The following is a 57,671-nucleotide window of genomic DNA, read 5'->3' as shown; positions in this document are numbered from 1 at the left end:
GTTGGCCGATGCCGGCTACGGCAACGATACGGGATTTCGCGATGGATTGACCGCGCTGGGGCTGGTCTACGCCGTCGGCGTGCAGGGAGCGACGACGGTCTGGCCGGAAGGCAAGGCGCCGCTGCCCCCGAAACCGTGGAAGGGCGTGGGACGCAAACCCCGTCTGCTGCGGCGGGATGCCGAACATCGGCCGGTCAGCGTGAAGGCGCTGGCGCTCGGCCTGCCGGCCAGTGCTTATCGTACCGTCACCTGGCGGCAGGGCAGCAACACGGCACTGTCCGGTCGCTTTGCCGCGGTTCGGGTGCGGGCGGCACATCGTGACCAGCAGCGGACGGCCATGCGCGACGAGGAATGGTTGCTCATCGAGTGGCCCGAGGGGCAGCGGGAACCGGAAAAATACGTCCTGTCGACCCTGCCCGCGGACACCTCTCTCGAACGGCTCGTTGCCGTGACCAGGATGCGCTGGCGCATCGAGCGCGATTACCAGGAACTGAAGCAGGAATTCGGTCTTGCCCATTATGAAGGACGAGGCTGGCGTGGCTTTCACCATCATGCCTCCCTGTGCATTGCCGCCTATGGCTTTCTCGTGGCCGAGCGCCTGCGTCATCCTGACACCCAAAAAAACGCCGCACTCCGCCCGCCATCTGCCTTACCCCAAGAGTACGTTCCGCGGGGCCGCTCAGCGGCCCTGCGTCATCAAGCCAACTCGATCACGACCTTACGCTGGCTGATCGCCCAGCGGCTGGCGAGCCGTCTTGATCGCTGCCCATGCTGCGGACGGAAAAATAGCGAGCAGATGAACGTCTAGCCTTATGACACAGTAAGATTAACCGCCTTACTTCGAATATCCCTGCGGATTCTTCGACTGCCAGTGCCAGGTGTCGCGCATCATTGCCTCCAGGCCGCGCTCGGTCTTCCAGTCCAGTTCGTGGGCGGCCTTGGCCGGGTCGGCCCAGCATTCGGCGATATCGCCGGGACGGCGGGGGGCGATGCGGTAGGGGAGCGGTTGACCGGAGGCCTGCTCGAAGGCTCGGATCATCTCCAGCACGCTGTAACCGGTTCCGGTACCCAGGTTCCAGGCATGCACGCCATTCCGTTGCTTGATGGCGTTCAGCGCCTTGAGGTGTCCCTCCGCCAGATCGACCACATGGATGTAGTCGCGCACGCCGGTACCGTCAGGGGTTGGGTAGTCGTCGCCGAACACCGACAGCTCACGCAGCTTGCCGATGGCCACCTGGCTGATATAAGGCAGCAGGTTGTTGGGAACGCCATTGGGATCTTCGCCGATCAGCCCGCTTTCGTGGGCGCCCACCGGGTTGAAATAGCGCAGCAGGGCGATGCTCCAGCGCGGATCGGAGGCGGCCAGATCATGCAGAATCTGCTCGACGATCAGCTTCGAGCGGCCATAGGGGTTGCTTGGCGTACCCGTTGGAAAGTTTTCGCGGATCGGCATCTGCGTCGGTTCGCCGTACACCGTGGCGGAAGAGCTGAACACCAGGCGGAACACTTCGGCGCGGGCCATGGCCTGGCACAGCGCGAGGCTACCGGCAACATTGTTCTCGTAGTAGTCCAGCGGCTTTTGCACGCTCTCGCCCACTGCCTTGAGGCCGGCAAAATGCAGAACTGCAGTAATGCAGTGTTTATGGAAAAGCTCGTCCAGCAGTTCACGGTTGCGAATATCACCCTCGACAAACAAAGGCTGCTTGCCGCAGATAACCTCGATCCGCCGCAGGGATTCAGACGAACTGTTGCAGAGATTGTCCAGCACCAGCACCTCGAAACCGGCTTCGAGCAGGGTGAGGGTGGTATGCGAGCCGATATAGCCGGCGCCGCCAGTTACCAGAATTTTTTTTGTCACGAGTCAGTATCCATACCAAGCAAAAGGATAGGGGGTTAGCGTCACTCTCTGGGGCAGTCGGTTTTCCAGTCGGCGAATGCCGACTTCAGGGGACTGGCATGGATAGCCATGTCCTACCAGATACAGATAGCCAGAGTGGATATTGTTCGAGCGAGCCAGCTTGCGAATACGACCGGGTTGAACGGCTGTTTGAAGCCTTGCTTCAATCGGCTGTAAACATCCAGCATAGTGTTTCTTTTAGAGACGGAGTATCCCAGTCCCCGAGCAATGTGCGAAGGCGGGAATTATCCCCACATAAAGACTTTACCTCATTGGCCCGCACGAAAGCTGGGTTGACTTCGATCTGCATTGTATGACCCGTTATGCTCTGACACATGGCTAGAATTTCCCGCAACGAATGGGTTTTCCCTGAACAGACATTCACCGTCTGGCCCAGCGGCCGCACATCAAGCAACCTGCGATAGGCCCGCACAACCGAGCGCACATCGCTGAAGTCGCGCCAGACATCGAGATTTCCCAACTCGATTTTTTTTACCTCGCGACGGAAGTGCGACACGATTTTCGGTAGAAGAAAGTTCTCCCCCTGGCCAACTCCCGTGTAGTTGAATGGCCGTGCGATGACTATCGGCAAACGCTCGCGCCACAGGTTGGCCATATACTCCATGGCCAGTTTGCTCACTGCATAATCATTGGCGGGTACAGGAAGAGTGTCCTCGTTCAATACACCGGCAAAAACATTGCCATAAACGTTTGCGCTGCTGGCAAGCAATACGCACTCGGGTGACTTGCTAGAGGCGGCAATCGCTTCCAGCAAGTTGCGTGTACCGATCAGATTGACCTGATAAAAGGCATTGGTATCCCCATGCCCGACAAAAGCCAAGGCAGCCAGATGTACCACCACATCTGGCTGAATATCGGCCAGCAACGCACGCAAAGCCGCTGCATCTAGCAGATCAGTCTGTTGATAGCCAGGCTTGGCACTTGGACGACTACCTAAACCAGTCACCTGATAGCCATGTGCTTCAAGTTCGGCCGCCATATAGCGACCCGTAAAGCCGTGTATCCCTGTAATCAACGCATGTTTGCTGGCCATATTCATCAGAATGAAAATCCTTGTTGGTTACGATGAAGATCTGCCTGGACCATTATTCGACACAGCTCCTCCAGAGAAGTTTTCGGCTTCCAATCCAGCTTCTCTCTTGCCTTGATTGGATTGCCGATCAGCAGATCCACTTCCGTCGGACGATAGAACTTCGGATTGACCGCTACGATCACCTTGCCGGTCGTGGTGTCGATACCCTGTTCGTGCTTACCTTCGCCCGTCCACTCCAGGTCGATATCAACTGCCTTGCAGGCCAGGGATACGAAATCGCGAACGGTTTCGGTGCGGTTGGTGGCCAGCACGAAGGTATCCGGTTCGTCGGCCTGCAGCATGCGCCACATGCCTTCCACGTATTCCTTGGCGAAGCCCCAGTCGCGCTTGGCGTCCATATTGCCCAGTTCCAGCCGCTTCTGCTTGTCCAGTTTGATCTTGGCTATGCTATCGGTGATCTTGCGGGTCACGAATTCACGACCGCGCAACGGCGACTCGTGGTTGAAGAGAATGCCGCTGGTACCGAAGATGCCGTAAGACTCGCGGTAGTTGATGGTCATCCAGTGTGCATACAGCTTGGCTACGCCATAGGGACTACGCGGGTAGAACGGGGTGGTTTCGATCTGCGGAATCGCCTGCACCTTGCCGAACATCTCCGATGTGGACGCCTGGTAGAAGCGCACCTTGGGATTAACGATGCGGATCGCCTCTAGCAGGTTCACTGCGCCCAGGCCGGTGATATCGGCAGTGGTCAATGGCTGCTCGAATGAAACTCCCACAAAGCTCTGTGCCGCCAGGTTGTACACTTCGGTGGGTTCGATGTTCTGCAGCAGGCGGATGCTGGCGGATAGATCGGTCAGGTCGTATTCGACCAGGTGCAGATTCGGATGCTGGTCGATGCCCAGCTCCTCGATACGCCAGAAGTTTACCGAACTGGTGCGGCGGTAGGTGCCGTAGACGGTGTAGCCCTTATCCAGCAGCAGCTGCGCCAGGTAGGCGCCGTCTTGGCCGGTGATGCCGGTAATGATTGCTTTCATGTGCATTTTCTAAACTCCATTTAAATGCGCTTTGCGGTCGGCTCAGTAAAAAGTGCTGAAACAGCGGCAACGCCGTATTGGGGCCTCGGGTGCCGAAATTAACTAATAGAATCAACCAAATAGGTCCTAGCGCCATTCTTCGGGACAGTCGCTTCTCCAGTCGGCGAATGCTGACTCCAGGGGGTACCGGTACGGATAGCCGTGCTCCACCAGGAAGCCCGGACGGATATTGTTCGAGCGAACCAGCTTGCGAATCCGTACCGGACTGAAGGGGTGCCTGATGCCGAGCGGACGGGCGATCAGTTCGATGCCGTAGGCCGCACTCAGAAGCAGAGGGTAGGGGATTGCCGGTACTTTGCGCCGGACGCCGGCCACCTTGCAGACGGCCTCTACATACTCCTGGATTGAGGGGCCGGGGTTCATGGACATGTTGAACAGCGTGAAGTGCCGGCCTTGCTCCTTCTGTCGCTGCAGGGCCCACCACATGGCCGCGCAGAGCTCCTTCACATAGGTGCCGGCCTTGCGGGTATCGCGATTGCCCATATAGAAGAAGTAGCGCTTGAGCACCGCCTTGATCAGGCGGGAAACATTGCCACCCTCGCCCGGACCGAAGACCACGCCTGGACGGACGATGACCAGATGACGTTGCGCCTTGTCGGCCGCCAGCCAGGCTTGATGGATTTTTTCCGCGGCCAGCTTGGAGCCACCGTAGGCGGTAACTGGCACTGGCAGGGAACGCTCGTCCTTTTGCTGCTCGCTCGGGCCATAGGGCGAAATGGAGCTGGTGAAGATGATGTCGTTACAGCCCATACGCTCGGCCCAAGTACAGACATTTTCGGCACCCAACAGGTTGGTTTCGTAGTATTCAAAATCCTCGTGACCCGGCTCGCGGTGCACTGCGGCAAAGTTGGCGATCAGGGCGACCTGTTCCTGGGGCTGCCAGGTGATTTCCTGACGGACATCTCCTTTAACCTCGACAATCCCGTCAACCTCCCGAACCAGCCGAATGCGATAGGGAAAGGGCTTGTCGGCAACCTGCTCCTTGTCGAACAGGTAGATCTTTTCGAAGCCGCCAGTGGCAAGTAATTGTCTGGCAAAGAAGACGCCAATAAAGCCGGAGCCTCCAAAAATGACAGCACAGCTCATCTGATAAGTCCTTTAGCAGAGTGAATGGAGTCTTCCGACTCAGGTTCAATAATCAATGACCGAGATGAGGCCATTCAAACCAGTGGGGCAGGGTCGGCACGGCATTCGCCAGAGGCAGAAATTGCGATGATGGAAAAAACATGGAGGATTCTTGTATCCAGCAGTCAGAGAGGACTGACTGCACAATGCCGAAGGTTTGGTAGTAAACAGATTCATCCGAGCCTTGCCCTGCCAATGGCGAACAAGTTTGCTCCTATACCTGGGTTACACTTTCCTTTTCCATCAGCTCTGCGTGATCGCCTTGCCGGTGAGGCTGTTGATCCATTGTTTGAAAATGCTGCTGTTGAGAGATGAAGCTTTTGATTCGTTGTTTGAAAATATTCTTGTCGAAAGTAGCAGCATGCTCGTGCAAGAGCTTTGGAGAGAATTTGAATTCGCCGTTTTCTATTTGCTGCACGGCCCGCATCAAGGCTTCCACACTCTGCTCCTTGAACAGGATGCCAGTCTTGCCGTGGATGACGGTTTCCAGCGCACCGCCCTTGCCGTAAGCGATGACCGGAGCACCCGCCGCCATGGCTTCGACAGGGACAATGCCAAAGTCCTCCATCCCCGGGAATACCAGACCTTGGCAACGCTGCAGCAGATCCTTGATGACCGGGAAAGGCTGACGTCCCATCATTCTCACATTGGGCTGGGCCTTGGCCTGCAGACTGTCAAACAACTCGCCTTCACCTATCACGATCAGCGGCAGGCCAAGCCTGTTGAAGGCTTCGACGGCCAAGTCCGCGCGTTTGTAGGCCACCAATTGCCCAAGACATAGGTAAAAGTCGCCACGTTCGGCCTCAGGGCTGAATTCGGACGCATTGACCGGCGGGAAAATGACCTCGGCCTCGCGGTGATAAAATTTTTTGATACGTGAAGCGATGAACCCCGAGACAGCGATGAAATGGTCCACACGGTCTGCCGAAAGCCTGTCCCACACCCGCAGCCAGTGGGCAACCAAGGGAAACAATGTACGAATGATTCGCCCGGCGCCGGCCAAGTATTCGTGGTACATGTCCCACACATAACGCATGGGCGAGCAGCAATAACAGATATGCAGGGCATCCGGGCGGGTAATGACGCCCTTGGCTGGGCCGGATTCGATGCTGAGAACTAGGTCATACTCGCTGAGATCGAGCTGTTCCAAGGCAAGCGGCATGAAGGGCAGGTACTTCTGATAGTGCTTTTTCGCACCCGGTAGACGCGAAATGAAGGAGGTGCGGATCTGCCCTTTGAAATTTGTGGGGAGTGATTGGCGTACTACCTTCTCATTGCAGACATGAATAAAAAGGTCTGCCTCGGGGAAAAGCTCGACAAGTGCAGAGCAAACTGCCTCGCCGCCACGATTGCTGAGCCACCAGTAGTGAACGATTGCGACCTTCATTGAAATTTCCTTATTGCTTCAAGAAGTTTTATGGTAGATGTTTTCCAGTTGTAACGCTCAATATTTGCGTATCCCTTTTCTTTAAGCGTTTGAGCTAGATCAGGCTTTGAAATGAGAAGTTTAATTTTCTCGGCAATGTCGTTTGTGTCATGCGGTGAGCAGTAAAGGACTGAGTCTTCACATATCTCTGGAAGGCTTGCTGCATTCGATACAATGACAGGGCAGCCACATGCCTGTGCCTCCAGCGGTGGAATGCCGAAGCCTTCATAAAAAGACGGGAATATAAAGGCATCAGCCCCGCTGTAAAGATTGACCAAGTCCTCATCGGAGACTCTGCCCAGCAATTTTATTCTGGGATCCGATTCGATTTTTTTCACAAGGTCTGGGTCAGCGAAGTTTTTGTTCAGCGAGCCGGCGATGTAAAGTTTGTGAGTGTTCTGCTTGAGTAGGCCAAATGCCTCGATAAGCCCATGAAAGTTTTTCTGCCGATTTATAGAAGAGACTGCCAGTACATAATGCTCGGTGGCGGATGAGGGTTTTCGTTGAAATGATTCGGAGACGGCATTGGGAACGACGGAAACTTTTTCCGAAGGAATGTTGTAGATTGCGCAAATCTCCTTTTTGGAGAACTCACTGACGGTCAGAACTTGCAGCGAGCCTTTCAGTGCTTTGGGAATAGCCAGTCGATAAGCCGAGCGAAACTTCCACGAGAAGTTTTCCGGAAATCTTTCAAAGGCTACATCATGAAGTGTCGATATTTTCTTCTTATAGAAAAGCGGGGCTGTGTTTGCTAGGTTGACAAGCAATGGTGTGCCCCTTCTTTTCAGGAATAGCGGGAGATCGATTTGCTCCCATGTATGCCCGGTCCTGGAGCCTACAACTTCAACTCCCAGAGCGCGAGCGATCTCATGGTGAATTATATTTTTAGGGGCTACGAATTTAATGGACGGAAGCAGGCTGCTTAGTTGCCGGCTAATCTCCAGAGAGTAACGCTGAACCCCGGTTATGGGTTGCGTCAAGAATCGGGCGTTTACATATATCAATCCGAAGATCCTTTTCTGGTCCATTCATTATCCAGATCGGCTCTGGCAGGCTTATCTCAAAAGGTTGTTCGCTTTTTGAGCAGTGATATCTGGGTGAACGGCTTGTGTTGGCAGAAGGTTGGGAAGACCGTGACATTCAGGTTGATAGTCTTGATTCATGTTCCGATTCCAGCGCAGCACTAATGAAGCCAGCAGTTTTTGTACAGAGCCTAAAATCCAGCCACAGTGCGTTTCGCAACCTTGGACAAGCTTGTCAGTACTCCGTCGAGTGCTGTGGCAGCGTCTACATTGTCAGGAGTATTGTAGGCATAATTTTTTGCGGAAATATAACCAAAGAAGTCCGCAAAGTACTTCAACTTTTTCGCTGACCGGTCAGTATAGAAAACTTGCTTTCCAAACAGGGATGAAAGTATGAGTCCGTGCAGTCTTGATGTAATTACCCAAGAGGCAGATTCATATGCCGGGATAAGGCCTGTAGAGACAGTGCTCACTTCGCAGATATCTATTTGGACATCAATCTTCCCAACGAGAAAGTTCTTGATTTCTTGGCAGGCAAGTACGTCAAAATCATCGCGCAAATCGTGCGGGATAAGGATTATACGTTTGAGGCCTTCGGATTTCAGTTTGTTTAGAACATTCAATATTTCATCAAAATCAACTGTGCGATTTTCGCTTTTGTCCACCGCCGGAGATATGGCGCAAACTCCTTCTGTGTCCCGGCCTTTCAGTGAGCCACCAAGATATGCCATATCTCCACCCAGGTGGATTTTTGTTTTGCAGAATGGAGCTAGGTTTTTCAGCATATTTTCTGAGTTTGGATCCCTGACATAAACAGTACTCGATAGCACCAGCATGACTCTAAACAAAAACTTTTTGAGACAGGATGAGACCGGAGTGGCGCCAACTCCTGCGACAAGCGTACGGTGGCCAAAAGCTCGGCTCGCCGCAAAGGCAAGCGTGCAAAATAAAAGCCAGAAAACTGAAACCTGCTCGCGAATCATATGCCCACCGCCGAGTATAAGGTGAGCTCGAAAGCAGAGTAGCATGGCGCGGATTGGATTGTTGCGTATGGATAACACCTTGACGCCAAGGCTTGAGAACTCATTTTGTAACTCGTTACTTACGCCTTCATGTGGCAAGATGACAACTTTGTGTCCTCTTGCCCGCAAGTAAGTTGCCTGGCGCAAAGCAATCAGCGCGTCGCCAAGGTTGACCAGATTTCCTACGAATATCGCAATCATAAATAAATACTACCTTCTGAAGTCAAAAAGGTTTTTCTATTGAGCTGTTGCTGTAAGGTCCTGCACTGGGTTGCCTGACAGCTGCTCAGGTATATCTTGGCTGGGCTTGTCAATCGCTTGGAAAATACTGGTTTTTTCCAGTTCGCTAGTAAGGTGGATTATGAGTTTGCAGGTTGTTTTTAATACCTGTTTTCGCGTCTTTCCTGAAAAATTCGCAACGAATTTATGACTTGCACTAGTGGAAATGTTTTTTAAAAATAAATGAGTTGTGCGCAACTGCGTGGCGGTCAAACCGGATAAGTCAGCGTTTTTTAAGTGGCAGGGAAAAAGGCTTCGGTCTGATCTTCATGTGAATCAGCCATTCAGTGATGGCCTTGATGTGATAGCCCTTTAAGGAAGTTGTAATTCTTCTCGCATCTGCAGCGCCTGTCGATGTATTTCGTCCAGGCCATGGTGAGGGAGTTTTCGGGTATCGACTCTTGCATGGCCGAATTATTGGCTATTTGATTGAGTGCTTGATATCCGCAGGGTGAAGCCGGTCAAACACTGCCTGTACTTTGGATACTGCTCTACCAAGGGTTGAGGTGAACAGATTCTTCCAAAGGGTCGATAGGTTGACTTCTATCAGCTTATGCATGGCAAGCGCAACGAGTAGGACCATGCATATAGTTATGGTGTAGATAAATAATTTATTCTCTTCCGTTGCGAATTTATTGATAAGCATGTACCCGAAGTGAGCATGTATTAGATATGCTGGGTAGGTCAGTGCTCCAAATATTTTGGATTTGGGAAGCTGAAGAGTTTGAACTTTTTTTAAGTTTAAAATCAGGAAGAAGATAAAGAACATGGTGATTATGAAGGCAATGGTGTAGCTGGAATGTAAAACGCCTTTGCTTTCGCTTAGCCATGTTGCCTTTTCTGAAGAGAATGACACGCATAGGGCAAATGTAATTGCCAGTGAAAAGATGGTGCGCCAACCTGGTGCCTTCTTGAGCAAGGCAAAGAGTGATCCTGCGGCGAAATAGTAAAAGTAACCGCCCAAGTATGGGAGGTGCTGCAGGTCCAGCAAAATGGCAAGACACATGAGTATTGGCCAGTATATGAATATTGAGTCCAGTGACCTTTGCATGCCACATAGCAGTATAATAAAGACAGCAGCGTAAAACATAACCTCGTAGACTAACGTCCAGTAAACGCCATCAACATGATCAAATCCAAAATAAGACTGAAGCAATGTCATGTTTGCTAGGATCTGGAGGGGGTGAACAGACATTGCACTTCCTCCCCAGTACCATGCAAATAATGATGTAAAAAGTACGGCAAACCAATAAGACGGATAAAGCCGGATGGCTCGTGAGACTGCAAATTGAGCGGCCGAGCGGTTTTTGGCTGAATGAAAGATAACGTAACCGCTTATCATGAAGAATAGTTCGACGCCCAGATAGCCATATTTGGTCAACTCGATAATGAAAGGGATATGGGTTATCGAAATTATTTTACCATTGGCTATCCCATTAAAAGTGTAGTGATACAGCATGACAATCAACGCTGCAGAGAATCTTCCATAGTCTAGTAGCTCTAATCTTTTCATGGTTCGGCCAGTTATTATATTTTAAAGGGGCATGATAAAATCCATTGCATGTTTCTATTCGCGAGAAAGAAGCATTATCAACGTACTATTACATCTGTTTATGTTAGTGCTTTCGCCATGCACTGAGCCGAGTTGCGCCAGCTCTGAATTTTCCCTGACACGTCCTGCCGTTGGTGAGGCGAGAGCGCCAAGATCTGCAGCAACGCGTTTTCGATTGCTTCGACATTCGGAGCCACGACCTGTGCCTGACCGGCAGCCGCCTCCTTCAACTCCGGTACATCGGACACGATAACCGGTGTGCCTACGGCGCGTGCCTCCTGCACCGGCATACCGAAGCCTTCGTACAGGGAGGGCATAACCAGCACATCGGCCAGGGCAAACACGGCAGGCATCAGTTTGTCCGGCACATAACCGGGCAAGACGATGCCATTTGCCGCGTTATCGGTAATCTTGCGAGCCAGCGCCTCGTTCTGCCAGCCTCGTGCGCCAACCAGGACAAGCTTGTGACTGCTCAGCTCGCCGCGCTGTTTGAGTCTCACAAAGGCTTCCACCAGCGCACCGATATTCTTGCGCGGCTCCAGCGTCGATACCGCCAGCACATACGGCGGCACAATGCCCAGCGCTACCAGTGTATCCAGTGCTGCCTGGCGTTCGGCTGCGTCCAGCGGTCGGAAATCCGGTCTGACCCCCGGATATATAATCATATCCGCCGCCCTGCCGGCCCAATGTAGCAAGCGATCCGAGGTACCTTGGGAGTTCGCAAAGATAATATCGGCACTCCGCACATCGCGATCGAACCACACCATATGCGAGCAGCGGGTAATCCACTCCATGGTTTCTGGTACGAGACGGTGATTAAGATCATGCACGGTCGACACCAGGCGGCGCGCACTTTGCCTGCCTGGATGGATGGTTCGACCGGCCCAGAACACATCCAACTGATCTTGGCGTGCCAGCGCGGCTCCACGCGTTTTCAGCCAGATAAACGAAGGCAGCTTGCGGGCCAGTGGCAAAGGCTCTTGCCGCACGATCCAACGCGTTGCGGGCATGGCAACCTGCTCGGGCGCAAGGCGCGTATAGACAAAAAACTGTGTAGCTGGGAGCAGCTCATCCAGTTCCTGGCACAAGTTGAACACATATTGGCCCACACCAGAGAGTGGCTTGCGTAGGGCATCGCCATCAATTCCTATCCTGCTTAAAGGCAGGGACAAGTCCGACGCTGTCGCGACAGATATATCCCTTCCATTGATCTGGTACTTACGCAATTTTCTAATCCTTAATGAGGCAATTTGGATTGCACGCCAGTGGAGCCAGCGCTGGCGGCGTGAATATTTTATAAGCGTTTTAGTTTGATTCGGAACGTCATCGCATTCCTATATATCCAGCACACGCAGTGGGTCGAGTTTTCCTAACAAGAGATGGAGGCAGGCTCGCATGTTGCCCTGCAGGCGTCCGGGAAAATCCTTTATATGCACCCTCAGCAGGGTTTTTGCCAGATTGGAAAGTATGTTTCTCGACATAAGCCTGCCGGCCATACGCCAGGACATCGTGCCTTTTCTGGCGAGATAAATGGGATTGGCGATCTGGGAGTAACCAAAGCGCACGCCGCTCGTACGACCAGAACTTGCGCCCAGATGAACTCCTTTACAGGCTGGCACAAGCGCTACTACACCATAGCGCTTCGCCCTATTGGCGAAGTCGTAATCTTCTTGCCAACCATAGAGGGGGAGCTTTTCATCGAATCTTGCATTGCTGGCCACTGTTCCCCGAAATGCCATGTTGCAGCCGTAGAGCCCTTGGAGAACTCTGGTTTTGGCCGAGTTGGTCCAATGCAATTCCGCCGGCTTGATGCCAGTGAGATATTGCTGCGCATCCTTCTCCGGAATCCCAAACTCGCTCTTGATGCCGTCAGCCAGCACATGGCCGGTGATTCCAGCAAGCTCTTTCCAGCTTTGCATTGCTGTCGCGGCGTTTTCTAGCCAGTTCGACGCAGGTCTGAAATCATCGTCAAAGAACGCCACAAACCACTCATTCGAAAACAAGGATCCCACATATGGTATCAGTGCATCCAACCCTGCGTTGCGCTGAATGGTCAAACCAGCTTGCGACAACAAAATGGTTACTTGTCCCTCACTGACCAAAGGATGCATGTCCAATCCTTCGATATCGCGAAGCTCACTGCCAACCACTATAACATGCGATGGTATGAGCGTTTGACGGGCAAGATAGTCAAGCAGTAGGTAAGTCTCTTTGGCGCGGCCTTTTGTGGCGATAATTACGAAAGCCTTCATTTAGAAAGTCCATTCTCTTGATAATTGAATATGCGGGCCAGGATACCCATCTTCCAGCATGAATAAGAAAGAGCAAGGAAAACAATCAGCTCTCCGGATATGCGGGCCACAGCCATGCCAAGGCCTCCATAGGCAATGCCTAAAGGAACGGCGCAAAACAAGTTTACTGCTGCGCCAGCAAGAGCAGCTTTAGCCAGCATACTTTCTTTATGGAGTGGAATTAATACATAACTACTCAATACGAGATTGGCAGCATTCAGCGGGAACACGAATGCCAGGTATTGCAGCACCGACACGCTCCCCTCGAAGCCTGCTCCAAAAATCAGCGGTACAATCCAGTGGCCGAGAAACAGACTGCACAGCAAACCGCAAAACCCCATACCGAGTAGAAAGGCCATTGCCTTTCTAACCAAGCCGTAGGCTGCACATGCATCCTGTACAAACATGGCGGTGATCCGCGGAACGAAAATCTGACCAGCGGGCCCCAGCACGCTCAATCCAACCGCGACCAAGCGCTCCGCCGCACCAAAAGCCCCAACCTCTGCCTGCGTAGAGAGAAGGGTCAGCAAATAGGTTGAAGAGGCTACCAGCAGCACGGAGCTTCCGCTGTAGAGAAAAATCGTACTGGACGACTGTATTAGCGCAAGACTCGATTTCAGTTCGAGTGGTGGCTGTGAAATCTCGTGGCGTATCCACCAATGTGCAACGGCAAGCGCTATAGTACCTGAACACAATAAAGATATGAGGACCAGATCGCTATCGTCCTTATTCCGCACCAGAGTCAATATCAGCAGAAGGCTGATAGCGAACCCCATAACTTCTAGCTTTACGGAGCTGCGAGGGCGGCCACTTCCCGTGAAATACCAACCCAGATTGAAGGCGGAAACTATTCCCAGCGTGACTGCAGCAAGCCCGGCCACTGGATGGGTCGATAGGACAGGAGATAGGACTATGGCAATAGCACCACCGACAAAGGCTAGAGCGCTAAGAATCATGCGAGCCATTACATGCTCGCCAAACAATCCCGCATACTCTGCAGGGCTAGCAGTAGCCATGGCTCGCATACCTGCGGTTGAGAACCCCCAGTTGACAAACAGCCAGGTCATGTTCATCAGGGACATGGCGGCGAGCACCAGTCCGTAGCCTTCCACGCCAAGTACTCGTCCATAAAACGGGATGAGTAGCAGCAAATAGAGATAACGGAGAGCATACGCCATATAGACGAAGAATAAATCGGCACGAGACTGCCTGCCGCCCACAAATTTCAGATTGCTCATCTTTATAATCCGCAAAAAACATGAACGGGCCGCTGGCCGGTTATTCTTCTCGTCGTTCTCAGGATGTTCGGCTTTTGTTTTTTCGAGACACTTGCCACAACTGCCAGAGCAATACCGTAGAGAAATGCATTGTGGGTGCCAAAGTCCGCAGTGGTGCCTGCCAAAAGTCCTACGACAAAAGGAGGGATGTATGCGTAGCGAACCCCGTTTAACATCGCATTGTCGACCCCATCAATCGCCGAAGGCAGCTTGCGCAGCAGGATCTGCAGGACGAACGCGAAGTACAGCAGGCCGCCGATCACACCAGTGTTGCTGAATATGGCGGCTGCAAAGTTCGATGTCCGGGTACTGCCGATACCCACTCCCAGGCCCCAGGTATCAGCAAGCGCCTGCCAGCCTATGGCTGTCCACATGCTGCGCTCTTCATAGGAGCTGGTCTGCGTTTTGTTGAGGATCATTTCATCGACCTTCTCGGCGATGGGGTCCAGTAGGGATGGATTGAACAAGAGGATGAGGCTTAAACCCACTAAAGCCGCAAATGCCGTCCAGAATTCAAAGCCAAGCCCCCGGCGCATGAAAGTATCAGTGGATCCGGTATTTTTTCGCCAGCCCCACTCCATGACGGCAACTAGGCCGAATACGAACAGAGCCACGTAGGCGGCAGAAGAAGTTGACAGCCAGATAAACAACATCAGAAGAAAAATGAGCAATGGAGCGGCACGCTCGCGCAGCCAGCGGTTGCTCATGGCATGTCGGAGGAAATAGATCGAACACAGGAAGGAAATGCACAGGCCACCGTAGGCGGAGGCTTCAGGCATGAGGCCGACGACCCGCTTGCCACCGAAAATTTCTACTTCCGTCATCAGCGCATAGGTAGCAGTACGGAAGGGCTCCAGAACGCTATCAAGTGTTACGTATTGGCTCAGATAATCCAAGAGGCCGGTAAAGATTGCCAGGGTCGCGCCAAGGCACATGGCCGACAGAGCGTGCTGGCGCTGGACGGGATCACGCAGCAGGCGGGCAAAGGCAAACACCGCAAACACCGATATCGTAAGGTAGATAAGTTGCGAGAAGTTCTGGGTGGTTGGTTGGAGTGGCTCGCCAAAGGTAAAAACCTCCAGACGTACTGGGATGATTGTGACCTCGCCTGCGAAAAAACGGGGCATGAACATCGTGGTCACTATCGCCACCAGCCAGAAGAGGAAAAGCAGCAACAAGCGTTTTCGCGAGCGTGCTGCGCTAGCGAAGAACATCAGGCCACCCCAGCTGCACAGGCTGCGCATGATGATCAGCAGCGCCACCATGGGAGTTGGTGTCAGGGTCAGGCCGCCAGTCAGCTCTGGCGGTACCACCGCAAAGGCACCGAATGGCATGGAGCCGAAGAATAGATACAACAGCACATGGCTTTTGCCGAACAGGCCCAGGAGCGCGAGCCCCCAGAATAGCGCGATAGGAATGGCTTCCATGATTTCGAAGATCTTCGCGGTAGGTTTGAAAGAGTCTGGAACTTTTCGGTCGTTGGCTGGACCGTTGGTCCGCTGTCGCCCTAGGGGTACTTCCCGAACGAGGGAAGGCTCAGTAGATATCCTTGGAGAGCAGGGTGAACGGCGTCTTGATCAGGATCTTGAGGTCCAGCCATAGCGACCAGTTGTTGATGTAGGCGAGGTCCAGCTCGACGCGCTGCTGCATCTTGTCCAGGGTTTCGGTTTCGCCGCGGCAGCCGCTGATCTGCGCCAGGCCGGTGATGCCGGGCTTGATGCGGTGGCGGGCCATGTAGGCGTCGATCTTGCCGGTGTAGTAGTCGTTGTGCGCCACGGCGTGGGGGCGCGGGCCGACCAGCGACATGCGGCCCTGCAGCACGTTGAAGAACTGCGGCAGTTCGTCGATGGAGGTGCGGCGGATGAAGCGGCCGATAGGGGTGATGCGCGGGTCTTCGCGGGACGCCTGCTTGACCTGCGCGTCGGCGTGCAGGCGCATGGAGCGGAACTTGTAGACCTTGATGATCTGGCCGTTCCAGCCGTGGCGCTGCTGCTTGAAGATGATCGGCCCCGGCGAGGAGCGCTTGACCAGGACGGCGATGGCCAGCATCAGCGGGCTGAGGGCGAGGATCGCCAGCAGGGCGATAGTGCGGTCCAGGACGGCCTTGGTCAGGGCGGCGGTGGGATAGGCGGTGAGCGGGCTTTCGTTGAGGTGGATGGCCGGCCAGCCGTCGATGTCGTTGACCGAGTGGTTGAGCAGCATCAGGCTGGCCAGGTCGGGTATCCACACCACATCGACGCTGGCGTCGAGCAGGTCGATATACAGCCCCTTGATCAGGTCGGTTTCTTCCAGCGGCAGGGCGATGTACAGGCGGCGGATATTGCATTCGGTGATCAGTGCGCGCAGGTGTTCGAGGCGACCGATGATCGGATGGAGGCTGTTGCTGGGCAGTTCGCTGGTCTCGGAGGCGACCAGGCCGACCAGGGGCTCGCGCTTGATCCGGACCAGCGTGTCGGCGAGTTCGAGGGCCAGTTCGCCGGTGCCGACGATCAGTGAGGTACGCTCGCCCTGCAGCCTCCGATGATAGCGGCGGGAGAGGTGATGCAGCGGTAGGAAGGTGCCGGCCTGCAGGGCGAACCCGAGCACAGCCCAGGTCAGAGTGACTTCGCGGGAGAACAGTTCGCTGGTCTTGGTGACGAAGGCGGCCACCATGAGTCCGGTGAGCAGCAGCAGCCAGCCGGCGAACAGTCGGGTGAGGCCGGTCAGGTAGCCGTGCCGCTTGTGATAGACGCCGAGCAGCGAGTAGACGGGCACCGAGGCCAGCACGGCGATGACCGCGAGGATGCGGTACGGCGTGTCGAGTTCGCCGTTCTTGAGCTGGGCGAGGGCGCACAGCAGCAGGGTGGAGAGGCCGAGGGCCACCAGCCATTGCCCCCAGAAGGTGAGACCGCGGCCGCCGGGTAGCGAGTGGTCGGGTTTGCTGGTGGCTCTGGCCTTGAATGCCCGGTTGCTTGTGCCCGGGGAGAAGTCGATGGTTCCCAGGGCGTGCTGAATCGGAGTTTTGTGATGGAGTGTCTTATAGGTTGACTGGTGTGGTGTAGCGGTATCGGCTGTCATCCTGAACTGCCTTGATATCTAGGGTTAGTAGGGGCATTCGCTGATGCGGAGGCACAGGCAAATCTTGCTCGCTATGCCTGTAAGCCTCGCCATTTTGCGCAGACTCCTGGCTTCCTGCGCACTGAAGCTCGCCGTGTGCCGAGTGGCTTCGAGCACGGCCGCGCGCTCGAAGCGAAAGTTGTGTCTAGGCGACCGGGCCGATTCGGCCAAGCCACGGTTGATGACGAGGCGCCAGGGGGCCGGCCAGTTGCATGTCAAGACTGGTGTTCATGAGAAGTGGCTCTGGGCGATCTGCCAGGGAGTGTGTTCAACCAGGCGTTCGGCCTCGATGTCGCCGATAAGGCGGGCAGCGTGCTCCAGGCCTTCGCTCATCAGCGGCGGGCGGTATTGCAGGTTGTGGGCATCGCTGGCGAGGACGCTGACTAGGCCTTGCTCCAGCAGTGCATGGGCGAATTTCTGGGCGGCCATGCCGAAGCGGCCGGCAACGGAGGCGGCGGTGACCTGCAACAGGCAGCCCTGTTGCAGCAGGGGCTTGAGTTTGGTCGGGCTGCGTAGGAGGCCCTTGTTGCGCTCGGGGTGGGCGATCATGGGCATGACCTTGCGATCCAGCAGCCACTGGGTGAGGCGTTCGGCGCCGAAGGGGAATTCACCATGGGGGAATTCGAGGAGCAAAACCTTATTGCCCTGCCATTCGCCGAGAAAGGGCAGGGTGCCGCGGGTGAAACCGTCCATCAGCTCCAGGCCGAAGCGGACTTCGGCGGCGGCGGCGATCTGCAGGGGGGTGCCGGCCTGTTTTAGGGCAGCGCTAAACTCGTCTCGCACCATCTCTATACCGGCAAGGGTATTGTCGTAGCGGCCGGGATGGATATGTGGAGTGCAGACGAGGTGGGTGATGCCATCCTGCACAGCGAAGCAGGCCAGTTGCAGGGCGGTTTCCAAGTCTGGCGCGCCGTCGTCGAGGCTGGGAAGCAGGTGGTTGTGCAGGTCGATCATGATGGGGATGTGTGGAGGTTGGCTGCCAAGCGGCCGGATTGCGCTCCCACGTGGGAGCGATCGTCTATGAAAAATTAATGGCTCCCACGCTTGCGCGTGGGAGGCCTGTGTGGCTCAGGCCCTTTGGGTGCTGCTGTAGCCATAGTAGTCATAGTAGCCGCCGTAGCTGTAGCCGTATTTCTTCGCTTTCTTCACGTCGACCTGGTTGAGGACGACGCCAGTGACTGGGGCGTTGCTCTGCAGCAGTTGGCCGATGCCTTTCTGTGCCAGTGGGATTGGCGTAGCTTCGGACTTGATCACATAGATCAGCGCATTGGCCTGGGTGGCGAGAACAGTGGCGTCGCTGACGGCCTGAGTTGGCGGGGAGTCGATGACGATGCGTTCGTACTTGCTCTTCAGCAGCTCGATGGTCTTGGCAAAGCGCGGCGAGGAGAGCAGCTCCAGCGGGTTCGGCGGGACAGCGCCGGCGCCGATAATGTCGATGCCATCCACCTGCCTGATGCAGTCCTCCAGCCGGGCAGTAGCGGCGATCAGGTTGGCCAGGCCAGGAGTGCCGACCGGGAAATCGAAATTCTTCGCCAAGGTCGGGCGGCGCAGGTCGGCGTCGATCAGCAGGGTCTTTTCAATCTGACCGAGGGCAAAAGCCAGGTTGGCGGCCACGGTGCTCTTGCCTTCGTAGGGAACGGAGGAGGTGACTACCAGGACCTTGTGCGGCCAGTTTATGCCGGACAAGATCAGCCCGGTACGAATGGTGCGGATCGATTCGGAGAATGTTTTGTCCTCGTTGCTGGTGAAGAGGTGAGCGATCTGATCGCGTTGCTTGTTCTTGACCAGCGGCAAGATGCCCAGCACCGGCAGGTTGAGCTTGCCCTCGATATCTTCGGTGGACTTGAAGGTATTGTTCAAAGTAGCCAGCAGCAGGCTGATGCCGATGCCCGCGAGCAGGGCGAGCAGGCCGGCCAGGGCGACGATCAGAGCCTTCTTCGGCTTGACCGGTGTGGTTGGCACGGTGGCTGTGTCGACCACGCGGGCGTTGGCAGTTTCCAGGTCGGCGGTGGCGGCGGTTTCCTTCAAGCGGGTCATGAAGGTTTCATAGAGGGTGCGGCTGGCATCCACTTCACGCTGCAGCTCGCGGACCTGGAATTCCTTGCGCGAGATGTTCTGGATCTGCGCCTTGTTGGCTTCCACCGAGGCGCGCAGGGAACCCTCGTTGGCGGCGGCCATCTGGTAGTTGCGCTCAATGCCGGCGATGACCTGTTCCACCTGACCGCGCAGGCTGGCGGAAGCGGCGGCGAGTTCGGTACGGGTGGCCTCCATGGTCGGATGACGGTCGCCGTAGCGCTTGGCCAGTTCTTCGACCTTGGCCTTGGCCCTGGCTTCGTTGGCCTTGAACTGTTGGATCAAGGGGTCGCCCAGTACTGCCGGAATAGTGGCGAGGCGTTCCCAGCCGGCGCTGCGGCTGGTCTGGACTTGGCGATAGAGGCTTTCGGCCTCGGCGCGCTGACGGCGAGCATCAATCATGCGGTCGCTGGTTGCCGAAAGTTCGGCGGCACTGATGGTGGCCACGCCGTCCACATCCACCAGGTTCTCCTTTTCGCGGAAGGCCTGCAGACGCTCTTCGGCTTCCTTCAGTTTTTCGCGCAGCTCGCCGAGGCGGCTGTTCATCCAGGTGGTGGCGGTCGCGGACATATTCATGGTCGCTTCCATTTGACTCTCAATGAAGCCGTTGGCCAGGGCGTTAGCCGCACGGGCGGCTAGGCGGGCGTCGGCCATGTCGACCTGGACCTTGACCAGCTGGCTCTTGCCTACCGGTTCGATGCTGATGCGCTTCATGAAGGCATGGGTGACGGCATTGAAGATCTGTGCTTCGGTTGGGTCGACGCCTTCTTCTAGATCTTCCGGCAGGGTGGTCGGCACTGCCTTGTTGGCATTGACGCTGGCGAGCAGGCCGCGGATGTCGATCAGCGGTTCGGGTTGCTGGCGTGGGTCGAACTCGGGATGGGTCGTCAAATTGAGTTCCCGCACCACGCGCTCGGCCAGAGCACGCGACTTGAGCAGTTCGAACTGGGTTTGCAGGTACTCCTTGCCAGAGCCCTCCAGGCCGTAGACCTGCTCGATGGAGACCACGTTGGCCTGCTTCTCCTCGATTAGCACGGTGGTGGCGGCACGGTATGTGGGGATGATGCTCTGGACGACGAGTACCGCGACCATCATGACCACCACTACCAGCGAGAGGATGCTCCACTTGCGGTGCCAGATGGTCTGCCATAGTTGCAGCAGATCGGTTTCATCGTCATCCCCGTATTGGGCAATCCAGGGACGTGCAGGAGTCTGGGCATTACTTTCCATACTTTCCATGTTTCGGGAAACTCCGAATGAAGGAGTGGGCATACAGGATATTTTTCGTACCGGGCGCGCCTTTTTGGGGGCCCTTTTGAAGGCCGCCTAAAATCATGTCGCAGTTGAGTGTCGGAGCATGTTCTGGGCTTTGCTGGGGGGCGCGGGAGTTCCCGCTCTCGCTGACGGTGCGTTGCCGCACAACAAACAGAGCCTGTTCCGGAGGCCTGTTTGGGCCATGACCGCGATGCCAAGTTGCGGCCAAGGTCAAAAACGTCATTTGAAAAAGCTGGCATAGCCAGCCTGTGAAATTGCTAGGTCCTGTTGACGATTCACATGGGGAGCCATAGAAACCCACAGGCCATGGCTACCATGCTCTCGTAATTTCGCTTCAGCTTGTCGTAGCGGAACGCCACGGCACGGTAATGCTTCAGCCGCGCAAAGGCGTTCTCGACCAGATGCCGGTAGCGATACAGCCCCCGGTCCAGATCGCCATTGCCCTTGAGCGAGTTGCGCTTTCGGGGAATGACCGCCAAGGCGCCCTGCGCCTCGATCTGTTCGCGAATGCGCTCGCTGTCATGGCCCTTGTCGGCCACGATCACCTCGGCGGACGGCAGCTGGGCAATCAGCTCGGGGGCCGAGCTACAGTCATTGACGTTGCCCCCGGTGATCTCGAAAGCCACGGGCAGTCCATGCGCATCGACGGCCAGGTGAATCTTGCTCGTGTTTCCTGCGCGGCTTTTGCCAATGGCTTCGGGCTGATCGCTGGCCGCACCGGCACTGTGCTGGTGGGCCTTCATATAGGTACCGTCGATGAACGCCCACTCGAGATCGGGCTCCTCGATCAATGCCTGGAAAACCTTGAGCCACTTGCCGGCCGCCGACCACGCATTGAAGCGCTTGTAGACCGAGTTCCAGCGCCCGAAGGCGCTGGGCAGGTCTCTCCAGGGGCAGCCTGCGCGCATCCGGTAGAGCATGCCCTCGACTGTGATGCGCAGATCCGGCTTTTGGTAGATGTCTTGCTGGAGCAGAACTTTTTCCAGCTTCGACCAGAGTTCGTCAGTGAGCATCAATCGGGGCATTGCCAGCCTGCGGAGGGATCGGTGTGGGAACCTTGATTTTGCAGGTTTTTTCCTCCTCATCGTCCTCCTGGCTCAAAACGTCAACAGCCCCTAGAAGAACCCCTGATCGATGGTGATGCTGTCGCCAGGATAAACCAGAGTGTCCAAGCTGACCCTTTCCGGGACGCGGTTCGGGTCTAGGTCTCGGATGATGGTGATGCGTCCGGTGGAGGCCAATTCGGTGAGGCCGCCGGACAGGGCGATGGCGCGGCGCAGGGTGAGGCCAGGTTGGTAGGGGTAGCCGCCGGGCTCCTTGACTTCGCCACTGATGTAGAACTCGCGGTATTTCAGGACGCTGACCGAGACGCGCGGATTGACCAGGTAGTCGCCTTTGAGCTTATCGGTCAGCAATTGTTCGAGTTCGGCGCTGGTCTTGCCCTTGGCAAGAACTTCGCCGATGAAGGGGTAAGAAAAGGTACCGGCGTCGGTCAGGCGGACTTCCTCGATGCTGAGGTCCTGCTCGCCGAAGACATTGATGCGGATGACATCGCCCGAAGCCAGTCGATAGGTGGAGTTGCCTGCCGCCAGTACGACGCTGCCATTAAGTACTAGAAAACCCAGTATCAGGCTGAGAAAATGACGGATTGCCATAAGCGCGATTTCTCTTGAGTTGTGCCGGTGGACACTGCACGAACTCGCAGTGCCTTGGGCAGTGAGTCACAGACTGGCGGTGATGTTGAAGACGTAGATGTTGCGGTCGTAGCCTTCGCCTTCGCGAGAAGAGTCGTTCGTGGCGTATCTATAGCTGATGCCAACGTCCAGCCAGCGGCGCAGCTTGTAGGTCAGGTCGACTCCGAAGGCATCTAGATCGTCGTCGCGCTCGTAGTCTTGGTACTTCCGTTCGCTACGGGCGTAGCTGGTTTTGGTGGACAGGCGAGCGCCCCACTTGTGTTCCCAATCAAAACTGATGCTGGTGCTCTTGACTGCGGAGGCGCCGATGCCGGACTCGTAGCTTTCGTCGATGGCCTGGCGGGTGGTGAAACTAAAGGTCGAGTAGGTCCGCGGTTTCCAGTCAATGCCGACTTCCAACATGGAGTTGGACATGTTGTCGACGCCGGATTCCTCGAAGCGCTTCTTTTCGCTACCGATCTTGACGGTGCCGCTGGTCTTAGCCGTGGCCTTCCAGGTCAGGCCACCGAGCAGGGCGTAGTTCTTGCTGTTGCGCATGTCGTTGGAGACATAGTTGTAGTCCGTATAGCGGGTCTCCAGCAAGGCACGGGTTTTCGGTGCTACCCGATAGTAAAAGATGGCGTTCAGGGTGGTGCTTTCGTGTTCCAGATCGTCGTTGATATGATTTCTATTGTGGTAGCGCAGCTTCTCGTGTTTGGCGCCCATGTCGATCTGGCCGCGTGCGCCTTGGGCGCCGAAGCTATATAGTGCGCTGGCATTAATGGTGCTAAACTTATCGTTTTCGTTATTCAACTTTTCCAAGTTGTCCGAGTTGTCGGAATCAACTTGTTCGACCCGGTGGTAGCCGGCATTCAGTTGCAGCCGATTGCGCACGTCAAATTGCAGGGCGGCCTCTGCAGTGAGGTGGTGGTCGGTGTTGTCATCGTTACGGCTGCTGTGAATGATCTCACTCTCGGAGCTGTACTTCACTTCGTAGCGGCCTTTGTGACCCTCCGCACCCAAGGCGAAGGTCGGGGTGAGACGGGTGATCCAGGAAGACTCCTTGTGGTCTTCGACAGCACGGAAGTTGTCGTCGTACCTTTCGCTGACTTGCAGGGTGGGGGTGAATTGCACTCCATCCGCCAGCTTGATGCTTTGTGGCTCGACGGCCCAGGCATTGGCGCAAGCAGTGGCCGAAAGGGCGGCCGTCAACGCGTGAAGAGGGTACTTCTTGCTCATGGGAACTTATGGCCTTTCCGTATGCTGCCGGTATGGGCATGGCTTGTTCCCCCTCGATCCTCCGAAGAAGGAGCAAGGAACAAGCTGGCTGTCGGAACTCTGGGAATACGGTTGTCATGACAATCCAGTTGGAGATCAGTTAGGACTTGTGGGCGTATGACTACTACCGTCGCCAACGCTACCGCTACTAAAGCCGTTGGTGGCTTGATAACTGGTGGCCACTGATGCCATAATGATAGCGACCTTGAGAACTTCGCTCTGTGTGGCGTTGGCATCAACGGCATTCTGGGTAATTGTGGCTGCCAAGTTCGTGTCACCTTTGTTTGCATGATCGATGCATTGACGATAGCGAGGGCGTAGTCTGGGTGGATGATGTTGACCAGCGCTTCGTTTTGGGCGGCGGTTATGGCCTCGTTCTGCTCTGCCGTCAGGGGAGGGGGATGTTGGCGGTTTGCAGGGTTGCCAGGGTTGCCTCTTTGGCAAAGGTCTGGCCGGTGGCTAGGAGCAGCCCTTGGGAAAGGGTGAAAAAGGTTTTCTTCATGTCAAGCGTCCCCCTTGAATGGCCAGGGCAATCGCGCTACATCGCTCTTGCGTTGGACGAGGATTAGCGGTAACGGACAAGACTTTTCCGAGCCCCATCATGCTGCCCAATCCCCAGCCCTACTTCACCAAGCTCGTCGACCCACGGCGCGAAACCCGCAACAAGCTGCACGCCCTGCAGGACATCGTCATGATCACGCTCTGCGCCACCCTGTGCGGTTATGACGACTGGGTCGGCATCGAGGACTTCGCCCACGAGAACGAAGCCTGGCTGCGCGAGTTCCTGCCGCTGCCCAACGGTATTCCCTCGCACGACACCCTCAGCGACGTCATCGGACGCCTGGAGCGCAAGGCTTTCGCCGACGCCTTCGCGCGCTGGATGCAGGACAGCCTGCCGAGCTTCGACGCCCGGCATATCGCCCTCGTTGGCCGTGTGCTCCAGCATGGCCAGCGCGGCCTCGACTTCGGCGAACTCGGTGCATTCCACGTCCACGATCAGCCCGCTGCGGTGCTCGATCATCGTGTGTGCCATATGCGCCAGGCGGCTGGCATCGCCGTTGTTCTTGCGCGCCAGACGGGCCTCGGGATCGGTGACCGATTGATGGGTGGCGTTGCTGCGTTTCTCGCCCTTGAAGTTGGCATAGGGGTTGCGGGTGCCAACCTTCGGCAGCTCGCCGCCGTCCTTCCTGACGAAGGACTTGTGCGAGGCCCAGGCGTCGATCAGGGTGCCGTCCACGCTGAAATGCTCGTTGCTGGCATGCTCCGACCACTGCTCCAGCGACTTGATGCGCTGGAAAAACAGACGCGCCACCTCCCGGTTGAACAGCCGGTCGCGGTTCTGGCTGAAGGTCGAGTGATCCCACATGGGCTCGTCCATCGACAAGCCGACGAACCAGCGAAACAACAGATTGAAGTCGATCTGCTCGACCAGCTGCCGCTCCGAGCGGACCGTGTAGATCACCTGGAGCAACGAGGCGCGCAACAGCCGCTCGGGTGCGATCGAGGCCCGCCCCAGCGTGGAGTACAAGCCGTCGAAGTCCTGATCCATCGAGGCCAGGACGGTATCGACGAGCTTGCGCAGTGGGCGCAGCGGATGATCGCTGGGGATGCGCTGCTCCAGCGTCGTGTAGCTGAACAGCTCGTCTTGCTTGAGGTCGAGTCCACGCATCGGCTTGAGTTGGGGCTGCATGAAGAGGATGAAGCATTTTGCCAGAGCCGGTTGGGCTCTGGCTTTTTTCAACGGCCTGTTAGGGCCTGTTGACGTTTCGTAGAAAGCGTGAAATGGCTGAACTTTCTCGGCATCCTGCCCAGTCAAGGTTGCCCCATTTCAGAGTTCGCTTGGCAGGCGCTCAATATGAACTTTCAGGCACGCTACCGCCCCAGGATTTGATGTCTGATCCTGAAGACATATAAAAACCCTGGCTTTCGTGCAGGCGAAAACCTCCAAGAGTATCGGGTATGAAAGCTGCATTCAGGTGCTGCAAGGAAGTAAGGGGGAGGTTGAGCGTTGTGGCTGGAGTCTTGGCTCACGGGCCTGTTCACAGGCTCTACTTCGAACAGCGCGCTTCCTTCGCTCTTTCTTGAAGCTCCTAGTGCATATATGTCGGTTTTGAGGTGTCCTGTCAATGACGGACAGCCCCGTCTCAAGCGGCCGCTGCCGAATCCTGATACCTCTTGGCGAATTCAGCAGGGGCCAAATAGCCAAGCCGCGAGTGGCGACGTTGGTGGTTATAGAAGATCTCGATGTACTCCTTGATGGCGGCTTCGGCCTCGGCTCGGGTGGCAAAGCGGCGGTGGTATACCAGTTCGTTCTTCAGGCATCCCCAGAAGCTCTCGATCGGTGCGTTGTCGAAGCAGTTCCCCTTTCGAGACATCGACGTCACCATGCCGAACTGCTCCTGCAGGCCGCGATAAGCTTTGGCGCAATACTGGCTACCACGATCGGTATGCTGGATGAGTCCGGGTGAAGGGCGCTTGTGCTGAACTGCCCGAAACAGCGCCAGGCTCACCAACTCGGTGGTCATGCGCTCTGCCATCGCGTAGCCGACGATTTCACAAGTGAATACATCCTTCAGACCAGCCAGATACAGCCATCCCTCATCGGTAGGGATGTAAGTGATATCGCCTGTCCAGACCTCATTGGGGCGGGTCGGCTCGAAGACCTGCTCCAGTACGTTCTCTGCCACCGGCAGCGTATGCGCCGAATGGGTCGTCGCCTTGAACTTGCGCTTTTGCCGGCATCGCAGGCCCAGCTCGCGACGCAGGCGGGCAATACGGTCACGCCCAGCAATAAAGCCGTCTTTCGCCAACTCCAGTTGCAGGCGACGTGCTCCGCTCGTTTGTTGGCGAACAGGTAGGCGTTGTGCGGCTTGGCCGCACCGAAGACCGCCACCACCCTGGCCAGGGCCGTTTCCGTTCCGGCCCGCATGTCCAGTGGTTCGGTGGCGAGCCAGATGGCATCGATGCGGATCATTGCAGGAGCTCGCGCACGAACCGGGCACAGCCTTCGGCATCGCCCGCCGGCCAGTGCACGGTCAAGGCCGTGCGGCGATGGGGAATCTCGATGCGGATCTCCGCCTGGCTGGAAGCCACGGACTGAGTGGGCAACTCCAGCGTCACCGGGAGAAATGCGGGCACTGCTTCGGGCGGCGGAGGGCAGGCTGCCAGTCTTCGCCATCGATGAACCACATGGGTATTGATGCCGTGGCTCAGGGCCACGCTGGCAACCGAGTTGCCGGGCAGGCTGCACTCCTGCACGACTTGCGCCTTGAAGGCCTTGGAATAAGAACGTCGCTGCATGATTCCCCGCTTGAAAGCCTTGAAATGGTGTCCACGATAAATAGGTGGACACCCTCTCTTAGCCTGGCGGGTTCAAGCCAGATGACTTGGCCAGACGTGTATGGACCTGGTCATGGCGGTCCACGCCATGCACATGGAACACTGACTTGGCGATATCGACACCGACCCGGGTAATGTTCATTGGGCTTCTCCTCAACCTGAAGATGGCTGGCGACTCACACCTGCCATCTTGGCGCATCGGCGCCGAGTGGGATGAGGAGGAGTCCATCCCATTGCTTACACTGATCGGTGGCATCCTGAACATCAACCACGTCCGTGCCCACTGGGACAACATCCCGCGCCTGGCCAGCTCGATCAAGCAGGGCACCGTTACCGCCTCGCTGATATTGCGCAAGCTCGGCAGCTACCCACGCCAGAATAGCCTGGCCGTGGCGCTGCGCGATTTGGGCCGGATCGAGCGCACGTTATTCATCCTCGACTGGCTGCAAAGCGTCGAGTTGCGCCGCCGCGTGCATGCTGGGGTTTGGGGAGCAACGGAACAGGAAGTGCACTTAAGCTCAGTCGCTGCCCCGCACTCTAGGCATGAACGACAGGCCCAGGGCAGGTGCGCAAGCGATGCGCAGTGAACCTCTGGGCGCTTCGGCTAGACCCAGTTACACCACTTCCCGGGACACGATCCCCCTTGTGCCCAAAACCCCCTCATATACCCCCGCTCACAAAGCATTCATTTCAGCAATATCACGCACCACCTGATCTGCAGAGCGGTCGAACATCGCCTGCTCCTGCGCATCCAGAGACAACTCGATCACCCGCACAACCCCCTCCTCTGCCAGCACACAGGGGACACCCATGGCAATACCTGTTCGCCCGTACTCGCCCTCGAGAATCGCGACCGCCGGCAAAATGCGGTTTCGCCCATTGGCGATAGCATCCACCATCTGTGCAATTGCCACGCCCGGCGCATCGCAGGCGCTCCCCAGCTTCTTCAAACCCAGAATCTCGCCGCCACCCTGACGTGTGCGCTCCACAATCCGCTCTATCTGCTGACTGGACAGGAAGTGAGACAGCGGCACCGAACCGACCGCACAGTATCGCATCAGCGGCACCATGCTATCGCCATGCCCTCCCAGCACCAGCGCCGTGATATCCCGAGCAGAAAACCCTGTCTCCTCGGCAATGAAACACTTCATGCGCGCTGTATCCAGCACCCCCGCCTGCCCGAACACCCTGTCGCGTCCCAGCCCACTGAGACACCAAGCCCGATAGGTCAGCACGTCGACCGGGTTCGACACCACCAACACCGTCGCCGCCGGAGCATGACGATTAATATCCAGCATGATGCTATCGAGAATTGGCAGATTGATACTCAATACATCCTGGCGCGACTGACCAGGCTTGCGGGGCACACCCGCCGTAATCACCACCAGGTCAGAATCCTGCAGCAATTCGGCATTGGACCCGCCGTAAACCCTGGTATCAGAACCTGACTCAACTGCCGCCTGCCAGACGTCCAGCGCCTTGCCCTGTGCCAACTCACCCTGCACATCAATCAACATCAACTCACGACAGAACTCTTCCCGGGCGATGATCTGAGCCGCCGCCTCACCCACCATACCGACACCCACAATTGATAGCTTGTTCACCTCACACCTCCCCGCGGCGCGCGCCACCAGCAACACGCCCACCTTTGCAGAGAAGTATTACCCGCTAATGCAAAAAGGCCACCCGAAGGTGGCCGAAGCCGTCGCTAATGGGCAGTCCTAGCCCCAGGGACATCTCCCTTGCCGACGTTTGCTGGGCAAGTCAGAGTTTGGGTTTGGGTTTGGGTTTGGGTAGCAATGGAACTGAAAACCAACGTAAGCCGAATTAGAGTTTGTTTTACTCGTCAGCGACTGCGAATTAACGAACTTTGATTCGTGAGACGGGTTTATCGCACTGATTTTCGGGTGTTGGTGGCCTTTCCCCGCGATAGCGAAAACGGTTTCATAAAACGGTGGTTTTTCCGAACTCACCAGACGCCACAAGGGTTTGCGGGCCGGCACCGGGCTTAAGTGCACTTTCTGTTCCGTTGCTCCCCAAACCCCAAGCTCTGCCCCGGGTCACGATGCGGCATTCTGCAAAGAATGCCTGCTGCAGGCCCTGGGTCAGTCGTTGGGTGTTTGTCAAATCAATCCTTGTTTACTTCCTAGCCCAACCCCAGTTCCTGATCCATGGCAGCCAGCTCGGACAGAACAGCCAGCCGCTGTTGCGCTTCAATTTCCCTGGCCAGGAACGGAGCTCGCCGGCGTAAATAGTCCAGGCTGATATCGCCCTGGAAAAAAGCCGTGGCATAGTCCTCGCGGAGTTGCAGGCAATCGTGGCCGTTGAGCTTCAGGCGCTCGATGGTGGCCTCGACATGGCCATGGATTTCCGGGTCAAGGTTCGCGCCGGGGATAACTTGGTAGCCGACCAGTTCCAGGCGGAACCAGCCATCCTCGATCTCGAAAGGATCCAGCACATCCTGATAGGCATTCTTGCGGCTGTTCATCAATGAGCAGGCCAGCCGGTAGTTACGCCACTCGTAGACTTCGCGCCAGTCGAGAGACTTGGGCAGCATGTGATCCACCGAGGCTGCACCTGTCACAGGCTCGATGTAGATGCTCATATAGGCACAAACCCTGCCGTAGGCATCCAGCAATTCGGGCAGGGCCCTGGTCCAGATGGCCGGAAACTTGTCGGCGGGGATCTGCTCTCGCGTTGCCGCTACCGCGTTTCGAGGGCGACCACGGCGTTTGGGCAAATCGGCTTCGCCCACCAGCTCGGCAATGGCCCGCAGGCCGGGTTTCCTGACCTTGGTATCGAAATCCACGGGTTCAGCGGCCATCTCTACCCTGAGCATGCCTGTCCTACCTGTTGCTCGCGAAACTGGCTCCAGCGAATCCAGAAGGCATCCACATCGCTCAGACTGGCACGCAGCTTTTCGTCGATGTCTTGCAGCTTCTGTTTCTGTTCAGTCGTCAGCGGCTGCTGAGTCGCTGCGACTTCTCGCAGGAAGGCACGGGCCTGCTCCAGCGCCTCTTCGGCGGGCACGGAGCTGGGTTCTTTCAAATTGAACACCTCGGAAGACAGCCAGGCATTCACATCCCCCTTGCGCGAATAGGGGTAAAGCGCCGCCTGTACCTCACCATCGATCAGATCGAAGTCCCAGATGCAGTCACGCTCACGATCAAACTCCGGCTCGACTGAGGTCAGTACCAGCGGCGAGTGGGTAGCAGCCAGCAGTTGCACCGGCACATCCCGAGTCCCGGTCAGCGCATTCATGACATTGAGCAGGGCTGGCACGATACGGCGCTGCCATTGCGGATGCAGGTGGCACTCGATTTCGTCGATCAGGAAAATGATTTCCCGAGCTTGCGGGACACGGTAGCGCTCATGGGCCAGTTGATGCTCGCGCCAGGTCCAGACCAGCAGATAGGCCAATGCCGTGATACGGCGCATGCCAGCCGAAGCATGGAGCAGCGGGACATCCTGGCCGTAAGGCATGTGCAGCGACGGCTGTTCCTTGACGCTGTCGCCTACTCGCATGGGCTGGCCTGGACGTAGCTTCTCCACGCCAGAGGGCGACAAGGCATCCAGTACCTTCACCAGATCGTCGAAAGCAGGCTTGCCGCCCTCTTGCCACAACACCCAGTCGTGGATCAGCCCGTTGCACAGCTGGGTCTTGCCATCGCTGGAAAGCAAGCCATTCCAGACCTCGTCCGGAGTGAAGTCGAAGCTGCGCGGCCGACTCGGGGAGGCTGTGTCTTCCTTTTCGGCCTTCCAGTAGTTTCGCGCCGGATCCCAGACCGAGAAGCTGCCATCCACGCCGGCATAGATGACCACGCCCGGAACGGCCGGACGACCTTGCTTGACCGACCATTGCTGGGATTGATGGTCGAACCGGCTTTTATAGGCAAACGGGCCTGCACTGCCGGTGTAGCAGTAATCAATGCTTGACTGCCTGGCATCAAGACGCGGAGCCGCCATCACGCCTCGCGCCCAGGTACGGGTCAGCGACCACCAGGCGATATCCAGCACGAAGCTCTTGCCCAGACCGTTGTCGCCGGTCAGGAAGTTCAGGCGAGGTTTGAACTCGATGTCCAGCCGCTCGGCGGGACCGACGCCTTCGAGCATGAGGCTGTTCAGCATGGACGTTGTTCTCCAGTGGGGGCAGGACCTTGGGACGGGTGCAGTAGTTTACGCAACAGGTGGAAATTACCGACCCCATCCAGGCGGCTGGCTCAGGCCTGTGCAGCTTGGCCGAGCCACCACCACGCCAGTTCAGTCGCATGGGGCTGAGCATGCTCATCGGCATGGCCAAGTTCGAGCGGGGCACGACAATATTCCGTGCCTTGTTCTCCATGGGCACTCACCTACAGTCCAGTCGCATTGGCCCCACCAAATCCCGGCAGATCGTGCCGCAGGTCCCTCAGACTGCCGTCTCGGACCCTTCCCGATTCACGGCATCTTTCAGGCCCTTGCCCGGCTTGAAGCCTGGCAGCTTGGCGGCCGCAATCTGGAGCGCGGCCCCGGTCTGTGGGTTACGGCCTTCGCGGGCGGCACGCGCCTTCACGGTGAAGGTGCCGAAGCCCACCAGGGTCACCTCGTTCCCCTGTTGCAGGGCCGTGGTAACGCTGGCGGTGAAAGCGTCCAGCGCGCGGGCGGCAGTGGCTTTGGGCAGGTCGGTGGCGGTCGAGATGGCGTCGATGAGCTCGGCTTTGTTCATTGGATATTCCATTGAGGGGAGGTGAAGGCCTGAAGCGCAGGCCGTGGGGTTATTCGGAGACCTGACGTACGTCCAGCACGGCCCAGACTTCCCAGCCCTTCTGGCGCACGAGCTTTTCGGCCTCGAGCTGGGCTTCCAGCGTGCTGAGCGAACGGGACCGGTGCTCGAAGCGAAAGGCGGGGCCGCCACTGCTCTTGCGAACGCTCAGTTCCACCTGGATGTAGGACGGACGCTGTCCGGATCGTTTGGGCGCGGGTTTTGCGGGCGCCAGTCCCAGGGCCTCGCGCATTTCGGCTTCGAGCAGCTGTTTCGTATCCACGCGGGCGTATCCGTTACGGCGTTCCTTGAAGCCACACATTATCCCGTAGGCCGCTTCCGGGCGCCAAGGTTCAGTCGGATCGTCCAGCCTGGGGGGATATGCTTTCGCCAGGCCGTTTCCCCTCCAGAGCCGCCGAGTGGGAGCTGACGGCCAAGGTTCACCTGCGGTAACCACGGGTGATCGGTGTACCGCATTGCGGGATAGTCGCCCGGGAGAAAGTCGCCGGTGGCCAGCCAGGATCGATGGGCTGGCAAAGGGGCCGCCTCATCAGGGCGGCCCCCTTTTCCTCAGAGGGCCAGCGTCTGGCAGGTCACCCACAGAATACCGAGCAGCAGGGCGCACGAAGCGCTGAACGGCCAGCGGTACCGGGCGATGACCCTCAAGGCCAGGACCCGGCCGACCAGAGCCAGGAGCCCTCCCATCCACAGGGCAAACACCACGATCGCCAGCACCCCTGGCGTCAGGCGTTCATCCATGCCATGGGTGGCGGCGGCCTCGATCGGCAAGCGGTCGAGGTACCACCACTCCCAGACGGCGAATCCGCCCACCAGCAGCAGGGCCACGGGCAGGAACGAGAACAGGACCAGGCCGATCGCCTCGGCCCGCAGGGGTAATGGGTTCATGAACAGTCTCCTTGGGTTGAGATGCACCTCCTTGGTAACACCGCTGCGCAAAAACCCAAGCCCGCCGGCACAGGGTTTTCGTGCCCGGGCCTCCAGGCGTCGTCTTGGAAAGCGAAAAAAGCGTGCCGTTTGACTTCGCCCCCTCGGGTTGAGGGCCTGCCGCCTGCCAGGATGGGCCGGGCTGGGATTGCTGGCGAGCAGGACCGGCGTGGCAGGGGGATGGCTGAGGGCTATCCGCTCGGCGGAAGGGTGACCAACAAGCAAAATAATAAGAATAATTATATATTTATTATTCTTATATTATGATTACCCCCTCATCACCGGCAGGAGCCTTGCCCATGTCCACCGCCATCCCCGCCGACGTGCGGGATCGTGTCCTCCAGGCTGCCGAGGAGCTGTACGAACAGAACGGGCGCGAGGCGATGCCGACCGTTGACGCGGTGCGCCGCCAGGCGCGCGTCGACATGAACGCGGCCAGCGTGGTGATGCGCGAATGGCGGCGGGCGCAGAGGGCGCAATCGGCTCCGCTTGCCGTCACCGTGCCCGAGGCCGTGACCCAGGCGCACAGCACGGCGTTGGTCGTCCTGTGGCAGACCGCCCAGCAGCTGGCCAACGAGTCGCTGCGCGCCGCGCAGGCCGCCTGGGAAACCGAGCGCAGCGAGGCTGAGCGCGACCGTCAGGAGATCGCCGACGCTTACGAGCGGCAAGCGCGCGAGCGGGAGCAAGCCCAGGCGTTGCTGGAGACGGCCGACCGTGCCCACCAGGAGGCCGCGCAGCAGGCCGCCCAGACGCTGGCCGAGGTTCGTGCGGCCCTGGCCGAAGCCCTGACCAGGGCCGAGCGGGCCGAGGCGTGCGCCCTGGAGATCGAGCATCGCGCCGAGGATCTGCGTGCCGAACTCGACCGCGCGCACCAGGACCACGCGCGTGCCCGCAGCGAGACGGCCAGCCTGGCTGGCGAGCTGCGGCAATCCCAGGAGGCCGTCGCCGCCCTGCGTGCCCAGCGGGACATGATCGAGGCCGGCAAGACCCAGGAGGCCGAGCGACTGGCCCAGGCCGCCCGCCTGGAGCGCGACCAACTGCTGGGGGAACTGGTCGCTGCCCGGGCGGCCACCGCCAAGGCCCAGGAGGACACCGCCGAAGCCCGCGAACGGGCAGCGGGGCTGGCCGGCAAGCTGGAGAGCGAACAGGCGCATGGCGCCGCCCTGGCCGCGCTGCTGGCTCGGCTGAAAATCCCTGCCGGCAGGGCGTCGGAGGACGGCGAGCATAGCTAGAACGGACCGGCGGGCATCCGGGCGCCGGGCGAGGTCGGCAAGCCGCTGCAAGGGCTCTCGCCAGCGGGACGGGAAGCCCCTCCGAGCGGCGATGACGTCGGGCGGCAGAGCCGCCAGCGGGAGGACGGGACAGCCGGCAACCGTGGCGATGTCCTCCGAACCCTGCGGCCTTCCCTTCCAGAAGGCGATTCAAGGGCTGAACCGGGCTGCCGGCAGCGGGCGTGTGCAAGCCAAAGACCCCGGCTTGGGTTTTATCTCAGGGAGGAGATGCTCGACCTGGAGTGGCGTGTCCACTTCAGAGAAAGCCCCATCAGGAGAAAAGGTATGGCAGGCAGTTCTGTGTTGTGCAGGCGTTGTAATCGTTGGAGGGTGCCACGCGTCATTTATAGCCGTGGTCTCCCAGGCGTTAATGGATGGAGAATCGGCGGCGGAAAACCCATCTCCAATTGTTGTCCGTTCTGTCTGTCCGAATACTGGGACGAACTGGAGGAGCCCAGTCTGCTGCGCGGCAGTCTCTTCAGGAAATCCTGAAAAAGACTTCCCGATTCTGGTGAACTACACCCGCCCCCTTGCCCGAGTTTCCCGATGAAGCAACTGTCCTTCGCCGATGCCGAATACGCCGGCAAGCGCAAGCAGACCCGCCGCGAGCGCTTCCTGCTCGAAATGGACCAGGTCGTGCCCTGGCAGGGGCTGATCGCCCTGATCGAACCCCACTATCCCAAGGGCGAAGGCGGTCGGCCCGCCTACCCGCTGGCCGCCATGCTGCGCGTGCACCTGATGCAGAACTGGTTCGGCTACAGCGATCCGGCGATGGAGGAAGCGCTGTACGAGATGCCCCTGCTGCGCCAGTTCGCCGGCCTGGGTCTGGAGCGCCTCCCGGACGAGACGACCATCCTCAACTTCCGCCGCTTGCTGGAGAAGCACGCACTGGCCGGCGGAATGCTGGAGGTGATCAACGGCTACCTGGGCGAGCGCGGGCTGTCGCTGCGCCAGGGCACCATCGTCGACGCCACCCTGATCCATGCGCCGAGCTCGACGAAGAACAAGGACGGCAAGCGCGATCCGGAAATGCACTCGACGAAGAAGGGCAACCAGTACTACTTCGGCATGAAGGCGCATATCGGCGTCGATGCCGAGTCGGGCCTGGTGCATCACGTGGTGGGAACGGCGGCCAACGTGGCGGATGTCACCCAGGTCGACAAGGTGCTGCATGGCGAGGAAAACCTGGTCGGTGCCGATGCGGCCTATGTCGGTGTCGAGAAGCGTCCGGAGCATGCCGGACGGAAAGTCGTCTGGCAGATCGCGGCTCGCCGCAGCACCTACCAGAAGCACGGCAAGCGCAGTGTCCTGTATCGCGTCAAACGGCGGATCGAGAAAGCCAAGGCGCAGATGCGGGCCAAGGTCGAGCATCCGTTCCGGGTGATCAAGCGGCAGTTCGGCTACGTCAAGGTGCGCTTCCGCGGCCTGGCGAAGAACACCGCGCAGTTGGTGACGCTGTTCGCCCTGTCGAACCTGTGGATGGCGCGAAAACATCTGCGGGTGGCAGGAGAGGTGCGTCCGTAATGCGGGGAATCATCCCGGCAAAGCGCCTCGTCAAGGGCAAGACATGGATTTGCAAAGAGGTATCGGCCTCAATAGCCACGGAACTGCCGTTTTTTTGAGCAATCGAGTGCTCGGGTAGGAAATGTCGGGGCTAATTCAGACTTTCCTTCATGAAACTGCTGAGCATTCCGCTAACGCTGATTATGTTTGCGCTGCTGTTCGGCATCGTGCTCAAACTTTCCGTCTGGCTGAGAAGTTTGGAGATCCTGCTCGCAGGAAATATTCTGTCGGTTTATAGCGTGTATTGCTTCGGGCGCTGGTTTGTGAACTGAGCGGGCCTCGAACATCCAGCAGCTCGCGCTCTGCTTCGAACGAACACCGGCCGGGAAGTGATAACCTGGAAAATATATTTCTCTCCGTTTGACGGTCCCGGCATGAACGGCCTTATTGAAGCCGTCATGCCGGAGACGCTGTTTACGGAAAGTTGTCCTGCGTTTTGAAGTAGCCCCGGCTGTCCAACTAGCAGAAGTCTCTCCGCAGGGACTTCTGCTCATTTTCAGAAAGTCGTCGATCAAAACGCTCGCTGGCCAGGAAATATCTTCTCCTTATCTTCTCCTCCTCTCCTCTTCCGTGGGGCAGGACCGGGCCGATCACGGCCTCTCCCGGCCCAGCATCGAGCGAGAGCCGTCAACTTTTGGTTGGCCAACGCCGACCGGAAGCGAATCGCCTGGGGGCTTTTGGGAAAAAGTCGCAGGCCGTGTTCGGCGAACGCCCCACGCAGACACACCGGACGGCGGTCAAATGACGACAGACCGAGCACGGCCCTGCGCGGGCCGGATTGGAGAGCGACGGACGATCGCCAAACGGTCGTCGAATGACGACGATCACCGGGCAAGCGAAAGTCGAACGTCGGCAAACGCCCCGAACGCACACCGGACGGCCGTCAAATGACGACGAGGACCAGGCAGGAGAGAGTCGAATCCCGGTAAAGGCTCCAAACGCACATCGGATGGCGGTCAAATGACGACGGACCGAGCACGACCTTGCGTGGGGCGGATTGGCGAGCGACGGACGATCGCCAAACGGTCGTCGAATGACGACGACGGCCGAGCAAGCGGGAGCCCCGCCCATTCAATCGGGCCGGGCCGGTGTCGGAGCGACAGCGAACGGCCCGCCGATGACGACGGGAGGGGCTGTGTTCCTGCCCGACGAGGTTTTCAGGAGATTTGCCGGCAGCGTTCAGAAGATTTTCCGATTTCAGTCTTTGCAGCCCTCCTGAAAAAGGCTGAGCCCAGTGCTGACGGGGCTTTCAGCAGATTCGAGAGGGGCTTTCACGGATTGCTCGAGCCGCTTTCACTGATTAGCCGGCGGCAGGAGGATCCGAGGCTGCTGACGACCACTGAAAATGTGCTGAAAGCCAGTCCTGCCGGGACTTTCAGCCTTTTAGTCAGCCTTTCGCTCAGTCTTTCGCTCAGCCTTTCCGCGGATTGACGCCTCGCCGCCCGCCCCAAAAAAGGCTGAGCCCAGCAACGACTGGGCTTTCAGCACATTTTGGGTCACTGTTGGAAATCTGCTGAAAAACGCCGATTTCCTCTATGTCAGTGAGCTAGCAGACTGAAATAAATAGTTATAGTCCAGTCAGCTACTTCGACTGATTTTGTGTCGCGAAGCGGAGGGTTGCGCGGGATCGGCTCATTCCGAGGGACATCCTCCCAGGGGCAGAATAGTGACTGGCAGCAGGATTTTGGCCGACCTGAACGGGCCGGAGTCGACGGGAGAAAATCTGCCGGGCCATTTGGGATGAGTGGCGGTAGCCCGGGCAGACGATCGCGTACGGCTATAACCGACTTGAATGCATGAAAGAAGCGCGCGCATCCAGAGTCTTGAAAAGTGCTTCTGGCAGAATCGGGCCCCCTACTTTCCCTACTTTCCCTACTTTCCCTACTTTCGGAAAGTCTGAATTAGCCCCGACATTTCCTACCCGAGCACTCGATTGCTCAAAAAAACGGCAGTTCCGTGGCTATTGAGGCCGATACCTCTTTGCAAATCCATGTCTTGCCCTTGACGAGGCGCTTTGCCGGGATGATTCCCCGCATTACGGACGCACCTCTCCTGCCACCCGCAGATGTTTTCGCGCCATCCACAGGTTCGACAGGGCGAACAGCGTCACCAACTGCGCGGTGTTCTTCGCCAGGCCGCGGAAGCGCACCTTGACGTAGCCGAACTGCCGCTTGATCACCCGGAACGGATGCTCGACCTTGGCCCGCATCTGCGCCTTGGCTTTCTCGATCCGCCGTTTGACGCGATACAGGACACTGCGCTTGCCGTGCTTCTGGTAGGTGCTGCGGCGAGCCGCGATCTGCCAGACGACTTTCCGTCCGGCATGCTCCGGACGCTTCTCGACACCGACATAGGCCGCATCGGCACCGACCAGGTTTTCCTCGCCATGCAGCACCTTGTCGACCTGGGTGACATCCGCCACGTTGGCCGCCGTTCCCACCACGTGATGCACCAGGCCCGACTCGGCATCGACGCCGATATGCGCCTTCATGCCGAAGTAGTACTGGTTGCCCTTCTTCGTCGAGTGCATTTCCGGATCGCGCTTGCCGTCCTTGTTCTTCGTCGAGCTCGGCGCATGGATCAGGGTGGCGTCGACGATGGTGCCCTGGCGCAGCGACAGCCCGCGCTCGCCCAGGTAGCCGTTGATCACCTCCAGCATTCCGCCGGCCAGTGCGTGCTTCTCCAGCAAGCGGCGGAAGTTGAGGATGGTCGTCTCGTCCGGGAGGCGCTCCAGACCCAGGCCGGCGAACTGGCGCAGCAGGGGCATCTCGTACAGCGCTTCCTCCATCGCCGGATCGCTGTAGCCGAACCAGTTCTGCATCAGGTGCACGCGCAGCATGGCGGCCAGCGGGTAGGCGGGCCGACCGCCTTCGCCCTTGGGATAGTGGGGTTCGATCAGGGCGATCAGCCCCTGCCAGGGCACGACCTGGTCCATTTCGAGCAGGAAGCGCTCGCGGCGGGTCTGCTTGCGCTTGCCGGCGTATTCGGCATCGGCGAAGGACAGTTGCTTCATCGGGAAACTCGGGCAAGGGGGCGGGTGTAGTTCACCAGAATCGGGAAGTCTTTTTCAGGATTTCCTTTCCCTACTTTCCCTACTTTCCCTACTTTCCCTACTTTCCCTACTTTCCCTACTTTCCGAAGAAACAGCATAGGGCCATTATGAAGTTTCCACGCAGGGACATGAAGTGATTCAAGGTGAACAAGGTGAAGCTGCAGGGAATCTTTTGTGTGGGAGTCAGCGCACGTCTGAAATGACAGAGCGGTTGTTCTCCTCAACGGAAACAGGCGCCGGATTCACCCAAAAAATATTGGCTGGGTAATGTGTTATTCAAGACGCAGGCAACTCTCTTCCCAGCGGGGAAATAAATGCTGAGCGTTTGGAAAATGCCTTATCACGCCCAAGAGAATAAATTTCCCGGAAGTGCCGTGCTATTGGCCGTGTGGCTCCTGTCGTTCAAGAGCTGAGCGAATCGATATCGCGAGCAGGCCGACCTGTGGTCTGCGGGTACTGACCGACAAGGCGACCGAATAGCTACGGTGGTGTTTATTACGCCGGATAAGGTGCGAGCAACAGAGTCGGCAAGGACAAGTGACCTGGTAGTTGAGTCAACTGGCGTTCGAATCATTTTTCGAAGCGGAAACTCGTTGCCAATCGGGGCATGGGGAAGTTGATCAGAAAAGAGCGTCTCGGTCGGTAGTCGATGTACGGGGAGCGATTTCTGCCCGAGGTCGGGCAGTGGGGAAGGGAAATAACCTCTCCTATCAGAGCCCTGCTGCGTGGCCGCACTGGGCGGCTACTCAGGGGCAGCCAGGATCCGACAGTCCAGCGGACCGTCACCCCCTGGGCGGATGGCCTCTCAGCGGGCCACAGACGCGTTTTCCCGATAACCCTACTGGGGTTGCCATACCTGGTGGTGAACAGCGCGCTCTGCGGCTTCCTAGGGGCCTTGGCGCGTGCATGCCATGCAGGGCACTGGCCGGCAATCCCGTTGCCTGAATGTCCCTAGCCTCAAGCAGGGCGCGAAAGCGCCGCTGGCGAAGCCATTCAGGGACAGGGTGCCGCTTACTCCTGGTCGGTACCGTACCGCTTGTCGAGCGCTTGGGTGACCTGGTAACCCACGACGGCCACCCTGCCGAGCACCAGGAGGACGCCCGTCACCGCATAGACCCATTTCATCGCCCTACCCCCTTCCATTCTGTGTCGCTGTTGGGCTCCATCCGACCGCGGCTCCCGCTTCTCGCGTACCGGGGCGGCCTTTTCCCTCATCCGTTGCGTGGCGTCTCGCACGGTTTCCTGGGTATCGCGATCATAGCGCCGATGCCAGGCGGAGCTCATCCGCGTAGCTCTGCCGGTCCTCGACGTTGGCTCCCTCCTCTCGACCCTACCGTGCTCGGCGCTGGGGGCCCCAGGGCATTCGGCTTGCCCGATTCCTCGCCTGTCGCCGCTGCGTCGGCGCGGTGCACTGGATACTGCGCAGCAGCGCTCGAGGGCGGATGCCGTCCAGGCATCTACCGCATCGAGCAAGACCCCCGCGCCAGGCAGCTCGACCCGGCGCGTCGCGTGATCGAGTGCCGGTTCGGCCAGCGGAAGCACTACCGGTGGCTCGGAGGTAGGCCAGCCCTTTCCAGGGAAGGCGGGCCTTCGCCACCGCTGAGCCAGGGCGGCGACCTCAACCCGGCCGGGACGCCACCTCCTCGGGCCGGGCGCGGATATAGAGCGTTTTACGAACCGGGATCTTGACGGCATCGCGCAGGCTCAGCACGGCGACTTCGACATCTCGCGTGGATGCTTTCAGCTGCCGGGCCAGTGCCTCGACCTGACTCCCGCTGATGGCCAGGGTGTCGACGTCCCCCAGCGTTTCGGGCCGCGCCTTCTCCAGGACCGCGGCCAGGTAGCCGTGGTAGCGGGCGATTTTGGCTTCTGGAAGAGAGCCGATGTCGGGAATCCCCCAGTCGAGCTCTCCCAGCTGGCAGAACAGCGCGCTCAGCGGAATCGTCAGCAGGAACCCCCGGCGGCGGTTGACCCGCCGGGTGAGCGGTGCCCCCTCTTGCGTGAAGTCCCGCCAGAGCCAGTCGCTGTCGAACAAGAGCTGGAGGTCGCCGTCGTCGAAGGGCGTCTTGTACAAGGGCACGAAGACCCGGTCGGCGACCGGGCGCAGTTCTTCCACCCGATCGAGGCAGGCGACGAACTTGCCGGCCAACACCGGCTGGGCGTTGAGCAAGGCGATTTCCGCCGGCGTCAGCCGGGCCTCCTGGCTGGGTGTCACCCGCCCAGCGGCGTGCCCCTGGAGCTTGAGCCGCGGCCTGTGGGGCTCCGAACGCGGTTGGGGCAGGTTTTGTGGGAGTGGCGGGGGGCTCGGTTCCCCCAGCAGCTCGGCCAGCGAGATCTGGCCACGGGCGTTTTTCCTGGGAAACTCCGCTGGTTGCGGCTCGGACGCGGAGTCCGCGGGGGCGTGGGCCATGGGCAGCGGTTCGGCAACGGGCACAGGCGGGCTCGTTGCCGGCTGCCTCCGTTCCGGGGCCGTATCCGGATCGTTCTCTCCTGGCTGGGCGTTCTGGTTGGCCCATTCGAGGGCGGCAGGCTTGGGCTGTGCCTTGACGGCAGCTGGGTCCGGTGTCGAAGGGATACGGGGCTCGGCCGGCAGGCTGGGCGTCGAAATGACGCTTCGTGTTGGTTCCGGAGCGGGCTCGGCGTTGGGCCGGCTCGGCGTGGCCTCCCCCGCCTCGAGCACGGGCCGCCCGACGGCAACCGCGGTCGGCGCGGAAACCGGCGTCTGGCGATCGAGAAGACCTTTTTCGTTGGGCGCGATCAGCTCGACCTGCTCGCCCTCCTTGCCGAGGCGGATGGAGGTCGGCGGCGGAACCGGCACATGCGGAAACAGCACGTCCGGGGAGCGGAGCTTCAGGCAGCGCAGAACCGGCCCCTTGCCGTTCCTGCACAGGACGTGCGGGGTGACGAGCCAGTAGAGCTCGCCATCGTCTCGGCGCTGGGCCAGGCCATGATCCGCCAGGATGGCCAGGAGGGTTTCCGGCGAGCGCGGGATGGCCACGATCCCGTCCTTCACCAGCAGGCTGACGATCTCCTCGGCGGCGCTGTGCCAGGCGATATAGACGCCATCGGTGGCCACCCATACCCGGCTGCCCGGCACATTGACCGTCCAGCGTCCCGTGCCGAGCAGGCACAGCATGGCGTCGCTGACCAGGCGGATGACCGGCACGCCGGTATCCCCGCCTCTGGCATTACCCGGCCCCTTGAGCAGATCGCGCCTGACCGAGGCCGAGTCCGCCCAGCGCACCAGCTCGGTCAGGGGGGCGGGGTTCCTGTTGCCCGCAATCGCATCGAACAGGGCCCCGTAGATGTCCCGCCCGCCTTCCATAAGCCAGGCGACAGTCTCATCGGGGATGAGTTTATGTGCCAGGGCGACCGAGACCTGGATGTGCTTTTCGTGGCGCTGGGCATTCCAGTGCAGGAAGTAGCGATCGAGCTGGTGCTGCATCGCCCACTGGTGGAGGGTTTCCCGTCCGGGGTTCCACTCGCGCTTGCCCTCGAAGTCGGTGGCGCGCAGGTCGGTGAGGGCCTTGCCGGCATCGTGCAGCAGGGCCGCCGCGACGCCCGCCACATTCCAGCGCCAGCGGCGAGTGCTGCGCCGGGCCGGTGTCTCGGCGGTGTCGAAGGCGGTGGTCAGGCACCCATCCAGGGTGAGGTTGGCGACTTCGAGGCTGTGCCGCAGCAGCCCGCCGGGACCGGCGTGGTGATGGTTCTCCGAGGCCGGCAGCAGGTGCGCCAGCTCCGCGAAGTTGATCAGGATCGGTTCGACGTAGCGCTGGTACTCGTCCTTCGGCAGGCCGATGGAGCCTGCGATGCGGTCGATCAGCTTGCGCTGGTAGTAGCGCATTAACCACTCGCCTTGCACCTTGCCGGGATAGCCTTCCTGGTAAGGGGGATAGCGCAGGTTCCGCCAGTTATGGTTTTCCAGGTAGGGGCGAAGCTCCGGGGGAATCAGCCGCTCGGCCGGATGGGGCGCCTCGGCGAAGAGCGAGGCGTGGTTGTCGCCGAACAACCAGCGTTTGAGGAAGGACAGGGGCATGAGGGCTCTCCTTGCAGTGGATGGAGCCCTGATGATCGGCAATCGAATGGCGGCTGTGCGGCCATTTCGCGCCACTTTTTGGCTCGAAAGGAAACACGAAAAGCAAAAAGCTGCAGGTGGGACGGGACGGCTGTTCAGAGGCGACGAATGGGAGGAAGTCCCTGAGGTGTGCCGTGTACTGCGTACCGACAACTGACCTGTTGGCTACTACCGGTAGGCCAGCATGCAGGACATTTCGGAACCTGCGGGTGTGTTGGACTCTGAAGGGACGGTTAGATGCGGATGCGGCTTGGAGGGTATTCGGAAGGGCCTTTCCATAAGGGGAGGAAAACCTGACAAGTTTTTTGAGCTCGCTTTTCAGCTTTCACAGCCCGAAAAGGGCAAGTCTCTTTTTACCTTTTCTCCTTTTCTCCTTTTCTCCTTTTAGGAACGCTGCAAGCCGCGCCAGCTGGGGGTTTCAGCCTTAATAAAGGGAGGAAAACCTGACGAAGTAGGGAGGAAAACCTGACGAAGTAGGGAGGAAAACCTGACAAATAAAGGGAGGAAAACCTAACAGCATGGGAGGCTTGTAGACGAACTCCTAAAATGGTTAGCTACACAGCCTGCGTGGTTGGCTGCTTACCAAGCACAAAGCCACCGATCCGCATTACAGGCAGAAAGGATCTCCATGCCGAATCTACGAGTTTGTAAATCCAACGCCCTCGTTGAGGCCGCCTATCGGCTTACTCTTGGTGAGCATCGTGTCATCCTTGCCTGCATCGCACAGGTTCGAAGAGATGCCCCAATCAGTGATCAGATTCTCTATGAGGTGCGGGCACTGGAGATTGCCGAGCGTTCGGGTATCGCCCGGCAAACCGCGTATGAGGAGCTGGAAAAGGCTGCCCAGACGCTGTTCGAGCGCTATGTCAGCGTGCCCTACAGCCCTGATGGGGGGAGCCCTGCGAAACGCAAATTTCGGTGGGTGCAACTGGTCGATTACGTTCCTTCAGACGGATTAGTTCGGTTGCAATTCACCACGGCGATCTTGCCTTACCTGGCCGACCTCTCCGAGCGCTACACGATCTACTCCATCGCGGACGTGGCCAAAATGACTAGTGCTTACGGCGTTCGCTTGTACGAGCTATTGGTGCAGTGGCGCGGCGTCGGATATCAACGGGAAGTCGAACTCGACTGGTTGCGTCAGGTTTTTCAGCTGGAGGATCGCTATCCGTCCATCAAAGACCTGAAAAAGTGGGTCATCGAGCCTGCTGTTGAACAGGTAAATGAGCACTCTCCTCTGCACGTAACCTGGGATCAACGCAAAACCGGGCGAAAAGTCAGCCACCTGATCTTTACATTCGCTCCCAAAGAGGAGACCAAGACCAACATGTCGACCAAGCACAAAGCTACTCCTAAGCAAGCACTCGACCTGGAGCAACCGCGCACCCTCAGTGAGGCCGAGCTGAGCCGCTTGGCGTACCCGGGTGAATCGAGGGAAGCCGCTCTGCGCCGGTTGAATGCGGTGCTTTGAGGGGTTTTCACAATTACGAATTATGAATTATGCTTTATTGGATATTAATTCATAATTGTGAGGTCACAGGGATGATCATTATCGTCGGCTGCAACAAAGGCGGCGCAGGTAAGACGACTACTGCCACCAATCTGGCAGTCGCCATCGCCCGTCGGGGAAAGGAAGTCTGCCTCGTCGATGCAGACCCACAACGTAGTGGCTCGCGCTGGCACGCTGAGCGGGAGGCAAACGGCTTGCAGCCGGCCATTACACCGATGGAAAAGCGCGACAACATCGCCAGCGCCTTGAAGTCTCTCGGCGAGAAATACGACTACGTTCTGGTTGACGTGGCTGGTCGCAACAGCCGCGAGCTGATATCGGGGGCCGCCGTGGCCAATCTGATCATCGCTCCACACCAGGCCAGCCAGCTTGACCTCGACACCTTGTCGGAGCTGCAGGAGCAGATCATACGGGTCCGCGACGTGAACCCAGGGCTACGGGTCGTCGCTTACCAGACGATGGCCAGCACAAATCCGTCCGTCAAAGGCACTGAGCGTCAGGAGTTTCTGGCGTACCTTGCCGAGTTCCCCGAGATCCAGGCCCTGAACTCGGTGGGCTACTACCGCAAGGTCTATCGAGACGTGATTCCCCAGGGAAAATCCGTGCTTGAAGCCGACAACCCCAGCGCTGTTGCCGAGATCGAGGTGCTGGTTCAGGAGGTACTCGATGGCCATTAAGCCCCCAAGCGCCCGTGCCGGCGTACAGCAAGGCGGAAAGCCAGTCCCCTCGTCCGAGGATGTGGACCGCTTGGTCCGCGAGCTAGCTGACAAGCCCTATGGCGAAGTGGTCGAGCCCGAAGCGCCGAAGCGCACCGCGAAGCCCAAGCCCATCACCATCAGCCTGCCCGATGTGATGATCGAGCAACTGGAGGACCAGGCGCTGCAGAATAAGCGCTCGGGTAAGGGGCCCAAGACCATCAGCGCCCTGATCCGCGAGCAGCTGGAAAAGGCCGGCTATAAATCACAATTATGATTTATTTTTTATGAAAAATTAATTGTGATTTGTGAATTATCAATTATGAGCCGAGAACTGCCTCTGTCACCGTCGATTGGCAGTACACCTGACCATACCGCGTGCACCTGCCTGCAAGGCGGTGCGAGTGCTCACATGGAATAAGGCGCCCTTATCCAGGGCAAGCCCGCCAGTCCCCGCCGCGGAGGGTGGCGGCCGGTGCGGTGTGTACTCCGCATGATACGGGCAGTATGTATGCGGCTTTATCCTGTAATCGGAAATTTGTTGACTGGGCACCACTTGAGTACACCTAGAGTTCTACCCTTTCGCTTGCCAAGCTGTTTTCCAGGCAAAAACTCGTCCGGCCTGTTGGAAAACAATAAAGTGTTCATCAACAGGCCGGATGCGGCCAAAAGCGGACGTTCGCGAGGTGTTTCAGCTATTCAGCGGTTAACGCGATAGACCCTACGTCATCCGCAAACAATCCCAAGATGAAATCGCATACATGGGCAATACGTGGATTGCGCATCGAGGTCTTGTTCCAGACCAGGTACAAAGTGTTAGTGGGGCGTCTTGGTGCGGAGTCCATAGGTGCGCACCACTGAGTCATCTCGAATGGTAGCATGTGGCACACTGCCAGCGGAGCTGGTCGGGACGATAATGAAGTGAAGGGATGTCGGTATGATCAAAAGGTTCCGGCTGGAGCAGAAGTCTCATTACGAGAGGCTGGTGATTGCTCAGCGCTTGTCGGACATGCTTGAGAAGTTCCTGGATGGGCGACGCGCTCCACTCGCGATCGGCGCTGAACAGGGCGGCATCGAGGAATGGGACGACGTGGTGATCCTCCACTCCCCAGATTCCTTTGAGCATCTGCAGGTCAAACGCCAGGCCAGTGATTTCTGCACCAAGAATCCGGATAAGACAAAACATCCGGTCAAGGCGTCCAAAGATGGATCTGCCGGCACTGAGCCCGCGGACTCAGTCATAGACTCGGCATTCGCCAGCCTCGCTAAGCACGCCGGCTTGGGTACTTTCGGCTCCCTACCCGACCGTCAGTTCCAGCTGACCCTCGTCGGCGCACACCTGAAGATCAAAAAAGACCTGACCGTCGACCATTTGGATGCGTTGTGCAAACTGTGTCGCCAGGACGGACTTGATCTGGACGAACTTTCCAATCGCGAGGACGGCCCCACCGAACGAGCCTATCTTTGGCTCACGACCTGGTGTGGGTTCAAAGATTGGAATCAGATCAGGGACACCCTGCGTCGAGTCACCATCGTCTGCGTAGGCAACGATGCGACCTTGGAGCAACGCTCCGCTGAATCTCTCGGCCGGCACTTTACCGATCCGAAACGGACGCTTGAGCGGCTGATAACGTACATCACTGGCGAGACATCTGACGTGTCGGCTATGGGATGCCATGCGGTACTCCGAGAGCTCAAGAACGAGCTTCGCCCGGATATCGAAACCTGGACTCAGTATCTGTTAGGCGACGAAGCTCTGCCTGCCGGCAGATCATGGTCGTTCGCTGGTACCCATGATCTTGGTGGGGTGGCTCCCCGATCTGCGCAGGGGGTTGTGGATCACATGTGGAGCAGTGAACCTGGGAACCGGAAGCTCAGGATATACGCCCCATACACGCCCTCCATCGGAGCAAATCTCACTCTTCCATCAGCCATACTGCGCATGGCTCTGCACCTGCCCAATGGCAGTCAGAGTCTAATGCTGGGCGAACCAACGTGGCGCACTAGCGTCGGCCATGAAGTCGGGCACACGCTCGGTTGCGCGGAGAGCGACCTGAACAACCTCCCGTGGCTCGAAAATCCTGAGCGGCTTGCGTGCGCGCTGGATCATGAATTCAAGACACAAGGCGCGGCCCGGGCGGAAGCTGAAGCGCTCGCAAGCGCCATGGACGATCTTGTGTGGCAACTTCTCATACAAGGCGTCTCTGAAAAACTCGCGGCTATTACTGATCCGGCCCTCGCTGACGCCATGGAAGCGGTTTGGCTGGAATGGTCGGACGGATTCGCCAAGAATCCCGAGAGCCGCCGGAAATTTCTGGAACAGCTTCTGTACCCGCAAACGGAAGGGAAAAACGCGAAGCACGCACTACGCCTCGGCCCCCGCACCTTAGACCTGCTGGTCACCGCCGTTGAAATCCTGTTGATGGTTGCGGTGGGGGTTGGTGGAAGCGGCACCGACTGGGCGTCCTTCCCGGATTGTGGGCAGGTGCTGAGCATCGCACTTAAGTACTGGTCTGGCCCCGCAGGCAGCGCTCCAGAAGTTCGTGAGCTGTCTGACGATCCTTTGATGACGGTTATCGGCCCTTCCCCTGCACCGGTCGTAATCCTGTCAGGCGTGAGCGCCTCCCCCTCAGAGCTATTGAACATAGGGATGGCTGACGACGCCGAGGCGGCTACCAGCATGGCGGCCGAGCGCCAGCCGCACCTGCTCGTCACCCGGTCTGGGGCGTTTAATCATTTGCGTAGGGGGACCCTGGCCTCTGTGCGACAACACTTCACTAAGCAATGGCAAGATCGACTGCTCGCCCGCGAGTCAGCCATCGAGATGAACGCGAAAGGACTCTGAAATGCTAACAATCCCGGAGATGGTTGCAGCTATCTCGAAGCGTGCCGAAGGTCGGTATGACGTTTCCTTGTCCGATACGTTTGAACTGGCGTCGCCGTCGATTGAGATCGACTCTATTACGGTTCAGCTCAAACGGGTCAATCAGGAAGGTGCGGGCTGGCGGACTGTGTTGATCGCAGCGTTTCCCTTCGATTCGGCAAAAATCCAAGGCGCATTTCGGTGGGCAGCGGATGTGCGTGACATGCTTGCGGAGCCGCAAACAGCCGACCTCTACATGTACATGCTCATCGAAGGCATTGCGTCAGAAGACGCAGCTCGCCTCGAGACGGACGATCGTTTCTGCCGAAAGGTAGTGATCAGAGAGCAGGAGGATGTCGACTCATTTCTAGACCGCAGTTTCCTGGCGACCCTCTCGCCCGCCGGTAGCTCAGACAGCATCAGCGATCCACTGCTAGCATCCCTGGGCTCTCTGGGCCTGGCGCACTCCTGGGTGGTGCCGCACCTGGACACGTGGCGAGAGTTACTGCTGTCTGGAAAATCAGGCGGTGATATCGCTGAAGCCCTGAAGGTCGCGACGTTTGGTGACGAGGACTCCCAATGAAAAAGTTGAAGTCCGTTACCCTTTCCAACATCCGCAGGTTTGGCGCCGACACCACGATCGAGCTTAGCCGCGGTGCAACCATTGTCCTGGCCCCCAATGGCACCGGAAAGACGGCGATCTTCGAAGCCATCGAGTTCGGTCTCACCGGCAAGATTTCCCGACTCGGCGAGAATCTTTCACCAATCATTCGAGACACTCAAACCATGGCTCGAGTGAGCCTGGATTTCGGTGATGTGCAAGCTTCTGCTCAGGTGAGCAATATTGGTGGCGTTGAAAGAACGGGCGACCTCAGCCCTCTTTTTCCAGATACAGACCCTGAGGACATTCCGTTTCTACTGAGGCTTACCCATCTGCTTGATCAGCGGGAAGGGGAATGGTTGGTAAAGGCAGATGCCAAAGTTGCGGGCTCTCATCTGGCACGGTTGCCAATTGGCAAGGATGGCACCCAGGTGAGTTCTGCCCTTGGCGGTATTCGCCGCGTGCTCACTGAGCAACTGAAGCAAGCCAAGAGCGCACTCGAAACACTCGAAGCAGAATTTAGTGAATGGCAAAGCTTGACCCTTGAGCGGGATCTGGCAGCTTCTCAGTCCCAAGGCGCACTTCGTAGCAAAGAAAACATCGCTGAATCCATTTCGGACATCGCGCGCCAGGCGCAGAGCTTCGAGCAGTTGCCCGCGGGCCTACTGGTGCCGCCACTGGGGCAGGATGGCTTGGAAACGGTGCATGATGCATTGGAGCAATTGGTACAAGCCAAGCTAGGCCGACTTCGTGATCAAATCACGGCGCTAGCTGAGGTTGACGGGCTCATAGGCCGATTCGTTTCGGAGCAAGCACGTTCAGAGCAGCTTGGTAACGAGCTCATCACTGTTAAGCAGGAGCTTGCACAGAAGAAACAAGATCGAGCCCTAGTCGCTGCCAATCATGAGCGAATCCACCAGGAGTTGGTCACAGCAGAAGGTGAGCGTGATGCAATCGTTCAGCAGCTCAATCGGCTCATGAATGAGGCCCAAGCCAAAGAGGCGGTCGAGCAGCGCAAGCAGGTATTGGAGACCGCTGACAAGGCTCTGACTAACGCTGAGTCTTTGGCCTCCGCCTTGCGTAGCGAGCATGAAGGCAACGAGCAGCTCGGCGTCCAACATGACCTCATCAACAGACAACGCAAGGCGTTGCTACAAATAGACGCTGACCTTCTCACCGCTCATCAACTCTTGGAGCGCTGGGAGCAGATGCTTCAGCACGTTGCAGATGTTACGGGCTCCATCAGTGGTGAAGAGGCACAAGAGAATGTCCTTCAAGAGCGGCTCCGAACCGCGATTTCGTCAAGGGTGACCGCTGAAGCTGAGGAGCTGGCCGCGAAGAGCCACCACGAGACCCTGACCTCGGCCGCTGATTCGATACGGCAAGCCGTGGCGTCCATCGCGGCCCACCTGCCAAGCGATCGCGGTGACTGCCCCTTATGTGGCGAAGAGCACGGAGCAGTAGGCCTTCATGAACGTGTTGCCAAGGCTTTGGAGGCTATCGACCCTAATGTTGTCGACGCCGAACGACGCGTCAAGAAAGCAACTGATGCTTTGCGTAAATGCGCAGAGGCGGTAACACATGCCGAAGCAGAATTGAAAGCATGCAAGGGCAGGATTGTTGAACTGGAATTCCAGCAGGCGGGCTTGGTGGCGGACATCAACAATTTCAGAACCAACGCCCTGCTCGACGGCGATACTGTACCCCTCGCGAAAGAGTCGATCCGACGTCGCGAAGATGCAAATGTTTCAGCCAAGCTCCAGCTCGATGAAAAGCAGCGCAATCTTGCAGCCCCACCAGTCCCAGAAGTCTTTGATCAGACCAAAAACTCCTACGATTTGGCTGTTCGTGCACTGGACTCCGCCCGACAGGGCCGATCAGAGGCCAGCAACAGGCTCGAGCAGGCGACTGCGGCATTGGCAGCGATCACTGTAGACGCTCCGCCAGCACAAACTCTGGATGAGTTGTCTTTGGCGCAAAACCAAAATGCCAAACAGATCGCAGACCTGAGCGCCAAGCTGAAGGTAGAGCAATCCGCTTTGGATCGGCAGCAGGTTCAACTGACCGAAGTGATGAGTAGGGTATCTGACCTGGAAAAACAGTTATCCGATGTCCAATCTCGACTTGCTACTGTCCGATCGTCCTGGCGCCAACTATCATTTCCCGGCGATCCAACTGCCGAGGTTGCGAGCAGTCGAGAGGCTCAGTTGCAGTCCGCCTTCACCGAGCTGGCTCGACACTCAGAAACGCTGCAAAATATCAAAATCGAGATTGGTGCCTGGAGCAAATTGGAGCAGGCGCGCCTCGCTCAGAGTCTCCTGGATCGTCGTCGCGGCGAGTTGTCGGAGGATGAATTCACAGCCAATCTTCGTCAGCGGATGGAGAAAGAACAATCGGGCCAGACGCGTCTTTCGCTGCTATCCAATGCAATGGATACTCTCAATCAGTATCTATCCTCCGAAATCGCTAATGTTCAAAAACACGTACTCGCCGTAGTACCCCGGTGGCAGGCGCTCTTGAAACGAGTGGTTAGAGAGCAGCGTTTTACCGGGACGAATCTGGATTTTCGCAGCCTCTATAGAAAGGAGCGTGCTGAAGTGTCGGTGCCGCTCCACGGGGAATTAGTCCCGGTACCGGCGATAGCCAGTGAGGCTCAGCTGACGGATTTGCAGCTAACCTTCCTGCTGTCAATGGCGCTGGATCATCAATGGTCTTCCTGGCGCGGCCTGCTTCTAGACGACCCAACCCAGCATCATGATCTGGTACATGCAGCGTCGGTATTCGATGTGCTTCGTGATTACATCGTCGACCATGGTTTCCAGGTCGTGATTGCAACCCATGATGCCATTCAAGCCCGTTACTTCATGCGTAAGCTACAAAACGACGGAATCGAAGCACGCATATGGACACTCGCCCCAACCCCTGAAGGCGTTACGGCCTCAGAAAGCCCATGGCCGGGTAGAAGCCAGTTAGCGGTGAGTGAGTAGTAACAGCTCTGAGCGCTAGAAACGACCGTGTCCGCCTCTTGAGTGCGCGCGGTCACCGCCAAATGAGTGTCCGGTTTTGGCCGCCTCCTGCCTGTTGCGGAGTCTGGGACGGCGTCGCCCATATCCGACCCGCCCGGGCTGAAACACCCTGCTCAAGACTGCCCCCTCCTTCATGGCGAAGGCGGGGACGCTCTTGGCCCCTGCCGCGTCCCCGTTCTGCTCTTCTCCCTGCCTACGCGTCCTCCCCCGCTTGCCGCTCCGGCTATATGTGATAATGTCCTTTATCACATAGACACACCCCCGAGCCCGCCCGTGCCTGCTCTCCCCCAGACTCTCCCCCGCTACTGCTCCCCGCCGGCCCCCTCGAGCGGCTGCCGGCCCTGGTGGTCGCCGCCGGCGAACGCGCCCAGCTTCGCTTTCTCGAGTTCTTCACCGCGCAGATCCGCAACCCGCACACCCGGCGGGCCTACGCCCGCGCGGTGGGGGACTTCCTAAGCTGGTGCCAGGCGGCCGGGGTGCCGACCCTGGACACGGTGCAGCCGCTGCACGTGGCGGCCTGGGTCGAGCAGCAGACGCGCACCCACGCCGCGCCGACGGTCAAGCTGCGCCTGGCCGCAGTGCGCCATCTCTTCGACTGGTTGGTGACGGGGCAGGTGATTGCACTGAATCCGGCCGCCGCGGTGCGCGGGCCGCGGCACAGCGCGCGCACCGGCAAGACCCCGGTGCTCGAGCCGGCCGAGGCCCGGCAGCTGCTGGCGAGCATCGAGACCGACACGCCGATCGGCCTGCGCGACCGGGCGCTGATCGGGCTGATGGTGTTCGCCTTCGCCCGGGTCGGCGCGGCCCTGGCCATGCGCGTCGAGGACGTCTACACGCAGAACCGGCGACTGTGGATCCGCCTGCGCGAAAAGGGCGGCAAGGCCCATGCGATGCCCTGCCATCACAGCCTGGAGGAGTACCTGCACGCCTACCTGGAGGGGACCGGGATCGAACACGACCCCAGGGGCCCGTTGTTCCGCACCCTCCAGCGCGGCACCGGCCAGCTCAGCGCGCGGCCCCTGGCCCAGGCCAATGCGCATGCCATGGTTCGCCGCCGGGCCCAGGCGGCAGGAATCCGCACGCCGATCGGCAACCACAGCTTCCGCGCCACCGGGATCACCGCCTACCTGAAGAACGGGGGGACGTTAGAAAACGCCGCGGCCATGGCCAACCATGCCTCGACCCGCACCACCCAGCTCTACGACCGGCGCCGCGACGAGATCAGCCTCGACGAGGTGGAGAGGATTCGGTTGTAGGGGACGGCGTGAGGGTAGCCTGATCGGCCCCGGTTTCCAGGCAGCACAGTGAGGGGGGCTTTCGTTTTGCCGCGTGCTTCGAAAACTCACAAGACCGGTTTGTCGGGTGAGGTGTCATGGTATCGCCGGGCAGGTGCTGAGCCAGATACTCGATGAACTCCCGAGTCGCCGGCAGTCGCCCGCACGTTTTGCAGGTAGTCGGCGAAATACTGCGCTCTGGTGGTCATGGTGGCTCTCCTTGAGTGGTTCACCAATCCTTTGAGTGCTGAGTGCGTTGATGGACCACCCTCAGAACCTGGATCTGGTCGGCGTCAGCATCGAAACGATAGGGGCAAGGAAGGGGTAGCGCGTGAATACGACTTCGCGAACGTCCGGCTTCAAGGACGGCCTTCCCATGCCCGGGAAGGTCTCCAGATGCTCCAGCTGCTCCAGAAGGCGGATGACGATCTGCTCCGCTTCGTCATCCCCGACAATGGGAGCGTAGTGATTGAAGATATCGTCCAGATCACTCTGCGCTGGATCGGTCAGTACGATTTTTGGCACGGCTCACCCACTTAGCCTTTACGGCAGCAAGATCAGTAAGTTTGCCCGCGTCCGCAGCTTCGATGCCGACCTCGATTGCCTGCAAGTGCCAAGACTCAGCTTCCAAATATCGAGCCATTGCGCGCTTTACGTGGTACAGGCGATCCCGGTCGGTAGCCTCGGCCAGCTTGTCCAGCTGGGTGACGAGCTCTTCATCAAGGCGAAACGACAGAACAGGCGATGCCATGATAGCGCCCTCGGTTGACGTTGTATACAGTGTTTACTTACACCTATAGTGTATTCATTAAGAAGGCTAATTACAACTTGTATAGGCACAAAGCGCCTAGGAGCTGTTGACGTTTCGAGCCAGAGGCGTTGATGAAGAAGAGCAAACCCGCAAAATTCAGGCTCCCAGCCCGATAATCCCGCGAGTTTGCAATGCCCCGATTGATGCTCAGTGACGAACTCTGGTCGAAGCTGGAAAACGTGCTGCTTCAGCAAGCCATTTACCACAAGCCGGATTTGCGCATGACGGTCGAGGGGATGCTCTACCGGATGCGCGCCGGTTGCCCCTGGAGAGACCTGCCCAGCGCCTTCGGGCGTTGGAGCTCGGTCTACAAGCGCTTCAATGCGTGGTCGGCGGCCGGCAAGTGGCTCAAGGTTTTCCAGGCGTTGATCGAGGAGCCCGATCTCGAGTGGGCCTTCATCGATGGCACCTACGTGAAGGCCCATCAGCACAGTAGCGGTGCCGCCAGCGATCAGTCCGAGGCCATCGGCAAAAGCCGCGCGGGACTCACGAGTAAGATCCACCTGGCCGTCGATGCGCATGGCTTGCCGGTGGCTTTCGAGATCACCGGGGCAACGTCAACGACTGCACTTCGGCCCCGAGTTGATTGCGCAGCTGCCGTCTGCCGAGGCGATCGTGGCCGACAAGGGCCATGACAGCGAGCGCATTCGCGAACAGATCGAGGCGCAGGGCGCCTTGGCGGTCATTCCCCGAAAGCGCAACTCGCTCAAGGGCAATGGCGATCTGGACCGGGGCTGTATCGCTACCGGCATCTGGTCGAGAACGCCTTTGCGCGGCTGAAGCATTACCGCGCCGTGGCGTTCCGCTACGACAAGCTGAAGCGAAATTACGAGAGCATGGTAGCCATGGCCTGTGGGTTTCTATGGCTCCCCATGTGAAACGTCAACAGACCCTAGCTTGCTGCAACAGCTAACTCAGTCATAGCCTTTCAAAAAGCTTACACACGGCGATTCCTTATTCCGAAAGAACTCAAGGAGCTTTCCGGCGGTCGGAAAGGAGCGGCAGTGGTTCGGCCGCTTCTCCGAAGTGCCTTTAGGCCCCCTTGGCTGGGGAGGTTCGGAGGGCACCGGAAGTACAGTGTTCAGGTAATCGCGACAATGTCACGGGCCGGGATGGCTTGTTGGGAAAACCGGCTGTTTCCGTCCCTTTTCCTCTCATTGCGTCTGAGTACGCATTCTGAATACGGAAGCGAATAAATGGATTTCAATGTCAAGGATTTCGGGGCACTGGGCGATGGCGTCAGCGACGATCAGGCGCCATTCAGGCGGCGATCGATGCCGCCCACGCAGCCGGTGGCGGCACCGTCTACTTGCCGGCCGGCGAGTATCGGGTCAGCGGCGGCGAGCAGGGAGTGGATGGCGCCCTGATGATGAAGAGCAATGTCTACCTGGCGGGCGCCGGCATGGGCGAAACCGTCGTCAAGCTGCTCGATGGCTGGAACGGGGATGTCAACGGCATGATCCGCTCGTCCGGGACCGAGGAGACGCACGACTTCGGCGTCCGCGACCTGACCCTCGACGGTAACCGCGACAACAACCCCGAAGGCACGGTCTTCGGCTTCTATAGCGGCTACAAGTTCGGCGACGGCGCCGACCGCAATGTCATCGTCGAGCGGGTGGAGGCCCGCGAGATGTCCGGCTACGGCTTCGACCCGCACGGGCGGACCGCCAACCTGGTGATCCGCGACAGCGTGGCCCACGACAACGGCTTCGTCGGTTTCGTCGCCGACCACCAGATCGACGGCGCGTTCGAGAACAACGTCGCCTACAACAACGACCTCCACGGTTTCAACGTGGTCACCAGCACCCACGACTTCACCCTGACCGGCAACGTCGCCTACGGCAACGGTGGTGCCGCCTGGTGGTGCAGCGCGGCTCGTACGACGTGCCCCATGCCTACAACATCCTGATCGACGGCGGCTCCTACCACGACAACGCCCTGGAGGGCGTGCTGATCAAGCTGAGCCACGAGGTCACCCTGCAGAACGCCGATATCTATGCCAACGGCACGGCCGGCGTACGCATCGCCGGCGCGCAGGACGTGCAGCTCCTGAACAACCGGATCCACGACAACGTGCAGAACGGCAAATACCCGGAGGTCCTCCTGCAGGCCTTCGACGACGCCAGCGTTACGGGGAATGTCTACGAGACCAGAACACCCTGATCAAGGGCAACGTCATCACCACCTCGGGCAACGCCACCTACGTCGTGCAGGAGCGCAACGACGGCAGCGACTACACCACGCTTCGGGACAACAGCATCAGCGGCGGGCAGATCGCCTCGGTGCAGCTCTCCGGCGCCCACTCGTCCAGCGGGCCCCTCCAGGGCACCGAGGGCGACGACACGCTGATCGGCGGCGACGCCAACGAGCAGCTTCTCGGCGGTGCCGGCGACGACCTGCTCGATGGCGGCGCCGGGCGCGACCGGCTGACCGGCGGCGAGGGTGCTGACATCTTCCGCTTCTCCGCGCGCGAGGACAGCTATCGCACCAGCGACGCCAGCTTCAACGATCTGATCCTCGACTTCGATGCCGATGAGGACCTGATCGACCTGTCCGCGCTGGGTTTCACCGGCCTGGGCAACGGCTACGACGGCACCCTGGCCGTGCAGGTGAACGGTACCGGCACGCGGACTTACCTGAAAAGCTTCGAAGCCAATGCCGAAGGCGAACGCTTCGAGATTCCCTTGGAAGGCAACTACGGCGGATTGAGCGAGGCCAGCTTCGTCTTCGACAGCAGTGCCACGGAGCTCACGCTGGTAGGCGCCGGTCCGCAGATTGACGCGGTCGCCTGACACGGCCGGGCCGTCCCGCCGGGGCGGCCGCGTCCGCGCTGCTGCGGGTCTGGCCGCCTGCCCGGGAAGCCCCATTGGCCGGCGCAGGGGCCTGGCCGGTCGATGTTCGAGAGAAGTACGGCCAGCTGGCTGCCGATCTGCGCCGAGTCGCAGGAGTACCCGTTCATCCGGCCTCCTTCGATGGCTTGTTGGCGATGGCTCCCCGTCCGAGATCAAGAACCTCGCGGAGGACAATCATCTGCAGGTGCTGGCGCTGCGGGACAAGAGCCCGGCCTTCCAGCTCTATCGCTGGCAGGTCATGCACCAGCTGATTGTCTGCGGCGCGCGGCGTGGGTACCTGTGGTTCTGGTCGCCCAACCACGAGGCGTGCTGCCTGGTGGTCGAGCGGGATGACCTGCTCATCCAGCGCATCATCGAGCAGAAAAAAAGCTTCTGGAACAAGGTGGAAACCGGGACGCCCCCGGCAGCCGATCCCCTGCGGGATGTGCTGCCGATGGAGCAGACCGACGAAGCCGCCTGGAAGGCATTGGCGGAAAAGCGCCGCGAGCAGGAGGCCAGAGTGGTCGCCCTCAAGGCGCAGCTGAACGCGCTGCAGAAGGAGGCCGGCGAGCTGGACACCCAGCTCAAGCTCCTCGTGAGAGCGGCAGGGTTCCGCCGGGCCGACGCCTACGGAGTGAAGATCACAGTCTACGACGTGGCAGGCGCTGTCGACTGGAAGGCGATTGCCGAGGAGATGGCCCAAGGGAAGGAAATTCCGGCGGACCTGATCCAGAAGCACCAGGGCGACAGTGGCTGCCGGACGCGCATGACGGTAGATCCCAGCTTTGACCCGAACCAGCCGGCACCGGTGCTTCGCATCCGCAAGCCGGCACAGCCCGAACCGGAGGAGCAGCCGCCTTTGCGCCGGTTTCTGTTCTGATGCACAACCTCTTTAACCGGCTTCGTGCCGGGTTTTTTGTTTTGTCGACGAAGATCTAAATTTAGTCTATAAATAGACTTCTTAAACGTAGGACATTGCTATGAAAATCGAGACGATCAGCTTCTTGAAGAAGCACGCCGCATCGTTGGATCTAACCGAACCCATGGTGATCACCCAGAACGGTCTGCCGCCTATGTCATCGAGTCCTATACCGAACGCAAGCAGCGCGATGAGACGATTGCACTCGTCAAGCTCCTGGCATTGGGTTCCCGCGACAAAGAGCAAGGCAAGCTGGTGTCGGGCGACACGCTCCTGGATCGGTTGGCACAACGATGCCAGCAACCCAAAGGAACCTCATGAGCTTCGACGTTCAGTTTGCTACTACTGCTGAAACCAGCCTGTTTTCCCAGATCGCCCACCTGGAGCCGTACCACGGCTATGACGGGGCCTATGAAAAGCTCCACCTTGGTGCAGAAGTTATACGCCGCCTGGCCGATCACCCGTTGGGCTACCCCATCAGCGCACAAGCCAGCGAGCTTGGGATCACCCATTACCGGGAGCTCAATCTCGACGGCTACGCGTCTTCTATGAATGCGACGAGGAAAAGCGCCTCGTGGTGGTCCTGCTCATCCTGGGCAGCGACAGAGCATCGAGCAGCAGCTGATCCACTACTGCCTGATGTTCGCTCGTTGAGCCGTAACCGCTAGGGTCTGTTGACGTTTCACATGGGGAGCCATAGAAACCCACAGGCCATGGC

General features: G+C 58.7%; 42 protein-coding genes and 7 pseudogenes (1 of these 49 running past the window's edge). 18 read left to right on the top strand and 31 right to left on the bottom strand.

Features of this window, described 5'->3' with window-relative positions; all coding sequences use genetic code 11:
* A protein-coding gene (locus ACG10_RS23090; protein WP_089170196.1) for an IS701 family transposase crosses the window boundary here: on the top strand, nucleotides 1-808 show its 3' portion. Its footprint begins 587 nt before the window's first position; only the last 808 of its 1,395 coding nucleotides appear in the window; the start codon falls outside the window, past its left edge; it ends in the stop codon at nucleotides 806-808.
* Nucleotides 809-835: 27 nt separating this feature from the next.
* Here ACG10_RS23090 and galE read toward each other — a convergent pair whose 3' ends face one another.
* The 18 genes from galE to ACG10_RS23000 all read right to left on the bottom strand — a co-directional run bounded on the left by galE (nucleotide 836) and on the right by ACG10_RS23000 (nucleotide 23,398).
* Complete coding sequence (galE, locus tag ACG10_RS23085; protein ID WP_232487319.1) at nucleotides 836-1,858, bottom strand: UDP-glucose 4-epimerase GalE; 1,023 nt, start codon at nucleotides 1,856-1,858, stop codon at nucleotides 836-838.
* A gap of 202 nt (nucleotides 1,859-2,060) precedes the next feature.
* A complete protein-coding gene (locus tag ACG10_RS23080; protein ID WP_089170195.1) occupies nucleotides 2,061-2,957 on the bottom strand; it encodes a GDP-mannose 4,6-dehydratase in 897 nt (298 codons plus the stop codon).
* On the bottom strand, nucleotides 2,957-3,988 hold the full coding sequence (gene gmd / locus ACG10_RS23075) for a GDP-mannose 4,6-dehydratase (RefSeq protein ID WP_089170209.1): 1,032 nt from the start codon (nucleotides 3,986-3,988) through the stop codon (nucleotides 2,957-2,959). Before gmd ends, ACG10_RS23080 begins: the two co-directional genes overlap by 1 nt.
* A gap of 126 nt (nucleotides 3,989-4,114) precedes the next feature.
* Nucleotides 4,115-5,134 (bottom strand): NAD-dependent epimerase/dehydratase family protein, encoded by a 1,020-nt coding sequence (locus tag ACG10_RS23070; protein ID WP_089170194.1) that lies wholly within the window; start codon nucleotides 5,132-5,134, stop codon nucleotides 4,115-4,117.
* Nucleotides 5,135-5,387: 253 nt separating this feature from the next.
* Nucleotides 5,388-6,560 (bottom strand): glycosyltransferase, encoded by a 1,173-nt coding sequence (locus tag ACG10_RS23065; RefSeq protein WP_089170193.1) that lies wholly within the window; start codon nucleotides 6,558-6,560, stop codon nucleotides 5,388-5,390.
* The gene (locus ACG10_RS23060; protein ID WP_232487318.1) at nucleotides 6,557-7,627 is read right to left on the bottom strand and encodes a glycosyltransferase family 4 protein; all 1,071 of its coding nucleotides are present in this window, start codon (nucleotides 7,625-7,627) and stop codon (nucleotides 6,557-6,559) included. Before ACG10_RS23060 ends, ACG10_RS23065 begins: the two co-directional genes overlap by 4 nt.
* A gap of 185 nt (nucleotides 7,628-7,812) precedes the next feature.
* Nucleotides 7,813-8,844 carry a polysaccharide pyruvyl transferase family protein gene (locus ACG10_RS23055; protein WP_089170192.1) on the bottom strand — a complete coding sequence of 344 codons (1,032 nt, stop codon included), beginning with the start codon at nucleotides 8,842-8,844 and terminating at the stop codon, nucleotides 7,813-7,815.
* Nucleotides 8,845-9,343: 499 nt separating this feature from the next.
* Nucleotides 9,344-10,435: an acyltransferase family protein gene (locus tag ACG10_RS23050; protein WP_089170191.1), complete on the bottom strand. Its 1,092-nt coding sequence runs from the start codon at nucleotides 10,433-10,435 to the stop codon at nucleotides 9,344-9,346.
* Nucleotides 10,436-10,533: 98 nt separating this feature from the next.
* Nucleotides 10,534-11,700 carry a glycosyltransferase family 4 protein gene (locus ACG10_RS23045; protein WP_089170190.1) on the bottom strand — a complete coding sequence of 389 codons (1,167 nt, stop codon included), beginning with the start codon at nucleotides 11,698-11,700 and terminating at the stop codon, nucleotides 10,534-10,536.
* Nucleotides 11,701-11,808: 108 nt separating this feature from the next.
* On the bottom strand, nucleotides 11,809-12,726 hold the full coding sequence (locus ACG10_RS23040) for a glycosyltransferase family 2 protein (protein WP_089170189.1): 918 nt from the start codon (nucleotides 12,724-12,726) through the stop codon (nucleotides 11,809-11,811).
* Nucleotides 12,723-14,003: an oligosaccharide flippase family protein gene (locus ACG10_RS23035; protein WP_089170188.1), complete on the bottom strand. Its 1,281-nt coding sequence runs from the start codon at nucleotides 14,001-14,003 to the stop codon at nucleotides 12,723-12,725. The genes ACG10_RS23040 and ACG10_RS23035 overlap by 4 nt, the downstream gene beginning before the upstream one ends.
* A gap of 2 nt (nucleotides 14,004-14,005) precedes the next feature.
* Nucleotides 14,006-15,469, bottom strand: coding sequence for a hypothetical protein (locus ACG10_RS23030; RefSeq protein ID WP_089170187.1), 1,464 nt, complete (start codon nucleotides 15,467-15,469; stop codon nucleotides 14,006-14,008).
* 109 nt (nucleotides 15,470-15,578) lie between these two features.
* Nucleotides 15,579-17,036 carry an undecaprenyl-phosphate glucose phosphotransferase gene (locus ACG10_RS23025; RefSeq protein ID WP_408608452.1) on the bottom strand — a complete coding sequence of 486 codons (1,458 nt, stop codon included), beginning with the start codon at nucleotides 17,034-17,036 and terminating at the stop codon, nucleotides 15,579-15,581.
* Nucleotides 17,037-17,366: 330 nt separating this feature from the next.
* Nucleotides 17,367-18,092: a tyrosine-protein phosphatase gene (locus tag ACG10_RS23020; RefSeq protein ID WP_089170185.1), complete on the bottom strand. Its 726-nt coding sequence runs from the start codon at nucleotides 18,090-18,092 to the stop codon at nucleotides 17,367-17,369.
* A gap of 114 nt (nucleotides 18,093-18,206) precedes the next feature.
* Nucleotides 18,207-20,441, bottom strand: coding sequence for a GumC family protein (locus tag ACG10_RS23015; protein WP_089170184.1), 2,235 nt, complete (start codon nucleotides 20,439-20,441; stop codon nucleotides 18,207-18,209).
* Between the two features lie 320 nt (nucleotides 20,442-20,761).
* Complete coding sequence (locus ACG10_RS23010) at nucleotides 20,762-21,511, bottom strand: IS5 family transposase (RefSeq protein ID WP_089170183.1); 750 nt, start codon at nucleotides 21,509-21,511, stop codon at nucleotides 20,762-20,764.
* 90 nt (nucleotides 21,512-21,601) lie between these two features.
* Entirely contained in the window at nucleotides 21,602-22,141 is a 540-nt protein-coding gene (locus ACG10_RS23005) for a polysaccharide biosynthesis/export family protein (RefSeq protein WP_089170182.1), read from the bottom strand.
* Nucleotides 22,142-22,207: 66 nt separating this feature from the next.
* Nucleotides 22,208-23,398 carry an outer membrane beta-barrel protein gene (locus ACG10_RS23000; RefSeq protein ID WP_232487317.1) on the bottom strand — a complete coding sequence of 397 codons (1,191 nt, stop codon included), beginning with the start codon at nucleotides 23,396-23,398 and terminating at the stop codon, nucleotides 22,208-22,210.
* A 559-nt stretch (nucleotides 23,399-23,957) separates the two neighbouring features.
* On the opposite strand from ACG10_RS23000, the pseudogene ACG10_RS22995 reads away from it, so the two are divergent.
* Nucleotides 23,958-24,326: pseudogene (locus ACG10_RS22995) on the top strand (ISAs1 family transposase); the annotation flags it as partial.
* Nucleotides 24,327-24,338: 12 nt separating this feature from the next.
* Here the strand turns inward: ACG10_RS22995 and ACG10_RS22990 are convergent.
* From ACG10_RS22990 to tnpA, 3 genes and pseudogenes are all read right to left on the bottom strand, one after another.
* Nucleotides 24,339-25,106, bottom strand: a pseudogene (locus ACG10_RS22990) (IS5 family transposase); the annotation flags it as partial.
* A gap of 475 nt (nucleotides 25,107-25,581) precedes the next feature.
* Nucleotides 25,582-26,283 (bottom strand): annotated as a pseudogene (locus ACG10_RS22985) (IS3 family transposase); the annotation flags it as partial.
* A gap of 124 nt (nucleotides 26,284-26,407) precedes the next feature.
* On the bottom strand, nucleotides 26,408-26,737 hold the full coding sequence (tnpA, locus tag ACG10_RS22975) for an IS66-like element accessory protein TnpA (protein WP_089170181.1): 330 nt from the start codon (nucleotides 26,735-26,737) through the stop codon (nucleotides 26,408-26,410).
* Nucleotides 26,738-27,009: 272 nt separating this feature from the next.
* On the opposite strand from tnpA, the pseudogene ACG10_RS22970 reads away from it, so the two are divergent.
* A pseudogene (locus ACG10_RS22970) lies at nucleotides 27,010-27,261 on the top strand (Tn3 family transposase); the annotation flags it as partial.
* A gap of 189 nt (nucleotides 27,262-27,450) precedes the next feature.
* Here ACG10_RS22970 and ACG10_RS22965 read toward each other — a convergent pair.
* The 6 genes from ACG10_RS22965 to ACG10_RS22935 all read right to left on the bottom strand — a co-directional run bounded on the left by ACG10_RS22965 (nucleotide 27,451) and on the right by ACG10_RS22935 (nucleotide 32,423).
* Nucleotides 27,451-28,380, bottom strand: a complete 930-nt coding sequence (locus ACG10_RS22965) for a malate dehydrogenase (protein WP_069086482.1) — start codon at nucleotides 28,378-28,380, stop codon at nucleotides 27,451-27,453.
* A gap of 542 nt (nucleotides 28,381-28,922) precedes the next feature.
* A complete protein-coding gene (locus ACG10_RS22955; RefSeq protein ID WP_089170179.1) occupies nucleotides 28,923-29,615 on the bottom strand; it encodes an HNH endonuclease family protein in 693 nt (230 codons plus the stop codon).
* Nucleotides 29,603-30,904: an AAA family ATPase gene (locus ACG10_RS22950; protein ID WP_089170178.1), complete on the bottom strand. Its 1,302-nt coding sequence runs from the start codon at nucleotides 30,902-30,904 to the stop codon at nucleotides 29,603-29,605. The genes ACG10_RS22955 and ACG10_RS22950 overlap by 13 nt, the downstream gene beginning before the upstream one ends.
* A 280-nt stretch (nucleotides 30,905-31,184) precedes the next feature.
* The gene (locus ACG10_RS22945) at nucleotides 31,185-31,481 is read right to left on the bottom strand and encodes an HU family DNA-binding protein (protein ID WP_089170177.1); all 297 of its coding nucleotides are present in this window, start codon (nucleotides 31,479-31,481) and stop codon (nucleotides 31,185-31,187) included.
* Between the two features lie 49 nt (nucleotides 31,482-31,530).
* Complete coding sequence (locus ACG10_RS22940) at nucleotides 31,531-31,770, bottom strand: hypothetical protein (RefSeq protein WP_040107161.1); 240 nt, start codon at nucleotides 31,768-31,770, stop codon at nucleotides 31,531-31,533.
* A gap of 317 nt (nucleotides 31,771-32,087) precedes the next feature.
* Nucleotides 32,088-32,423 carry a hypothetical protein gene (locus tag ACG10_RS22935; RefSeq protein ID WP_089170176.1) on the bottom strand — a complete coding sequence of 112 codons (336 nt, stop codon included), beginning with the start codon at nucleotides 32,421-32,423 and terminating at the stop codon, nucleotides 32,088-32,090.
* Between the two features lie 338 nt (nucleotides 32,424-32,761).
* On the opposite strand from ACG10_RS22935, the gene ACG10_RS22930 reads away from it, so the two are divergent.
* The 3 genes from ACG10_RS22930 to ACG10_RS24000 all read left to right on the top strand — a co-directional run bounded on the left by ACG10_RS22930 (nucleotide 32,762) and on the right by ACG10_RS24000 (nucleotide 35,568).
* Nucleotides 32,762-33,694 carry a DNA-binding protein gene (locus ACG10_RS22930; RefSeq protein WP_089170175.1) on the top strand — a complete coding sequence of 311 codons (933 nt, stop codon included), beginning with the start codon at nucleotides 32,762-32,764 and terminating at the stop codon, nucleotides 33,692-33,694.
* 585 nt (nucleotides 33,695-34,279) lie between these two features.
* The gene (locus ACG10_RS22925; protein ID WP_089170174.1) at nucleotides 34,280-35,257 is read left to right on the top strand and encodes an IS5 family transposase; all 978 of its coding nucleotides are present in this window, start codon (nucleotides 34,280-34,282) and stop codon (nucleotides 35,255-35,257) included.
* A gap of 149 nt (nucleotides 35,258-35,406) precedes the next feature.
* On the top strand, nucleotides 35,407-35,568 hold the full coding sequence (locus tag ACG10_RS24000) for a hypothetical protein (RefSeq protein ID WP_157731521.1): 162 nt from the start codon (nucleotides 35,407-35,409) through the stop codon (nucleotides 35,566-35,568).
* Between the two features lie 1,763 nt (nucleotides 35,569-37,331).
* On the opposite strand, the gene ACG10_RS22920 is transcribed toward ACG10_RS24000, so the two are convergent.
* Together ACG10_RS22920 and mobH are read right to left on the bottom strand one after the other, a co-directional pair.
* Nucleotides 37,332-38,309: an IS5 family transposase gene (locus tag ACG10_RS22920; RefSeq protein ID WP_089170174.1), complete on the bottom strand. Its 978-nt coding sequence runs from the start codon at nucleotides 38,307-38,309 to the stop codon at nucleotides 37,332-37,334.
* Nucleotides 38,310-39,966: 1,657 nt separating this feature from the next.
* Complete coding sequence (gene mobH, locus ACG10_RS22910) at nucleotides 39,967-42,384, bottom strand: MobH family relaxase (protein ID WP_089170172.1); 2,418 nt, start codon at nucleotides 42,382-42,384, stop codon at nucleotides 39,967-39,969.
* Between the two features lie 667 nt (nucleotides 42,385-43,051).
* Here mobH and ACG10_RS22905 point away from each other — a divergent pair.
* The 7 genes from ACG10_RS22905 to ACG10_RS22875 all read left to right on the top strand — a co-directional run bounded on the left by ACG10_RS22905 (nucleotide 43,052) and on the right by ACG10_RS22875 (nucleotide 52,374).
* A complete protein-coding gene (locus ACG10_RS22905) occupies nucleotides 43,052-43,894 on the top strand; it encodes a RepB family plasmid replication initiator protein (protein WP_089170171.1) in 843 nt (280 codons plus the stop codon).
* 71 nt (nucleotides 43,895-43,965) lie between these two features.
* Nucleotides 43,966-44,610: an AAA family ATPase gene (locus tag ACG10_RS22900; protein ID WP_089170206.1), complete on the top strand. Its 645-nt coding sequence runs from the start codon at nucleotides 43,966-43,968 to the stop codon at nucleotides 44,608-44,610.
* Complete coding sequence (locus tag ACG10_RS22895) at nucleotides 44,600-44,905, top strand: hypothetical protein (RefSeq protein ID WP_089170170.1); 306 nt, start codon at nucleotides 44,600-44,602, stop codon at nucleotides 44,903-44,905. Before ACG10_RS22900 ends, ACG10_RS22895 begins: the two co-directional genes overlap by 11 nt.
* 660 nt (nucleotides 44,906-45,565) lie before the next feature.
* Nucleotides 45,566-47,473 (top strand): ABC-three component system protein, encoded by a 1,908-nt coding sequence (locus ACG10_RS22890; RefSeq protein WP_089170169.1) that lies wholly within the window; start codon nucleotides 45,566-45,568, stop codon nucleotides 47,471-47,473.
* A 1-nt stretch (nucleotide 47,474) separates the two neighbouring features.
* The gene (locus ACG10_RS22885) at nucleotides 47,475-48,074 is read left to right on the top strand and encodes an ABC-three component system middle component 1 (protein WP_089170168.1); all 600 of its coding nucleotides are present in this window, start codon (nucleotides 47,475-47,477) and stop codon (nucleotides 48,072-48,074) included.
* Nucleotides 48,071-51,079 (top strand): AAA family ATPase, encoded by a 3,009-nt coding sequence (locus ACG10_RS22880; protein WP_089170167.1) that lies wholly within the window; start codon nucleotides 48,071-48,073, stop codon nucleotides 51,077-51,079. The genes ACG10_RS22885 and ACG10_RS22880 overlap by 4 nt, the downstream gene beginning before the upstream one ends.
* 383 nt (nucleotides 51,080-51,462) lie before the next feature.
* On the top strand, nucleotides 51,463-52,374 hold the full coding sequence (locus tag ACG10_RS22875) for a tyrosine-type recombinase/integrase (RefSeq protein WP_089170166.1): 912 nt from the start codon (nucleotides 51,463-51,465) through the stop codon (nucleotides 52,372-52,374).
* A 288-nt stretch (nucleotides 52,375-52,662) separates the two neighbouring features.
* Here ACG10_RS22875 and ACG10_RS22870 read toward each other — a convergent pair whose 3' ends face one another.
* Both ACG10_RS22870 and ACG10_RS22865 read right to left on the bottom strand, forming a co-directional pair.
* Complete coding sequence (locus tag ACG10_RS22870; protein WP_232487315.1) at nucleotides 52,663-52,917, bottom strand: type II toxin-antitoxin system RelE/ParE family toxin; 255 nt, start codon at nucleotides 52,915-52,917, stop codon at nucleotides 52,663-52,665.
* A complete protein-coding gene (locus tag ACG10_RS22865; protein ID WP_089170165.1) occupies nucleotides 52,880-53,143 on the bottom strand; it encodes a CopG family ribbon-helix-helix protein in 264 nt (87 codons plus the stop codon). The genes ACG10_RS22870 and ACG10_RS22865 overlap by 38 nt, the downstream gene beginning before the upstream one ends.
* Nucleotides 53,144-53,334: 191 nt before the next feature.
* Between ACG10_RS22865 and ACG10_RS22860 the strand changes: the two are divergent.
* The 5 genes and pseudogenes from ACG10_RS22860 (at nucleotide 53,335) to ACG10_RS22840 (ending at nucleotide 57,621) form a co-directional block, all read left to right on the top strand.
* Nucleotides 53,335-54,081: pseudogene (locus ACG10_RS22860) on the top strand (IS5 family transposase).
* 318 nt (nucleotides 54,082-54,399) lie between these two features.
* Nucleotides 54,400-55,995 (top strand): annotated as a pseudogene (locus ACG10_RS24955) (glycosyl hydrolase family 28-related protein).
* A 244-nt stretch (nucleotides 55,996-56,239) separates the two neighbouring features.
* Nucleotides 56,240-56,914, top strand: coding sequence for a hypothetical protein (locus tag ACG10_RS22850; RefSeq protein WP_089170164.1), 675 nt, complete (start codon nucleotides 56,240-56,242; stop codon nucleotides 56,912-56,914).
* A gap of 100 nt (nucleotides 56,915-57,014) precedes the next feature.
* Nucleotides 57,015-57,274 (top strand): annotated as a pseudogene (locus ACG10_RS24650) (type II toxin-antitoxin system Phd/YefM family antitoxin).
* A complete protein-coding gene (locus tag ACG10_RS22840; protein ID WP_089170163.1) occupies nucleotides 57,271-57,621 on the top strand; it encodes a hypothetical protein in 351 nt (116 codons plus the stop codon). The pseudogene ACG10_RS24650 and the gene ACG10_RS22840 overlap by 4 nt, the downstream one beginning before the upstream one ends.
* The last annotated feature ends 50 nt before the right edge of the window (nucleotides 57,622-57,671 follow it).

The sequence above is a fragment of the Azotobacter chroococcum genome (assembly GCF_002220155.1).
Classification (GTDB): Bacteria; Pseudomonadota; Gammaproteobacteria; order Pseudomonadales; family Pseudomonadaceae; genus Azotobacter; species Azotobacter chroococcum.
Note: the sequence above shows the minus strand (reverse complement) of the source record. Positions and strands in the feature narration are given on the sequence as shown.

Bases quoted from the DNA above. Each gene is read 5' to 3' on its own strand.
- ACG10_RS23040 (WP_089170189.1), bottom strand. From the start codon at position 12,726: ATGAAGGCTTTCGTAATTATCGCCACAAAAGGCCGCGCCAAAGAGACT.
- ACG10_RS22955 (WP_089170179.1), bottom strand. From the start codon at position 29,615: ATGCTCAGGGTAGAGATGGCCGCTGAACCCGTGGATTTCGATACCAAG.
- ACG10_RS22895 (WP_089170170.1), top strand. From the start codon at position 44,600: ATGGCCATTAAGCCCCCAAGCGCCCGTGCCGGCGTACAGCAAGGCGGA.
- ACG10_RS22925 (WP_089170174.1), top strand. From the start codon at position 34,280: ATGAAGCAACTGTCCTTCGCCGATGCCGAATACGCCGGCAAGCGCAAG.
- ACG10_RS24000 (WP_157731521.1), top strand. From the start codon at position 35,407: ATGAAACTGCTGAGCATTCCGCTAACGCTGATTATGTTTGCGCTGCTG.
- ACG10_RS22930 (WP_089170175.1), top strand. From the start codon at position 32,762: ATGTCCACCGCCATCCCCGCCGACGTGCGGGATCGTGTCCTCCAGGCT.
- tnpA (WP_089170181.1), bottom strand. From the start codon at position 26,737: ATGCAGCGACGTTCTTATTCCAAGGCCTTCAAGGCGCAAGTCGTGCAG.
- ACG10_RS22885 (WP_089170168.1), top strand. From the start codon at position 47,475: ATGCTAACAATCCCGGAGATGGTTGCAGCTATCTCGAAGCGTGCCGAA.
- ACG10_RS23035 (WP_089170188.1), bottom strand. From the start codon at position 14,003: ATGAGCAATCTGAAATTTGTGGGCGGCAGGCAGTCTCGTGCCGATTTA.
- ACG10_RS23080 (WP_089170195.1), bottom strand. From the start codon at position 2,957: ATGAATATGGCCAGCAAACATGCGTTGATTACAGGGATACACGGCTTT.
- ACG10_RS22950 (WP_089170178.1), bottom strand. From the start codon at position 30,904: ATGCTGAACAGCCTCATGCTCGAAGGCGTCGGTCCCGCCGAGCGGCTG.
- ACG10_RS23060 (WP_232487318.1), bottom strand. From the start codon at position 7,627: ATGGACCAGAAAAGGATCTTCGGATTGATATATGTAAACGCCCGATTC.
- ACG10_RS22840 (WP_089170163.1), top strand. From the start codon at position 57,271: ATGAGCTTCGACGTTCAGTTTGCTACTACTGCTGAAACCAGCCTGTTT.
- ACG10_RS23055 (WP_089170192.1), bottom strand. From the start codon at position 8,844: ATGATTGCGATATTCGTAGGAAATCTGGTCAACCTTGGCGACGCGCTG.
- gmd (WP_089170209.1), bottom strand. From the start codon at position 3,988: ATGAAAGCAATCATTACCGGCATCACCGGCCAAGACGGCGCCTACCTG.
- ACG10_RS23030 (WP_089170187.1), bottom strand. From the start codon at position 15,469: ATGGAAGCCATTCCTATCGCGCTATTCTGGGGGCTCGCGCTCCTGGGC.
- ACG10_RS22940 (WP_040107161.1), bottom strand. From the start codon at position 31,770: ATGCGCGAGGCCCTGGGACTGGCGCCCGCAAAACCCGCGCCCAAACGA.
- ACG10_RS22890 (WP_089170169.1), top strand. From the start codon at position 45,566: ATGATCAAAAGGTTCCGGCTGGAGCAGAAGTCTCATTACGAGAGGCTG.
- ACG10_RS23070 (WP_089170194.1), bottom strand. From the start codon at position 5,134: ATGAGCTGTGCTGTCATTTTTGGAGGCTCCGGCTTTATTGGCGTCTTC.
- ACG10_RS23050 (WP_089170191.1), bottom strand. From the start codon at position 10,435: ATGAAAAGATTAGAGCTACTAGACTATGGAAGATTCTCTGCAGCGTTG.
- ACG10_RS22920 (WP_089170174.1), bottom strand. From the start codon at position 38,309: ATGAAGCAACTGTCCTTCGCCGATGCCGAATACGCCGGCAAGCGCAAG.
- ACG10_RS22945 (WP_089170177.1), bottom strand. From the start codon at position 31,481: ATGAACAAAGCCGAGCTCATCGACGCCATCTCGACCGCCACCGACCTG.
- ACG10_RS22935 (WP_089170176.1), bottom strand. From the start codon at position 32,423: ATGAACCCATTACCCCTGCGGGCCGAGGCGATCGGCCTGGTCCTGTTC.
- ACG10_RS22905 (WP_089170171.1), top strand. From the start codon at position 43,052: ATGCCGAATCTACGAGTTTGTAAATCCAACGCCCTCGTTGAGGCCGCC.
- mobH (WP_089170172.1), bottom strand. From the start codon at position 42,384: ATGCCCCTGTCCTTCCTCAAACGCTGGTTGTTCGGCGACAACCACGCC.
- ACG10_RS23010 (WP_089170183.1), bottom strand. From the start codon at position 21,511: ATGCCCCGATTGATGCTCACTGACGAACTCTGGTCGAAGCTGGAAAAA.
- ACG10_RS23020 (WP_089170185.1), bottom strand. From the start codon at position 18,092: ATGATCGACCTGCACAACCACCTGCTTCCCAGCCTCGACGACGGCGCG.
- ACG10_RS23005 (WP_089170182.1), bottom strand. From the start codon at position 22,141: ATGGCAATCCGTCATTTTCTCAGCCTGATACTGGGTTTTCTAGTACTT.
- ACG10_RS22880 (WP_089170167.1), top strand. From the start codon at position 48,071: ATGAAAAAGTTGAAGTCCGTTACCCTTTCCAACATCCGCAGGTTTGGC.
- ACG10_RS22865 (WP_089170165.1), bottom strand. From the start codon at position 53,143: ATGGCATCGCCTGTTCTGTCGTTTCGCCTTGATGAAGAGCTCGTCACC.
- ACG10_RS23065 (WP_089170193.1), bottom strand. From the start codon at position 6,560: ATGAAGGTCGCAATCGTTCACTACTGGTGGCTCAGCAATCGTGGCGGC.
- ACG10_RS23000 (WP_232487317.1), bottom strand. From the start codon at position 23,398: ATGAGCAAGAAGTACCCTCTTCACGCGTTGACGGCCGCCCTTTCGGCC.
- ACG10_RS23015 (WP_089170184.1), bottom strand. From the start codon at position 20,441: ATGGAAAGTAATGCCCAGACTCCTGCACGTCCCTGGATTGCCCAATAC.
- ACG10_RS22900 (WP_089170206.1), top strand. From the start codon at position 43,966: ATGATCATTATCGTCGGCTGCAACAAAGGCGGCGCAGGTAAGACGACT.